This is a genomic window from Streptomyces sp. NPDC031064, assembly GCF_055570965.1.
Genome location: NZ_JBVIGF010000005.1, coordinates 230,687 through 285,890, shown reverse-complemented (window position 1 = coordinate 285,890; position 55,204 = coordinate 230,687). Strand labels below are relative to the sequence as shown.

Sequence of the window (55,204 nt, the reverse complement as noted above, 5' to 3'; positions counted from 1 at the left end):
GTGACGTACGAGGTGACGCCGTAGGTGTAGGCGATGCCCGCGTACCCGGTGAACATCACCGCGCTGTAGCCCGACATGTGGTGCGAGATGCCCGACAGCCACCACGGCATCTTGCCGCCGGCCGTGAAGAAGTCGCTGACGTCGTCCACGCGTTTGTGCGACCAGACGCCGATCGCGACCATCACACCGAAGTAGCCGATGAGCACGGCCCAGTCGAGACTGTTCATGTCCCCCTCCAGGGGTCCGCCTTGTGAACGTCGAAGCACTTCGTCAGTACGTCCGGTCAGCGGCGCCCCCGTGCGGGAGCGGGGACTTCGGGGATTGAACCGTCAGTTCGAGCGGCCGGTCAAGGGCTTCATCGGTCACAAGTATGAACAGAGGTCAGAAAGAAGAACTCCTTTACTCTTTCTTGACTCGCGTGGCCGTTGTCAGGCCCAGGACGGCGGCCGGACGATGATCGGGCGCTTCGTCAGGTCCGTGCACATGACAGAGCGACCGCACGGGATGCGGGTCCCGTGCGGTCGGTGGATACAGGAGGCGGCCTACCTCATCAGCTCGCCCGCGTTGACCAGCAGCGACTGGCCCGTGATCGCCCGCGCCCGGTCGGAGGCGAGGAACACCGCCGCCTCCGCCACGTCCGCGTCCGTGGCCAGCTCCGGCAGCGCCATCCGCTCCGCCAGCCGCCCCAGCACCTCGCCCTCCGGTACGCCCTCGGCCTCGGCCGTCAGACGCACGTACGCCTGGACCGGCGGTCCCCACATCCAGCCCGGCAGCACGGTGTTGACCCGTATCCGGTGCGGCCCCAGCTCGCGCGCCAGCGAGTACATCGCCGACGTCAGCGCGCCCTTCGACGCCGCGTACGCCGCCTGCCGCACCTGGGACGGCGCGGCCACCGCCGACTGCGTACCGATGATGACCACCGAGCCCCCGCGCTTCTTCAGCGCCGGCAGGCAGGCCCGCGTCATGCGCAGCGTGCCCAGCAGGTTGACGTCCAGAACGTCCCGCCAGGCGCCGAAGTCGGCGTCCTCCAGGCCCCCGAAGTGGCTGTCGTACGCCGCGACATGGACCACCGCGTCGATGCCGCCGAACCGCGCCACCGCGAGCGCGGCCAGCGCCTCGCACCGGCCCTCGTCCGTGATGTCCGTGGCCAGCCGCGCGCTGCGCCGCCCCTCCGGGTCGATCCGCTCGGCGCACGCGGCGAGGTTCGCCTCCGTGCGCGCCCCCAGCACCACGTTGCCCCCGTCCCGAACGACGGCGGCGGCGACCTGGTGGCCCAGGCCGGGGCCCACGCCGGAGACGATCACGGTCCTGTCGCGCAGCGGCATCCGGTGCCTCCCGGGCTCTGGACGAGAGATCTGACGCACCGTCAGAGTAGGCCGCATGAGCGACGACGACAATGACACCCGCAGCGAGGAGTACGCCCGGCTCGCGGCCGTGGGCCCGTACGGCGTGCGCCCCGGCCACGCCCTGATCACCATGGTCGAGCCGCACCCCGGTCACGAGTACGCCTACAACCGCTGGTACGAGGACGACCACTACTACGCGGGCGCCATGGCCATGCCCTGGATCTACGCCGGGCGCCGCTGGGTCGCCACCCGAGAGCTGCAACTGCTGCGCTACCCGGAGAAGTCGGCGGTGGCCCAGCCCGTGACCGCCGGGTGCTACCTCTCCACGTACTGGATCACCGAGGGCCGCTACGACGACCACATGAAGTGGACCGTGGCCATCAACAAGCGCCTGAACCACGACGGCCGCGTCCACCAGGCCCGTACCCACGTCTTCACCGCGTTCCACGACCACGCGGCGACCGTCTACCGCGACGGCGCGGCCGGCCCGCGCGACCACCACGCGCTGGACCACCCCTACGCGGGCCTCGTCCTGGAGGTCATCGACACCGAGGGGCCACGCGAGCGCGCCGAGCTCCTGGAGTGGCTGCGCACCCGCCACCTCCCACGCCGCCTCGCCGGCTCACCCGCCGCGATGGTCACCGCCTTCCGGCCGACGCCCCTGCCGGGCGACCGGATGACCTACGTCAAGCAGGTCGAGGCCGTCGACACCCGCCTCACCCTCCTGTGGTTCCTGGAACAGGACCCCCGCACGTGCTGGGAGGACCACTTCACGGGCCTGGCGGCGGGCGAGCGGGGCAGGGTGGAACTGGTCGCGCCGTTCATCCCGACGGTGCCGGGGACGGACAGGTACGTCGATCAGTTGCGCTAGCGCATGACCGAGCCCCCTCGGCCGGGACGGCGGACCAGTCGAGAGGGCTCATCGGTGATGCGCCGACAGTCTCAGAGAGCTCCCGTGCTCACTTCACGCACGAACGCGTTCCACGACTCGGGGACGAACGTGATCGACGGACCGGCGGGGACCTTGGAGTCCCGTACCGCGATCGACGCGACGACGGGGGACTTGACCTCGACGCACGCGCCGTTCCCGCCGGAATACGAGGACTTGGTCCAGGTGTCCGTGGCGCCCTGAATGATTGCCATCTTCTCCGCTCCGGTTCTCGACAGTGACAGCAGTGACTCGCACCGGCCTGACCTGCAGGCTGGCGTGATCGACGCTACTCGTCGCGATCTGTGTGCGGGGCGGGCGTTCACTCGACCGGATGGCATATTCCATGCGGGTCTTCCGCTGGAAGCCGGTCGCGGTGTACCGTACCGGCTTCTTCCCCGGCGGGCTGGGCGAATCCCCTTCAATCACGCCGTACTTGGCGCATCCGGACGACCGGGACGTGCAGGACGTGCGGGGCGTGCAGGACGTGTGGGCCGTGCGGCCAGGACGAGGGGTCAGCGCGTGGCGTCCGCGTAGTCCTTGATGACCTCGCCGATGAACTGCCGCGTCTGCTCCACGTTCAGCGCCTGGGCGCGCAGGTGCTCGTACATCACGCTGTACCGCTGGACGTCGTTCGCCTTCTCCAGATACAGGTCACTGGTGACACCCTCGATGTAGACCACCGAGGAGTCGGAGGCGTCCGGGAACTCCAGGATCGCGTAATGCCCGCTGATGCCCGGATGTGCGCCCATGTCGAACGGCAGCACCTGCACCGTGACGTGGGGCAGGTGCGACTGGTCGACCAGGTGCTCCAACTGCTCGATCATGAGCTGTTTGTCGCCGACCACCCGGCGCAGCGCCGACTCGTCGATCACCGCCCACAGGCGCAGCGGTGTCTCCGCGTCCTTGATGCGCTCCTGGCGGCGCGCGCGGACGTTCACCCGTTTCTCGATGTCGGCCGGCGACGACTCCGGCAGGGCACCGGTGATCAGCGCCTCCGCGTACTGCCGGGTCTGCAGCAGGCCCGGTACGACCTGGGGCTCGTACACCCGCAGTGAGGCCGCGTCCGTCTCCAGGCCGATGTAGACGCTGTACGGGATGTCGCCGAACGCGTGCCACCAGCCCTGCTGGCGCGAGTCCTTCGCCATCTGCATCAGCGAATCGACGATGCGGTGGTCCTCCACCTCGTACACCCCGCACAGGTCACGCACATCGCGCTGGCTGATGGAGCGGCGGCCGTTCTCGAGGCGGCTGATCTTCGACTGCGAGACGAGCAGGCGCTCCGCCACCTCCTCCGCCGTCATGCCCTTGAGCTCACGCAGCCGGCGCAGCTCCTGGCCCAATCTGCGTCGCCTGACGGTGGGGTTGACGTTGGACGCCACGGGAAACTGCACCTCCGGCTGCTTGGCTGCGTTTGCTGGCGTAGCTCTGCGTATCTACTGCTCAGCAGACTGCCACCAATGGGCTGTGCGCGCTGGAAAATGGCCACACGAGCCCCTATGCGTACGCACGTACGGACACGTGCGAGCGCGCGGGGCGGCCGTGATGGCTGCCCCGCGCGCTCGTGCGGCTCCCGAACCGGGCCGTGGGGGTGCGTGCTCAGCCGTACCGTTCAGTGCGTCACCGTTCAGTGCGTCACCGTTCAGTGCGTCACCGTTCCGTCACCGTTCAGTGCGCCACGGCGCGGGCCATCGACCCGCTGCGTGGCTGCGGCTGCATCGGCAGGGCCGTGGCCGGGCGGCCACCGCCTCCCGAGCCCGAGCTGCGACGTGGCTGTGCGCCCACGCCGTTCTGGACGTCCATCACGGCGTGCGCCACGAGGCCGCCCATCGGATCGTGCCTGATCAGGTCCCGGAGCCGGGAGCGCGACGAACGCCCCTCGTTGCCGGGGTAGAGGTGCTTGCCGAGTCCGACCGCGTGGGCCAGTGCGGCGAGCGCCGCGGTCCGCGGGTCCGGCGGTACGCCGGTACGGATCGCACTGTCCAGCCGGGCCCTGATTTCCCGGCTGATCGCCGTCTCCGTCGCCTGGTAGCGCGTCGTCGGCAGCACCCCGCACATCTGGCCCTCGACGGCATGGACCATGCCGCACCGCTCCAGATGCGAGAGATACGTCTGGCGCAGCCCCAGCCGGGGCCCGCCGATCCAGTGGACGGCGCGCACCGGACTGCCACGCCTGCGCAGCAGCTCGAGCGCGGAGTCCAGTGTCGGATCTCCGGTCGGCCGTGGCATCACCACGGCGATACGATCCCCGTCAGGGGCTATCCGTCCCGCCAGAGCCAGCTCCACTAGCTGTGCTCCGGCCAGGCCGAGGTCGAGCGACTGCGGCTGCGCTGTGGTACCCGTGGCCGGGTCCAGAGCGAGCAGCAGAAGCTCCTCCGGAAGTGTTCTGCGGCTCCTGCCCATCCATGCCTCCCCGCGTGGATGAATGACAGGGTGACCCCTCTCACATTGGTCTGTCGAGAGTGCCTGGGCGCTTCGTACGGGAACCAGTAGGTATGTCGTTCTCGTCTTGCCCCGGGGCCAAGCGCTCACACAGGACACTGGTACATGTTTCGGCAACGCGTTGATTGAAGGAGGCACGGTGGCGGGCGAGTCCCCCGACAAGTCGGAGCAACAGAAAACGCCGGGGGAGACGGCTTCGGACGAGCGCGATCCGAGGCTCACCGTGCGCGGTGACGCCAAGCCGCCGGTCGACCAGCCCACCGCGGTGTTCAAGGCGGTCCCCCGGGCCGCCGCCGAGCCGAAGGACGCCGCCGAGCCGAAGGTCGCCGCCGGACCGAAGGTCGCCGCCGAGCCCAAGGACGCCGCTGAGCCCAAGGACGACGACGCCCGCCTGCGCGACGCCGTGGCTGCCTGGGTCACGCCCCCGGTCACCGAAGCGGGCGGAAACGACCCTGCTGCGGATGAGACGGCCGGCGCCGACGAGGGGTCGGCCTCGGCGGATGCCGAGAGCGCCGAGCAGGCCGACGAGGCCGACGAGGCCGCCGCGGGCGACGAGCCTGCCGCTGCAGAGGCCGAGGAGCCGGCCGCCGTCGAGGCTGCTGAGCCGTCGGGCGAGACCGCCGCGGCCGCCGTGCCCGCCGCCGACGAGGCCGACGAGCCGTCCCCCGCCGAAGCCGAAGCCGAAGCCGAAGCCGAGGCCGACGTCGCCGACGACGAGCCGTCCGCCGTCAAGGCCGAGGAGGCGCCGTCCCCCAAGACCGACGGGCCGGCCGTTGACCAGCCCACCGCCGTGTTCCGGGCCGTGCAGCGGAAGCCGCTGGACCAGCCGACGACCACGCTGAAGGCGATCACGCCCACGCCGAAGCAGGGACTGGGGCAGGGCCAGGCGTCCGCGCCGGAGTCCGCCGCCGAGCGGACGAGCAAGTTCGTCCCGCTCCGCTCGGACGACGTGCGTCCGGCCGCGAGGAAGCCCGCACCGAAGCCCCCGGCCCAGGGCGGCCCCGCCCCCGCCGGGAAGAGCCCCGCCGGGAAGAGCCCCGCCGGGACGACTCCCGCCGGGCCGAGCCCCGCTGAGACCACCCCGAGCTCCGCCGGGCCGGCCGCCGCCACGCCCGCCTCGCTCACCGAGCCGGAGCGGACCAAGCAGCAGCCGCTGCCGCCGCGGCCGCCGCTCGACATGCTCGCCGAGCTGACGAACACGCCGCCCCCGCCGGAGACCCCGGTCCGGACGGTCGTCCGGCGCATCAAGATCTGGACGCCGCTCGTCGTCCTCCTGGCGATCATCTTTGCGATCGTGCAGTTCGTGCGGCCGCTGCCCGCGCCCACCCTGGCGCTGACGGCCAAGCCCTCCTACACCTTCGACGGGGGCAAGCCCTCCCTGCCGTGGCCGAACGAGGGCCAGGGCTACATGTCGGCGACCGGCCTCGGCACCGTCGATTCGTTCGGCGAGCAGAAGCCCGTGCCGATCGGCTCCGTGGCGAAGGCGATGACGGCGTACGTCATCCTCAAGGAGCACCCCCTGAAGAAGGGGGAGAAGGGCGAGATGATCGAGATCGACGCCCTGGCCGAGAAGGAGGGCGGCTACGACGCGCAGAACGAGTCGACGCTGAACACCGTGAAGGCCGGCGACAAGATCTCGCAGCACGACGCGCTCGCCGCCATCATGATCCCGTCCGCCAACAACATCGCCCGGCTGCTCGCACGCTGGGACGCCGGTTCCGAGGCGGCGTTCGTCAAGAAGATGAACGACACCGCCAAGGAACTCGGGATGAAGAACACCACGTACACCGACCCCTCCGGCCTGAACCACACCACCGTCAGCTCCGCCGAGGACCAGGTGAAGCTGGGCGAGAAGCTGGTGGAGATCCCGGCGCTGCTGGAGATCACCGCGATGCCGTGGTGGACGGACCCGTCCGGCAAGAAGTGGCGCAACTACAACGATCTCGTCCCGTACGACGGCGCGCTCGGCATCAAGACCGGCAGCACCACCAAGGCGGGCGGCAACCTGCTCTTCGCCGCGCACAAGCAGGTGGGCGACACGGACCAGCTCATCGTCGGCGCCGTCCTGGCCCAGTACAAGACGCCGATCCTCGGCAGCGCGATCGCGGCCAGCAAGGAGGCGATGCTCGCCACGCAGGAGCTGCTGGAGAGTCAGACGGTCGTCAAGAAGGGCGACGTGGTGGGCCACGTCGACGACGGTCTGGGCGGCACCACCCCCGTGGTCGCGACCAAGGACGTGAAGGTCGTGGGCTGGTCGGGCCTGAAGGTCGAGCTGGAGCTGGGCAACGGCGGCCGCGCGCTGCCGCACTCCGCGCCGGCCGGCACGCAGGTCGGCGTCCTCACCGTGGGCGAGGGCGCCAGCCAGGTCCGGGTACCGGTGGCCCTGCAGAGCGCGCTGGCCGAACCGGGCCTCGGCGACAAGCTGACCCGTCTCGGCTGAAACCGCCCTGGGCGCCCCGGATTTCCGGGGCGCCCCCGTGTTAGCGTCCGGACACGTCCGGGCAACGCGAGGCGCCGGGACGACGTCTACGCAGACAGCACGTGGCAAGGGCATGGGGGACGACGCAGAGAGCAGAGAGCCGCAGTGACGACCACTGAGCCGACCAGCGCCGAGCCGACCAGCGCCGAGCCGGCCGGCGCCGAACCGGCCCGCGCCCAGCCTGCCCGCGTTCCGTCGGCCGGCGCCGAGCGGGCCCGCGCGGAAGACGCCCCGGCTTCCCGGGCGCGAATAAGGCCACTGGCCGAGGCGCAGGGCGCTGCCGCCGGCTGCGTCGAACCCGGCGACCCCATTGACGCCGTTGACCCCGTAGGCCCCGTCGACCCCGTCGAACCCGGCGACCCCGTCGGCCGCACCCACCCCACCGACCCCATCGACCCCGCCTACCCCTCCGACCGCGGCGCGCCCGAGGCTTTCACCGCGCTCGCACCCCGTACGCCGTTCCTCCGCCACCCCGTCACCGTCGCGACCGGACTCGCCGCGCTCACGCACATCGTGTGGTTCCTGTTCTTCGCGAACAGCGGGGGCGACCTCGCCGCGCAGGACGCGTGGGCCGAGTTCGTGGGACGGCACCCGGACTCCGCTTACAACCTGGCCTGGTACGGCGGGATGCACCCGGTGTCGTACAGCGTCGTGTCGCCGTACCTGATGTCGCTGCTCGGCGTGCGTACGACGATGATGATCGCGGGTACGGCGTCCGCCGCGCTCACCGCGCTGATCCTGGTCCGGGTGCGGGCCGTGCGCAATCCGCTGGCGTGCTCGCTCGCCGGGGTGTTCGCGTTCCTGTGCAATGCGCTGTCCGGCCGTGTCACGTTCGGGCTCGGCATGATGTTCGCGCTGGGCGCGGTGGCCGCCGTGTTCTGCTGGCCTTACCGGTGGAGGACGAAACGGTGGGCGAAGGCCGCGGTCGCGGCGCCGCTCGCGGGGCTGGCGACGGCGGCGAGCCCGGTGGCCGGGCTGTTCCTGGGGGTCGCGGCGGCGGCGCTGTTCCTCAACAAGCGGCGCCCCGGGGCGTACGCGCTCGGTCTCGCGCCGGTCGCCGTCGTGGCCCTGTCGTCGTGGCTGTTCCCGTTCTCCGGTACGCAGCCGATGTCGTTCGGGTCGACGATGCTGCCGTTCGCCTTCGGCGTCCTGGTCTTCGTCCTCGTACCGGAGGACTGGCGCACGGTCCGCACCGGCGCGGCCGTGTACGCGCTCGGCACGCTGCTGACCTGGCTGATCGACTCGCAGATCGGGTCGAACGTGTCGCGGCTGCCGATGCTGTTCGCGGGTGTCGTGCTGCTGGCGGCCCTGCCGTACACCGCCCGTCGCACTCGCAAGTGGTACGCCCTCGTCCTCGCCTTCGCGGTCCTGAACGTGTGGATCGGTTTCAAGAGCGCCGACGACATCGTCCGTACCGCCCCGGACGCGTCCTGGGCGCGTGAGGCGGCGCCGCTGATCAACCAGTTGCAGCAGCTCGGCGCGGAGAAGGCGCGGGTGGAGGTGGTCCCGGCGCGCAGCCACCGGGAGGCGTCGGCGCTGGCCCCGTACATCAACCTCGCCCGCGGCTGGAACCGGCAGGCGGACATGGAGCGCAACCCCGTCTTCTACGACGACACCCTCAACTCCGCCACCTACCGCGACTGGCTTCACCGCTGGGCCGTCCACTACGTGGTGCTCCCCAAGGGCGAGCCGGACACGGGTGCGGAGCAGGAGGCGGAGCTGGTCAAGGGCGGCCAGCCGTACCTCCGTCCGGTGTGGTCCGACGCCAACTGGCGGCTGTTCGCGGTCGAGGACCCGACCCCGCTGGCCGACCCGCCGGCGATGGTGGAGCGGGCGGGCGCCGGCGAGGTGACGATCCGGGTGGGCACGGCGGGCCGGGTGCTGATCCGCGTCCCGTACTCGCCGTGGCTGGCGCTCCTCGACGCGGACGGCAAGAAGGTGGAGCCGCCGCAGGAGACGAAGGCCTCGCAGGAGCGCGAGGAGGGCCCCAAGACCTTCCTCAACCTTCACGGTTGCCTGCTGAAGGCGGAGGAGGACCGGGAGGGCGACGAGTGGACGGAACTGCTCGCGCCGAAGCCGGGGGTGTACCGGCTGGCCGCGCCGTACAAGATCTTCCCGCGCGGCACGCCGTGTCCGGAGGAACTCCGCTGACCCTCACGGTTACCGCGAGTCGCGCTGCATAGTGGTCGGGCATGGCGAGCGTACGAACTGTGCTGGCAGCGGGCTTCGTCGTGGCCGGAGGCTGCCTGATCGCTGCGGTGTCCCTCCTGGGCGGCGACGACGCCCCGGCCCCGGGCCCGGGCCCGGAGGGGCGGGCCCCGGAGCGGAGCCTGCCGTCCCTCATCGCCCCGACCCGCCCGCCCACGTACACGGCCTGGGCGGGCCCGGGCTGCACGACGGACACCACGTACCGCGAGCAGGGCCGCTTCGAGAACGGCGACGCCGCCTGGTACACGGTGCCCTCCGGCGGCTTCCGGGGCGGCGGCTGCGACGGCCGGTTCACCGCCCTCCCCATGTCGGGCACCCCGGACCGCGACGGCCCGGCCACCGCGACGTGGACCTGGCCGGTCGGCACGGACTACGAGCGGTGCGCCCTGGCGGTCTTCGTCCCCAAGGGCCCCCGCGACATCGATGTCGCCGGAAACCCGACCGTCTACCGCGTGCTCGCCGACCCGGACGACCCCACGTCCACCTACGCCGCCTTCGGCGTCCGCCAGCCCATCCACCGCGGCACCCTGGTCCAGGTCGGCACCTACCCGGTCAAGTCCCCCACCTTCACGGTCCACCTCACCAACCGCGGCCTCGACTGGGGCACCCCCACCCTCACCGGCGCCCACCACGCCGCGGCCCAACTACGACTGACGTGCCGCGACTGACGGCTCCGGCCGACACAAAGGCCCCGGACCATGACCGGTCCGGGGCCTTTCGCGCTGGTGCCCCCGGCAGGATTCGAACCTGCGACACCCGCTTTAGGAGTCCGTACGGGGCCCTTGTCTGACCAGTGCTGATAACGCAACAGGCCGGTTGACCAGCGGAAACGGCGTCTCGCCGTATCCCAAGTTATCCCGGCCCTTCCCGGCCTCATGTGTACGGCATACGTACGAGAACCGGGCGGCGCCGCCGCATGCGGAGACATGAACGGCGGCGCCTACGGCCGGACCCCTTCGTAGACAAGAGGTCCGAACCATGCAGAACACCGTACCGTCCACTTCCACCCTCCCAGGGCTCTTCAAGCCGTCCGGCAGCCTGGTCCTGCCCTACCTGCCGGCCATCCCGGCGCAGCCGACCGCGGGCGACAGCGAGCGGACCACCTCCAAGCCGGCAGACCCGGCAGCACCCAACCCCTTCGACAACGCGCCCGGCGTCACCGCCACCGGAGCCACCGGGGCACTTATCAAGGCCGCGCTCTACGAGTGGGAAGCCCCCGCCCCGCACACCAGGCTCGCGATCTGGGCTGAGCCCCTGGCCGACGGCGACTTGGATGTCGCCGGCGCCGACCAGCTCATCGCCGACCTGGAACGCTTCATCCCCCGGCTGCGCGCCCTGCGTAACCGCCTCGCCAGCCTGGACGCCCAGGTGGTGAACGAGTGACCGCCCCGCGCACCATCACGGTGCCCACCCTCGATCACGGCGACGTCACCATGCCGGAACCGTCCTGGTGCCTCGGGCACGCGGGCTGGCCGGTCGAGTACCGCGTCGACCTGGCCCACACCGGGCGGGAACACCGCTTCGAGTTCGACGGGGAAACCCTCTTGGTCGCCGTGCTGACCCAGGACCCGTTCGCGTCGGGCGGCCGCCGGCACACCGGGCTGTATGTCGAGCAGACCGGGTACGCCCGCACCCTCGATCCGGCCGACCTGGACAAGCTCGCGGCTGCGCTCGTCGAGCACGCCGCACAGTTGCGGCGCCTCGCCCGTGAGCTGTCCGTGCTCCTCTCCACCGAGGAGGGCGAGTGAAGCGGGACCCGCTCCTGTGGGGCGCCCTCGGTGCCGTGCTGGTCGTGCTCGCCTCCGCTGAGTACAACCTGGCTCGCGCATGTGGGTTCGGCGAATGGGTTGCTGCCGGAGTTCCGGCCGCGCTCGACATCTACGCCATCAAGGCACTCAGGGCGAGGCGCGACGTCCTCGTGGTGGTTGCCGCGCTGATTGCAGTGAACTCGGCTTCCCACCTCGTGGCTGTGGGCTTGCTGCCTGTGGCGCCGCCGCTCGTCGTCGCAGTCTCGGCGATCGCTCCGCTGGTCCTGTGGCGGGTTCACCGCCTCGGCGAGCAGCCGGCATCCGTCGCCGCGGAACCACAGCCGGAACCGATCTACGTTGCGCCGGAACCAGCGGAAACCGCACCCGCTCCGGCCGCACGGCGAGCCGAGCCTGAGCCGGTCGACGCCGCCGCGTACGTGCCCGTCCTCGGTCCGTGGACGCCGCTGGCGGAACTGGCGCCGGAACCGGCCGGAACCGGCACTGACCAGCAGGATTCCCGGTGGTTGGAGTGGGCCGGGGCCGGGGCGGAACCGGTGCCGGAACCGGCGGAACCGGTCCACGCTCCGGAGGTTCCGCCCGCCGGTTCCGGCGCGGACGACGTGGGCTCCGAGGACAGCGGCAACACCACCTTCGCCGCCCACGTCGCCACCGCGCGGAAGTGGCTGGCCGCCGAGCCGGAACTGACCGGAACCGCCATCGGCGAACGGCTCGGCAAGAGCGACGGCTACGGCCGCCGCGTGCGCCGCGCAGCCGTCGCCGACGGCTGACGGGCCGGCCCGTCGTGCTCTTCGTGTTCTTCGTCGTCGCCATGGTCGCCGGGTTCGTGGGGCTTCGCCTCACGGGCCCGGCCCGGGAACGCGACCTGTACGCGCTGCCCGTGCTCGGGACGTGCGCGCTGATTCTGACTCTCGCCGCTCTCGGCGCGGCCATCCTCCACTGAGGACGTTCACATGATCATCGTCACCATGGGCGGGGTCACCATCGGCCTGGCCATCCTCATCGCCTACCTCGTCGGCTGGTGGCCCGGCCTGAAAGCCCTCCGCTCGAATCCGCTCGGCCACCTCGGAACGCTCGCGCCGTTCCTCATCGCCTGGTGCTACGGCGTACTCGGCATCCTCACCGTCGGCGGCCTGATCGGCTGGGCTTTCGACGCCGCCCTGTGGGTCACCAATTGGCTCGGCGACGTGGCCCTGGTGTGGGGCGTCGGCGTACCCGTCGGCACCGTGGCCCAGAGCACGACCTACCTGCCGCTCACCACGACCGGAAACGCCGTCGTCCTGCTGCTCACCGTCGGCATCTTCGCTGCCATGAAGCGATCCGCGTGGCGCAGCGACCTGAAGCGCGGCATGTGGTGCGGGCTCGGCCTCGGCACCTCCGCCGGCATCGCCGGATTCGCCGCCGTGCCGCTCGCTCAGGCGGCGAACTGGGCGGGCGCCACCCTCTACGGGGCGATCGCATGAGCGAGCAGCGGGTAGCGACGCCGAGCCGGGGCGCCGGCGGCTGCGTGGCCGTGGCAGCCGTCGCTGGCGGGCTCGGCATACCGTTCGCGGTCACCCCGGACGCGGGCGTCCTGGCCGTCTGGATCTCGGGCGGGGCGGCTGTGTGGTGGGCCGTGAGGCGCCGCACGGTGTCCGATTCGTCCGCCACTCCCCCACCGCTCTCCGGCACCCCTTCCGGTGACGTTTACGCAGATGAGAGCGACGAAGTAGAGCGAGTGGAGTGGGGCCCGGAAGGGGTTACGTGCATCATCCACCCAGTCCGTAAGGAGGTGACTGGGGAGTGATCACCCGACTTCTGGCCGCCGCCTTCGGCTACGACTACTGCGCCGTGTGCGGTTGGTGGACGAGACCCGCTTGCGGACACTGAACGCCTGCCCATACGCAACGACCCCCGAGACGCTGGGAAGCGTCCGGGGGTCGTCTTGTGCCCGCTCCCACCTGGATCGCCACGGAGGCGCTGTGGCCCACCCGAGTCGGCATGCGCCGGGCTGGTTCCAGGGCCACGGACAGGAGCGGTTGCAGCGGGCGCCCTGTCTTGCTCGCCGTCGGGCGCCGCGCTTCACCGCGCGCGCCTCAAGGACGTTGGCGGGCGCGGGGCTTGGAGCTGCCGTCGCGGGTCCACGACGTGTTGGAGTACTCGTGGAAGTGGTCACCCTCATGCAGGGGCTCGCGGGTGCAATTCCGGTTGGGGGCGCTGGGGTTGGGCTCCCAGCACAGGTGGAGCCTGAGACGTCGACCGAGCACGTTCATGAGACCGCCTTCCCGGCGAGTGGCGTAAGGCCGCGCTGCTCGCGGCAGGGCGCGCACGCGTACAGCCGCACAGGCGGGCCAGAGGAACGCTCGGCGACCTGGACCACGACAGCGGACCCGGACGGCCCCTTGTGCCAGTGGCACCAGTCGTCCACTGGCCGTGCATCGTTGACGGGAGACTTCGTCTTTGCGGCCATGACCAGCACCGTAGGAACGCCCATGGGCAACCGCCGCCCGATTGCGCCCGATTGCGCGGGCAGGGGCGGGGTTGGCGCGGGTTGCTCAGGCCGGCTGTACCTGGGCCCTGGCTCGGGCGATGAGCCGGTGAGCCTGGGGGCCGTACGCCGCCGCCTCGTTGAGCCGGTCCCACACCCGCCCGTACAGCGCCAGGTCGTCCGCGGAGTCGAACTGCAACTCGGTGTTGATCGTCTCTACGATGACGCGCTGCTCGTCGAAGATCCAGAACCCGTGCTTCGGCGTGAGCGTCATGGGTGCGCCGAGCGGCACGATGCCGAGCGTGACCGTGCTCATGCCGATGAGGCCGACGAGGCGGTCCAGTTGCCCCGCCATGACCTCTCGCGGGGCCACCAGTGCGTGCAGGGCGCCCTCCCACACCAGGACGCGGAAGAGCTTGCCCGCCTCGTAGAGCACCTCTTGGCGGCGCATGCGCGCGCGTACGGCGGCCTCGGTGTCGCGGGGGGACTGCATCAGCTCAGCGTTCTGGGCGAGGAGGTGGCGGGCGTAGTCCGGTGTCTGGAACAGGCCCGGGATCACGGTGGCTTCGTAGCCGCGCATGGTGGCTGTTCGCTGGTACTCGACGACGTACCGGTCCTGGACGGGCCGGTGCCCGGCGGCGAGCTGCCGACGCCAAGAGCGCTGCTGCGACTCCAGGCCGCGCAGTCGGCTCTTCAGGTCCTCACCCTGTCCAGGGGCGTCGGCGGCGCGTGCCCACGCCTCAAGGTCATCAGCGGTGGCGGTCTGCTTGCCGTTCTCCAGGCGGGAGACCTTCGAGCGCTGCCAGCCGAGCCGGGCGGCGAAGTCCTTCCCGTTCAGGCCGGCCTCGGTGCGCAGTTCCCGGAGGCGCGCACCGAGGGCCATCCTGGCGCTCTGAAAGTCCGTGCTCACACGGACGAACGTACCTGTGCCCAGACGTCCGCAGAAGGGACAGCGACCGGCCATGCGGCGTCGCGGGCCCGGCAGGCGGCCAGCACTTCGGCCGGGTCCTCGACGACCTCGACGCCGAGCGTGGTGTCCGTGTCGTCGATGTGCATGCGGACCAGGACCCGGGAGTCGAACAGCCACAGGTCGTAGTCCGGCAGGTGTAGCCGTTCGGCCCCCGACCGGGTGAGTACGCGGATCTCCTCGCCGGCCGCGACGTTCCCGGCCGCGGTCGCCATGAGAAACCGTTGCCCGTCTGTGGGCGGCTCGTCGATGATGCGGACGCGGGAGAACCGGGCGCCCTGGGATGTCCGCTCCCGCACGTTGACGTTCCAGGGGTGGTCCGGCTCCGGCTCCGGCTCAATGCCGCGCATGAACGCCTGGAAGCGCGCTCCCTGCCGATCGGACGCGTAGCCGCGGCGGGTCTCCAGCCTCCACGCGGTGTGCTCGAACTCCGCAAACAGGTGGGTGATCTCCTCGAACGGAATCAGCGGAGGCACGTCACTCCTTCGGGGCGAAGCGGGTCAGCAGATCACGCGGGATGACGACGAACGTCTCGTGCTCGCCCACGTCGCGAAGCTGGGCCAGGTGCTCCGGGTCGGTGAGCTGGTCGCCCTGAACGACGATGTCGCCGGTCTCGACGACCTCGTACAGGGTCGGGCAGTTGCCGTGCTCGGACGTCGTACCGATGAACCTGAGCGTCATGTGTTCACTCCGTTCTGGCTGGTCGGGACACCAGCATGCGGGCAGGAAGCCAGCCGTGGGTACAGGTTGCGTGAGATTGCGAGCATGCCCACGCGGCCGTGCTCGGTTGTGCAAACAGGTGGGACGAAATGACCCGCCGATGGCGGGCAGGCAGTAACAGACGCCCCAGCCTGCTCACACCCGAACGGGCTACGCATCGAAGCGTTTCTCCCTGATAGCTGCTTGGCTGAGGGCATCGGACACACGGAGCTCTCATGCGGAACACTGCAGAGGATGACCTGACTGCGCAGCAGTGGACAGTGCAGGTCTTCAAGGTGCTGACGCTCGACCAACTGTGGACGCAGCGACTCAACGCAGCGAGCATGACGCACGCCGACATGGCGGACGCCGCCAAGATCGGCGACATCCTGTGTATGGAGTGGCGGCAAGCCACGGATGTGCGCGCTCACGAGTTCATTGGAGAGTTCGTCCGCGAAAACTGGTACCGCTTGCGAGACAAGCCCCACGTTCTCAAACAGCTAAAGCGGCACGCCAGATTTACGGGCGATGCGTATGCGGCGGCGCGTGGAGCGGTCGACGACCTCTTTGCGTTGCACGACCAGGTCGCGTACGACCTCATGGTCAAGGTGGATGCGCTACAGGAACAGCGCTGGACTCCCGGCGACCTGCCGGATCACGCTGCACGAAAGGCCGCCGTCGTTGCGGCGATCGTGTTGCTGCTCCTCGGCCTCGAACCATTCGCCACAATCTTGAGCATCGCCTTGGCTTGGCCTTCCTCGGAGTCCCCTGGGGGGTGACTCCCCTCACCGCCCCGTCTGGGGCTCGGGATGTGCTGTGGGCGTCGGTCTGTACGGGTCTGGGGAAAACGGCCCCCTGGCCCCTTGAAGCGCCCGCACGGGGGTGAACGCGTCCCTGCTGGACTGTCGCGACCCCCTGATCAGGCACACGGGCGCGTGACCCTTCGGCGTGTCGGCTGTCTTACGTTCCTGCTGGTCAGCGAGCGATAGCCGTTACACGTCTGGACATCGAAGCGCCCCGCCGGGGTGATCGACGGGGCGCTTAGTAGGCGCTGGGCAGTCAGTGGACCAGGCTTGATGCTCGGGCCCATGGTTCCCGGCCGGCCGGGGTGGACTTGGAGCGGTGGCCGGGGGACTTTGACGCCTGGTCTGTCAGGCCGCCGGCGGCCGTTCGTCGCTGGCTTCCCATTCGGTGAGCTGTGCCCGCGCTGCGCGGCCGCGCTCGCCGCCTTGCTGCGCGATGTGCGCGAGCGTGAAGCGGTTCATGCGGGTGTCCTTCATCGCGGCGAACTCGTCGGCGGCCGTGTCGCCGGACAGCGGGCCGATCAGCTCGCGGTACAGCGCCTTGCCGTCGGTGACGCTGCCGGTTGAGCGGTTCTTACGGGTGGCCATGGCCTATCTCCTCAGTCCTCGATCTTCTCGAACTCGACGTGCACGCTGCCGTCGCCATCCGGGGTGCGCACCGGGCGGTGCCGCGGTTCCCCAGTCCTCGCGCTCACCGTGGTTTCTCGCGCGGCGGCGTCCTCGCGCTGCGTGAGGTACGCCTTGGTCAGCTCGTCGACAGTCGGCACCCACAGATGCACCTTCGGGTGCGACAGCAGCCAGAGCACCCACGCGCGGTCGTGCTGCACCTCGAACGGCTTGTGCGGGTGGGCCACCGGCCACGGGGGCTTCACGGTCTCCCCATCGCGCCGTGCGGGAGTCCACTCGGGCCAGACCTCGGCCACGTTTTCGATCTCGGACCACACGTCGAACACCGCGCGGAACCCGACACTGCCGTACTTGGTACCGACGCTCTCACCGATCGCGAACCGGCTGAGCGTGCGCTGAGCGTTCCGGATGGCGGCGTAGCGGGAGACGACGCCGGCGAATCCGGACCAGGCTGCGACGGCTTCCGGGCCGCGGTCGATGGCGCCCTGCGCGTCGTGCACACCGCGCAGCGCGGCCGACATGGGCCGTGCCCGGCTGATCAGCTCGTTGAGTACGGGCCGCAGCGCGCGCAGACCTTCGTCGGCGCCGGCCCTGAGAGTGTTCTCGCCGTGGTTGTTCAGTCGCTTCTCGACGCCCATGAGGATGTTCAGCTCGGCCGTGCGGAACTCGTTGGCCTGCTGTGCCTCCCATGCCCGGCGGCCGAGGTCGCTGGGGACGGGCTTGCCTGTGGTGACCGCCTTGAACGTCTCGGCGCCGAGGTCGGCGGTCGGGGCGGTCGGGTCGCGCAGCTCGGCGAGCCGCTGCTGCACGAGGGCATCGGCAGCCTGTACGGCGCGGAAACCTGGGATGGCGTCGCGGGCGATGTCGAGCGGGTCGCGCTCGGCGGTGGTGGTGTCGGTCATGGCGGTGCCTTTCGGGGTCAGGCTGCGGGGTCGCAGCCGGGGTGTGTGGTCTGGTTGGGTTCGATGAGCACCATCGGCAGGCCGCATACGGCGCAGAGACCGGTACGGGTTTCAGAGAGTGGCTGCGAACGAGCACCCGTAGCGCCCGTAGCGCCCGCAAGGGTGTGTTCGGGCAGGTCAGGTAGGGAGTCGGGCGCGGGTGCTGTGGATTTCTCAGCACCCGCGATAGCCCCCGCGGCGCCCGCCGAGCGCCCGGCGCGGGTGCTGCGGGTGGTGCTGCGGGAGCTGGCGTCAGCCGTAGCGCCCGCTTTTTTGTGCAGGTCAGAGCCGGTAGCGGGTGCTGTGGGCGCTGCGGGTGCTGTTTTGCGCCTACTCTCCGAAGACGTGAGCCGGTACAGGCGCGAGCGGTTACCCTTCGGCTGCCGCTGGGAGTCGTCGACGTCGATGCCGATCGTCCGGAGCGCGGGCGCGAGCCGCTTCAACTGGCCGGCCGCGCGGGTGGAGTCCTTTGGCCACTTCTTCGGCAGCCGGTCCGGCGCCGGAACGGTGTCGAGGAGCTGCTGCGCGGTGAGCGTCACGCCGCCCGGCCCCGCAGCGTCGACCAGGGCGACGACCGCCTGCGCGAATGGCTCGCCGTCGAGGACGTCGGCGACCGCGTCCTGCGCACTGGCCTTGTACGAGTCGAGGGTGTTCCAGCCCTGCACCTGGTCGACGGCGGCGAGAATGCGCGCGAAGTCGGCCATGCGCGGCCGCGAGGTCAGCACCACGTCGGGCAGCACCTTGAGCACCTGCGACAACAGGGTGAACAGGCTCGCCAGCACCGAGGCGTGCGCCTCGGCGTAGACCGCATCCAACTCGGCTTCCTCGCGCCGCTTGTGGTCGGGGATCAGTTCGAGCTCGATCGTCAGCAGCCGCTCGGCGAGGTCACCAGCGAGCGCGCCGGCGTCGATGGTCGTCATCGCCAGGACCCGCCGGAACTCCAGCACGACGACGTCGTCATCGGTGTACAGGGCCCGGTCGACGATGCCGTCTCCGGTCACCGCGCGGCACAGAGCATCGGACAGCCAGTCCGGGACGATGGAGACGTTGTCGAGGCACAGGGCCCACGAGTTGAACGCTTGCGTGGCCCATGACTTCACGTCGCGGGGTGCTGTGCGCTTAGGTGCGCCGGACGGGTCGACGATGCCGATCACCATGGCCGCACCCTTGGACTTGCCCGTGCCCTGCTCACCGCGGAACGTCAGGATGGGGTGCGGCAGGTCGGGGATGAACGCGGCGACCAGCCACGCCACGAGCAGCCGGAATCCGTCGTCACTCATGTTGAGCAGGTCGCGCAGCTTGGCCAAGCCGTCGCCGTCGGCGACCGGTTCGGGCAGGGGCTTCATCGCGCCGGATCGACGGAACAGGACCGGTGAGCGGGCTTCACGCCGCCAGCCGTCCGTGTCGACGACGACGCACCGGCCGTCGGACGTGGCGAGGTCGATCACGATCCCGGTCCCGTGCCGGGCGACCCGAAGGTGCGGCACGCGCGGGTCGGCGCTCGCGGCCACGCCTTCCAGCACGGTCATGGCGTCGGCGAGCGCGGACTGCGAGGGTACGGAGCCGTCGTTGGCGTCGGTGTAGATCCGGGCGAGCTGCGAGCGGAGGCCGGCCTTTCCCCGCAGCGGCAGAGCGATGTTCGGGCCGTCCTGCTTGACCCCGTACGGGCGGCCGTCCTCGGACATGAACAGCTCGTACCGCTCGCGGGCGAGGGCGACGAGCTGTGACGCCTGGGTAGGGCCGCGGCCTTTCGCTTCCTCACCGATGCCGTTGGCCTGAAGAATTTCCCGGGCCTTCTTGCTGATCTCGTCGTCGCGGTCGCTCATGTACGGGTCCTTGCTGGTGCGTGTCGGGCGCTCGCGACCGTGCGCGCGGCGGAGGCTTCGGGGTGGCCGGCTGCGACGGCCGCGTCGATAAGCGCGCTGGTGACGGCGGCCGGGTCGACGTCGGTCTCGAACGCGCGGCAGGCCGCCCAGTACAGGCGGTTGTTCAGCTCCCCCTCGGGCGCGGCCAGGACGAACGAGATCAGGCCGGTGAGGACGGCGGAGCGTCGGCGGCCGGGGCGCTGTACGGGTCTGGGGGCCGGTACGGGTGTGGCCTTGTGGACCATGAGGCTGACGAGGCCGGCCGGGGCGGCGGCGACGGGGTGCATGGCCGCGATGCGGTACACCCCCTTCGGGGTCCACGAGCCCGGCCCGACCAGGTAACCGCCGTAGCCGCGGACGTCGATGCCCGGCCCGAGCTTCCCCGCGCTGTTCTGCACCGAGGCGGCGGCCGGGCCGGTGAACCACAGGTGCAGCCCCCCGCTCGGTGTCGCTACCACGACGGTGACAGGCACGGTGAAGCGGTGTTCCTCGGCGAGGGCCTGGAGCGAGGCGACGCCGTCGACCCCGTTCTTCCGGTCCAGGTCGACGCCGAGCAGCGGGTGCTCGCCGCGGCCGCACGCGATGCCGTATCCGGTGGCGTGCGGGGCCTCGGCGAACAGGTCCGCCAGGCGCTGCATGTCGTTGGTGGCGTCGTGCACACCGTGACCAGGTCGGCCGCATTCGCCGCGGCACTTCGGTGTGCCGCGCGGGTCGTCCCGGTGGGGGGAGCGGATCGCCGGCATCTTCGTCCGGCTGATCGGGAAGGCGTGCAGGCCGCGCCGGACGGCTTCCGTGGCGTCGCGGAGTGCGTTTCCCCATCGCTGACCGTGTGGCACCATGTCGAATGACTCGCCGCCCAGGTAGTCATTTGCCCCCGCGTCCTGTTCCAGCAGGCCGGGGGCTTCGTCGTTGGTGGTCATGCGGCAGCCCCGGTGTCGACGCTGCGGGAGCGCAGCCACGCCTCGACCACGGTCCGGCTGTAGCGGATACGGCCGCCGCGCCCCGGCGTGAGCTTGATGTAGGCGGGGCCGATGCCCTGCCACCGCCAGTTGGCGAGGGTCTGCGCGCTGACCCCCATGAGTTCCCCGGCCTGTTCCGGGGTCAGTCGTTCGGCACCCATCTGAAAACTCCTGTCGAGATTTTCTCGATGATGACTTGCATCATCGCGGGATAGTCCGTGATGATGTGGAGCGTAACCGGGATGATCCCGGTCCGCAAGATCCGGGGTTCTGTCGAGAAAAGCTCGACTGATACCGTCCGGATCATGACGACAGGACGTATCGAGTTGGGACCGACGGGGCGGACTGTGGCCGCCAATGTGAAGCGTCTGCGGGAGGCTCGGGGGCTCACCCTCCGGGCGCTGTCCGCAGAGTTGAAGGAGCGCGGGCGCCCGCTCAGTGCCGACGCGCTCAACAAGATCGAGAACGGCGCCCAGCCGGAAGGCCGCTCGATCCGACGTGTGGACGTCGACGACCTGGTCGCCCTCGCCGCCGCGTTCGGTGTGGGCCCGCTTGCCCTCCTGCTGCCGGTGGACGCCGAGCCGAACGACCAGGTGGAGCTGACTGGCACCCGCCCGGTCGGCGCCTACGCGGCGTGGACATGGGGCACCGGCGAGGGGCCCATCGAACTCCCGAAGGAACGCGGAACCGCCGCCGCCGGCCGGGCCCTGTACGCCGCCGTCTCGCACTACCGGCTGCACGGGCTTCCGCACTGGCTGGCAGACGACCGCGACGAGCAGCGCGAGGACCATGCCCGCCTGACCGCCGAGCAGTACGAGCGCGAGCGGCGAGAACGGGATCCAGGGGGTAGCGATGGCTAGGGTTTGGATTGAGGACCGCGCCAACCATGCCGACTACCAACAGGCTGTGGATCGCTGGAAAGCCGCGAAAAAGGCCGGCAGCAAGCGCACCCCGCCCGGCCGGTGGCGCGTGCGGTGGTACGGCCCGGACAACAAGCCGAAGGCCAAGACCTACGCGACGCTGCCGCGCGCTGAGGCGGAAAAGCAGTCGCTGATGGTGCGGCTCGACAAGGGCTCGTACCGCGACCCCCAGTCCGCGAAGGTCGCGGTGCGCGTGGTCGCCGAGGAGTGGCACGGGTCGCTGCGCAAGCAGGGCCGGCGTACGAAAGACGACTACCGGGAACTCCTCGACCTGTACGTGCTGCCCAAGTGGGGAGACTGGCAGGTCGGGGCTGTCCAGTGGGTGGACGTCTCCGACTGGGTCAACGAGCTGTGCACCCAGCCGGGCAAGCGCGGTAAGCCCCTCAGCCCCGCACGCATCGCGAAGACCTACTACGTGCTCAGCGGCGTCATGAAGCACGCCGTACGTACCCACCGGATCTCGACCAGCCCGGCACACGACCACGACCTGCCGCGCGCCGAGGACGAGGACGATCACGTCTACCTCACGCACGACCAGCTTGAGACACTCGCCCTGGCCGCCGGTCGCTACGCCACGTTCGTCCGCACCCTCGGCTACACGGGAATCCGGTGGGGCGAGGCAATCGCGATCAAGGTGGGCCGCACCATGCTCCCCGACCGGCGCATCCGAATCGTGCAGGCGTACTCCGACGTCGACGGTCATCTGCAACTGGGCCCGGTGAAGAACCACGAGAAGCGGTCGGTCCCGCTGCCGCGTACGTTCGCCGAGGAACTCCGTCCACTGGTCGACGGACGTTCCCGCGACGCGCTGCTGTTCACCGCACCCGAGGGCGGCCCGATGCGCTACCCGAACTTCCGGCGCCGTGACTTCGACAAGGCTGTGGCCGCGGCGGGCCTCGGCGGACTCAGCATCACGCCGCACAAGCTGCGGCACACCGCGGCTTCACTCGCCATTGCCGCTGGGGCGGACGTGAAAGTCGTGCAGACGATGCTCGGGCACAAGTCGGCCGCGATGACTCTCGACGTCTACGGGCATCTGTGGCCGGACCGCCTCGACGAGGTGGCGGACGTGCTCGACGCGGGCCGCGTGAACGCTCTCGCGAAGCTGACAGCGCCGCTCACGACGACGGAATGAACGAACTCATGTGTACAGAATGCGTACTGCCCGCCAGGGCTCCCCCCGACGGGCAGTGATCAACTGGCCTGTGACCAGCACTTTGCAGTTGTGCCCCCGGCAGGATTCGAACCTGCGACACCCGCTTTAGGAGAGCGGTGCTCTATCCCCTGAGCTACGGAGGCGGACGGTGCCGTGGTGGGCACCGGCGTCAGTGTAGCGGGTGAGGGTGGGGCGGGGTGGGGTCAGGCCGGGCGGTCGAGGGTGACGAGGGCGTTGAAGCGTTCGTCGTCGTCCTGGCGCATTATCACGAGGACGCGGGGGCGGCCGTGGGGGTCGTGGGGGGCCGGGTGGGCTTCTATGAGGCAGGGGGTGTCGAGTTCGACGTAGCGGTGGAAGGTGACTTCCATGGCGGCGGGGAGCACCCGGTCGGGCTGGGAGACGGCCTGGGCCGTCTGGCGGGCGGCTTCCATGAGGAGCATGCCCGGGGCGTGGTCGACGGGGTGGTCGAAGAAGAGCGGGTGGTGGACGTCCACGCGGAGCTGCCAGCGGCGGGGTATGTCGGTGGGGGAGAGGACCACGTTGTGGAAGGTGTCCAGGCCCACGTCCGGCGGGGAGGCCGGTGGTGCGAGCGGGAGGGCGGCGGCCATCATGGCGCGGGCGTCGCCGCGGCCCTGGCGGAGGCGTTGGTAGACCGCCGGGGCCTGGATGGTGAAGCGGGTGTGCGCGGTGCCCAGGTGGATGCCGCCGCGCCGGACGATGATGCCGAGGGAGAGGGCGGCCGCGCGCCGGCCGCGGCGTACGACGTCCTTGCAGACGACCTTGAGGTCCACCGCCGTGGGGTGGTCCGGGTCGGCGAGCAGGGCCGGCGTGCGGGCGGAGTAGCGGAAGTCCTCCCACAGCAGGTGGTGGCCGAGCGGGACCTCGAAGGCGTCGTGGCACAGCAGCGGGAACGTCTGGCGGACGGTCTCGACGAGCAGCATCGGGTCGTCGTGCCGGTCGCGGACGGGGAAGAGGGCGTGGGCGCGGGACCAGTCGGCCGTGATCTCGAAGGCTCGGTCCGAGATCCGTTCGCAGCTCGACAGGAGGACCTGGTCGGGGTCGTCCTTGTGGACGTGTTTCCGCGGGACTAAGGACAGGGCTGCCTTGGGGCTGGCTGGCCTGGACATCGTGGTTCCCCCTGGGTGCTGCGGCCGGTAAGCCCGTAATATAGAGGGCGTTCTTTTTTGTGTCGAGGGAAAATGAGGGCCCCCGCATGGTGCAGCTCAAGCAGGAACGGGCCGTGCAGACCCGTTTGGCGCTCATGCGGGCGGCCGCCGAGGTGTTCGACGAGCACGGCTACGCGGGAGCCGGGATCAACAAGATCCTCAAGCGGGCGGGGCTGACCGCGGGTGCCCTGTACTTCCACTTCGGCTCCAAGGAAGGGCTCGCCAAGGCCGTCATGAACGCCCAGCAGGACGCGATCGAGCCGCTGCTGGAGTCCCAGGGCCTCCAGCGCCTGGTCGACATCACCCTGGTGTGGTCCCACCGCCTCCTGGAGGACCCGCTGCTGCGGGCGGGCGTGCAGCTCTCGATCGACCAGGAGGGCCTCGCGGAGGGAACGCCGTTCGAGGGCTGGCGCGAGCTCATGGCCGGGTACCTGCGCGAGGCGCGGGAGATGGGCCAACTGCGGGAGGGCGCCGACCCGGAGGTGATCGCCCGGTTCGTGGTGGGCGCCTGCACCGGCGTACAGCTCTACTCGCGGCAGGTGGACGGCCGTCGGGACCTGCCGCGGCGCGTCAAGGAGATGTGGGACTGCCTGCTCCCCGGCATCGCCGCTCCCGGCACCGCCCAGGACTTTGACGCGGGCGTGGAACGGGGCCGGCGGCTCAGCCGGAAGGGCGGGGAGGACGCGTGATACGGCAGCCCCGGCCCGTCGTCGCCCTCACCGGTGCCACGGGGACCATCGGCCGGCTCGTCGCCCGCGGCCTCGCCGCCGAGAGCGGCGCGGGCGGCGCGGACGGCATGGACGGCATGGACGGCACGGGCGGCGCGCACGGCGCGCACGGCGCTGACGTACGGCTCCTGGTGCGCGATCCCGCCAAGGCCGCGCGCGAAGGGCTGCCCGGGCGGGCCGTCGCCGCCGACTTCGGTGAAGTGGACGGGCTCGTACGGGCGTTGGAGGGCGTGGACCGGGTCTTCGTCGTCACGAGCGATCCGTTGCGGCCCGAGCACGACGAGAACGTCCTCGCCGCCGCCCGTGCCGCCGGGGTCCGCCGCGTCGTCAAGCTCTCCGCCCTCGCCGTGCTCGACCCCGCGGCCCAGGACCTGCTCACCCGCTGGCAGCGGGACAACGAGGAGCGGCTGCGCGCATCCGGGCTCGAATGGACGCTGCTGCGGCCCCGGGCGTTCATGTCGAACGCCCTCGGCTGGGCCGCCTCCGTACGGCAGGACGGCACCGTCCGGGCCCTCTACGGCTCCGGGCGCAACGCCTGCGTCCACCCGCGCGACGTCGCCGACGCGGCGGTGCGGGCGCTCCTCGACGCGGAAGGCGCGGGGCGGAGTTACGCCCTGACCGGGCCCGAGCCGCTGTCCGCGCGGGAGCAGACCGAGGCGCTGGGCGAGGCGCTGGGGCGGTCGCTGACGTTCGTCGAACTGACCGAGGACCAGGCGCTGGAGCGGTGGCGCGCCCGGTGGCCGGAGCCCATGGCGCGGGCCCTGCTGGAGAGTGCCCGGCGGCAGCGGGACGGGGCCAAGGAGGCGGTTGCCGACGGCGTACGGGAGGCCACCGGGCGCGCCCCGCGCCCCTTCGCCGCCTGGGCGCGGGCGAACGCGGCGGCGTTCGGGGCTCGTGAGGTCGTCCGGGGCTCTTCTCACGGCGGAACGAGTGGAGTTGAATACCGAGCATGATCACTGACCGGGGGATGCTGAGCGGCCGGACCATCATGATCACTGGAGCGTCCAGTGGTATCGGAGCGGCCGCCGCGCAACTGTTCGCGGAGGAGGGCGCCGCCCTCGTCCTGATGGCCCGGCGGGCCGACGTGCTCGCCGAGGTGGCCGCTCCGCTCACCGAGGCGGGCGCCCGCGTGGCGATCGCGGCGGGCGACGTGACCCGGCCGGCGGACGTGGAGCGGGCCGTCGCCATGGCGGTCGACACCTTCGGCTCCCTCGACGGGGCGTTCAACAACGCCGGGTGGGGAACCGGCGGGACGCCGCTGCACGAGCTCGACGAGGACATGTACGACCGCGTGATGGACCTCAACGTACGCGGCGTCTGGAACTGCCTGCGCCGCCAGATACCCGCGATGCTCAAGGGAGGTTCGGGCGGCTCCATCGTCAACACCTCCAGCACCGCCGGCATCGTGGCCACCGGTGCGGTGGCGCCCTACGTGGCCGCCAAGCACGCCGTGCTCGGGCTCACCAAGGCCGCCGCCATGGAGTACGGCGAGTCCGGCATCCGCGTCAATGCCCTGGTCGTCGGCAGTACGCGCACGGAGCTGATGGACGAACTCCTCCAGGACGTACCGGAGCTGGAGGCCAGTTTCACCGCGCGCGCCATCCAGAAGCGGATGGCCGCCCCGCGCGAGGTCGCCCAGGCGGCGGCGTGGCTGTGCAGTGACCGCTCGTCCTTCCTCACCGGGGCCGCCATGCCGGTCGACGGCGGCTGGAGCGCGATCTAGTACGGCGCGGGGGCGCGGCCGGTGCGGCGCGGGGGCGCCGCCGGTGCGGCGCCACGACGCCCGCCAGTGCGGCGCGGGGACGCGCCAATGCGTCGTCGACGCCGCCAGTGCGCCGCAGGAGCGCGCCAGTACGCCGCGAGGACGCCGCCAGGGCGCCGCGGGGGCGCTGCCAGGGCGTCCGCCACGGCGCCCGCCAGTGCCGCCGCTGGGACGCCGCAGGGGCGCCAGTAGGCGCGAGGACGCCGCCAGTACGCCTCTAGTACGAGTGGCTCCTCGCCGTCACGCCCTCCAGCACCGCGTCCCACAGCAGGGCGAACTCGCCCGCCCCCTCGGCCATCGCGCGTGGCCGGGTGCCCAGCGCGGCCGCCGCGCCGTGTACCAGGTGGATCGACAGCCGTACCAGTGTCTCGGCGCGGACGGTGGGCGTCAGCAGGTCCTGCCGTTCCGCCTCGGCGAGCAGCCGGCGCACCTGGGGGACCCACGCCTCGTCCCACACGGGCGGGGTATGGGTCAGCGACTGGGCCGCCCGCACCCGGGTGTCGCGGGCCAGCAGGTCGACGAGCCCGCAGGTCACCGCGACGACGGCGGCCAGCGGGTCGGGCGCGCCGCGCCGGGTCCTGTCCACCTCGTGGCGGGTGACCGCGATGCCCGCCTCCTTGACCGCCCGCGCCAGGTCGTTCTTCTTCGCGAAGTGGAAGGTGAGCGCACCCATGGAGATGCTGGCGCGCCCGCAGATGTCCTGGAGTGAGCTTCCCGTGTAGCCGTCCCGGGCGAACGCGTCAGCCGCGGCCCGGACGAGGCGTTCACGGGTCAGCAGGGCCCGCTCCTGCTTGACCACGACGTCACCTTCTTTTTCGTGCCTGTTCGTCCTGCTACGCCTCTTCGCACGCTACTGGGCGGCGCCGCAAGGGAGTTGCCGCCGCGCCCCATCCAGGACGTCCTTGGCAAGTCCGCGGGCGAACCCCCGTTCAAAAACATAGAGAGAGTTCGTTATATTTCCTGTGCCTGCCGACGAGGGGAGCCGACATGACTGACCGCCGGAACGCCGAAGAGCTGACGCGTCGCCTCTTCCACGGGCTTCCGCGGGCCGACCAGCGGCGGTGGGCCGGGGCGTACATGACGGGTCTGCTGTCCACGCCCGGCAAGAAGTCGGTACGGAACATGGGCTGGTCGGTGTGCGCCTCGTACACCGCTTCCCAGTCCCTGCACCAGGTGGTCAACGAGAGCACCTGGTCATGGACCGACGTCCGCCGGGAGCTGACCGCCTGGTGCCACGAGCGGACGGAGGTACGCGGCTGGGCGCTGGAGCGGGTGATGATGCCCAAGCGCGGCCACTACTCGGCCGGAGTGCACCGGCGCTTCGACGCCACCGCCGGGCGCACCCTCGGCTGCCAGCTCGGCCTCGGGCTCTTCCTGCTCACCGGGTCCGGCGCGGCCGTGCCCGTGGACTGGCGGCTGTACCTGCCCGACGAGTGGCTGGACGACGCCTCGCTGCGGCGCCGCGCCCGCATCCCCGACACGGTACGGGCCGGATCCCCCGGCGGCCTGATGGTGGACCTGGCCGCGACGACCGCCGGCCCGGGTGCTCCCGTGGTGGCCGATGCCGAGACGGTCGGGGAGGCGGCCGAGCTGATCGAGGGGTTCGACGCCCTCGGGGTGGACTGGGTGGTCTCCGTCCCCGCCGCGACCCCGGTCTACGCCGCGCCGCAGCCCGCCGCCCGCCGTCCGGGGCAGGCCCCGTGCGGCACTGTCGTCAGCGCCGGCGGACTGGCCGGGCAACTGCGGGACTCGGCACGCGGGCTGGGTGCCGGGCCGGCGGTCTCCGGGCTGGCGGTCAGCGGGTCGGCGGTCAGCGGATCGACGGGCAGCGGGCCGGCGCTCTCCGGGGCGCCGCACTCGCCGGGCGTGCTGCCCGTCCACGTGTACGCGGCCCACGCGGTGGGGCCCTTGCGGCTGGTCGCGGCCTGGGTGCCGGGCAAGCGGGCGCCGGAGCGGGTGTGGCTCACCACGCTGCACGGGGAGCGGCTCGCCGAGGCCGCCGCGCTGTTCACCCGCCGGGTCGTGGGCGCGGGGGCGCTGGAGGGCCTCGACGACTGCGGGATGCGGGACTTCGAGGGCCGCTCCTACCCGGGCTGGCACCGGCACATGAGCCTCGTGTCCGCCGCGTACGCCCACCGGATGCTGGCCGCCTCCGACGCGCGGGCTGCCGACCGGGCCGTCGACCGGGTTGCGGACCGGGTCCCTGAGCAGGTCGGTGTGCGGGCCGGTGAGCGGACCGGTGGACGCGGCCTCGGTCATGGCGTACGGCGTACCGGCGTGAAGGCCGCGTGAGCCGGTCCGTGTGCCAACTCCCCGGGGACGGCCCGCTGGACGGTCGCTCCGCGCCCGCGCACCCTGGTGCGGTGACCGATTCCTCGTGGTGGTGCGCGCGGCCCGGAGCCCGGGGCGACTGGACCTGCCCGCCAGCCCCCGACGGCGTACGGGACTTCCACGCCTCCCTCGACGGGTACGCCCCCACGCCGCTGACCGAACTGCCTTCGCTCGCCACCGAGCTGGGCGTCGGGCGGGTGTACGTGAAGGACGAGTCGTCCCGCCTGGGGCTGCCGGCGTTCAAGGCGCTCGGTGCCTCGTGGGCGGTGCACCGGGTGCTGGCCGAGCGCCGCCGGTACGGGGACGGTGCCCCGCTCACGCTCGTCACCGCCACGGACGGCAACCACGGCCGGGCGGTGGCGCGCACGGCCCGCCTGCTCGGGCAGCGCGCCCGGGTCTTCGTGCCCCGGGGCGTGCACCCGGCCGCCGCGGCCGCCATCGCCGCCGAGGGCGCCGAGGTCACGCCGGTGGCTGGGCCCTACGACGAGGCGGTGCGCCGCGCGGCCGAGGCGGCCCGGCGGCCCGGCGCGGTGCTCGTCCAGGACACCGCCTGGCCCGGTTACGAGGAGATCCCGGGCTGGATCGTCGAGGGGTACTCCACGCTGTTCGCCGAAATCGACGACCAGCTCGGTGCCCTTCCGTCCGGGTCGCCCGACCTGGTCGCCGTTCCCGTCGGGGTCGGCTCGCTCGCGCAGGCCGCCGTCACCCACTACCGCGACCGCCACTACCGCGACCGCCACTACCGCGACCGCCACCACCGCGACCGCCCGCACGGGGCCGCCGGGCCGGCGCTGCTGGCCGTCGAGCCCGAGGCCGCCGCCTGCGTCCTGGCGAGCCTGGTCGGCGGCGAGCCGGTCACCGTGGCCACGGGCGAGACCGCCATGGCGGGCCTGAACTGCGGCACCCCGTCCAGCATCGCCTGGCCCCACCTCCGGTACGGCCTGGACGCCGCCGTCGCCGTCAGCGACGCCGACAGTGCCCGGGCGGCCCGGGACCTCGCCGCACTGGGCGTGTCCTCGGGCCCGTGCGGAGCCGCGTCGCTGGCCGGCGTCCGGGCCGCCCTGACCGGTGCGGGCGCACGAGAGCGCCGTACCGCCCTGGGCGTCGGCGCCGCCGCCACGCTCGTGCTGCTCAGCACCGAGGGGACGGCCGCCAACCCCCAGCGTCACTGACCCCATTAAAAAACCGCTCAAACGGTTTGTTTAGTGCCCTCGCTCGGGTGAATGAGCAGCTCGGAGCCAATCCTGGTGGTGAGAGTGGCTCATTTGCGCCCCTTTGACAAACCAAGAGGTTGGTTTCTACTGTCATGCCCAGGCGAGAGGGGTTGGGGCTGTGGCGAAGCAGGAGCGGGCCGAGAGGACCCGGGCGAATCTCGTCCGGGCGGCCGCCGCGGTGTTCGATCAGGTCGGGTACGAACGCGCCACCCTTTCCGTGATCAGCGATCAGGCCCAGGTCACCAAGGGTGCGCTGTCCTTCCACTTCGCCGCCAAGTCCGACCTCGCCCGTGCCGTCCAGGCCGAGGCGTGCGCCACCTCGGGCGCCGCGCTGGCGGTGTGCGCCGAGCGTCAGGGGCCGTCCTTCCAGGCCGTCGTCGACATGACGTACACCCTCGTCGGGCTGCTCGAGAGCGACGTCGTCACCCGGGCCGGGGTGCGGCTGGCCCGCGAGGTCGAGACCCCGGAGGACCCGGCGCTGCACTGTCACGTCAACTGGCTCGGCAGCCTGTTCCAGGCCCTGCGCCGGGCCGAGGCCGACGGGGCGGCGCTGTCCGGCGTCGACGCCCGCTCCGCCGTGGCGCTCGTCATGTCGGTCATCGTGGGCGCCGAGATGATGACCCGTACGCGCGTGGGTGCGGCCTTCGGTGAGGGTCCGTCCGCCCCGCGTGAGAGTGCGCAGGAGTGGCTGGCCCGCATGTGGCACGTCGTCCGGCCGGCCCTCGCGCCGACCGGCGACCTGCGCCCGGCCGCCGAAGTCCGCGAGCTGCACCCGCATTGAGGGGTGCAATTGAGGGGCGCCATTGAAGGGCGCCATTGGGCGGTGCCATCGTGGGGTGCCATTGAGGCACGCCGTTGAGCGGCACCATTGAGCGGCGTACGGCGAGTGGTACGTAATAAGTGGCTCATACATCTACCTTGACGGCGTGCGGCCGGTGCGCATAGCGTCGCCCGAAGGGAGTGAGCAAGCGCTTAGGAAGAGGCGATCGTGCCGCACACCGATCCGTCCACGCACCACCCGTCGGTACTGACCGCGCCGGGAGCGCCGTTCGCCGTCGCGACGGCCGGGGACGGGCGGGCCGTGTACGCCGGCGGACCGCGCACGTTGCGCGAGTTCGCCGAGGTCACCTGGGCGTACGGCGAGCGGCCGTTCCTCGTCGCCGAGAGCCGGACGTACACGTACGGGGAGTTCTTCGCCGCCGCCTGCGCGCTCGCCCGTCGGTTCACCGACGTGTACGGGCTGCGCCCGGGCGACCGGGCCGTCGTCGCGATGCGGAACCACCCCGAGTGGCAGATCGCCTTCTGGGCCACGCAGTTGGCCGGCCTCGTCGCCGTACCGCTCAACGCCTGGTGGACCGAGGACGAGTTCACGTACGCCCTCGACGACTGCCGGCCGCGCGTGCTGCTCGTCGACGGGGAGAGGGTGGAGCGCGTACGGGCGTGGGCGCGGCGCCACGGCGTGCCCGGCCTGGTCTTCCACGGCGAGGCCGAGGCGGGCTTCGAGCGGTACGAGGACCTGCCCGCCGCCGACCCGGCGCTCGGCCCGCCGGAGGTGGACGTCCGGCCCGAGGACGACGCCACCATCATCTACACGTCCGGCACCACCGGGCGGCCCAAGGGCGCGGTCGCCACGCACCTCGCCCAGGCCGGGGCGGCCATGAACCCCCGGTACCACGCCGCCGTCGCCGCGCTGGAACGGGGCGAGATCCCCGGGCAGGGTCCGGCGCCCGTGTCGCTGACCACGTTCCCGTTCTTCCACGTCGCCGCCTTCACGTCGTTCTACACGGTGATGGCGGCGGGCGGCACGCTTGTGCTGATGCGCAAGTGGGACGCCGTGAAGGCCCTGGAGCTCATCCACGAGCACGGCGTGACGCACTACGCCGGGGTCCCCACCACCGCGCACCAGCTCCTGGAGGCGGCCGGTGACAGGGGGCTCGGGACGCTCGTCCACCTCAGCACCGGCGGCGCCGCCGCACCGCCCGGCCTCGTCGCCCGCTGCCCCCAGGGCGTCGAGCCCCGCAACGGCTACGGGCTGACCGAGACCAGCGGTGGCGTGCTGGCCAACTTCGGGGAGTCCTACCGGCGTTTCCCCGACAGCGTGGGGCGGCCCACGCCCGTGACCGAGGTGCGGATCGCCGCCACGGACGGGCGGGCGCTGCCCGACGGCGAGGTGGGCGAGCTGTGGCTGCGCGGCCAGTCGCTGGTGCGCGGCTACTGGCAGGACCCGGGGGCGACCGCGGCCGCGTTCACGCCCGACGGCTGGTTCCGCACGGGTGACCTGGCCTCGGTGCGGGACGGGCGGGTCACTGTCGTCGACCGGCTGAAGGACATGGTGATCCGGGGTGGCGAGAACGTGTACTGCCTGGAGGTCGAGGCCGCCCTGTCCGGTCACCCCGATGTGCTGGACGCGGCCGTGCTCGGTGTGCCCCACCCGGTGCTGGGCGAGGAGGTCGCGGCCGTGGTGCGGCTCCGGCAGGGGGCCACGGCAGGGGCGGAGGAGCTGCGGGCGCTGGTGGCGCGGAGCCTGGCGGCCTTCAAGGTGCCGGCGCACGTCCTCGTCCAGGACGGTCCGCTGCCGCGCAACGCGACCGGCAAGGTGCTGAAGCGGAACCTGAGGCAGGAGGTCCAGGAGCGGGTCCGGGCGGGCGAAGCGCCCGGGTGCGGGCTCAGCCGCGGGTGACGCGGATCCGGTAGGTGCCCGTCTTCGGGTCCTCGGACAGCACCGTGATGCGTACGCCGCTCTCGCGGTCCGTGAAGGACTCGCCCGGGCGGTACGGGGCGTCCGACAGCTCGGCGTGGACGTTGGGGCGGCGCGTGCAGCCGCCGCTGGCCTCGTCGCTGTCGACGACGTTGACCGGGCCGTGCCCGGTGTCCACGTCCGACTGGACGTGGTAGATCAGCACGCCCGGCTCGCACACCGCCTCGTCGTTGCCGTCCCGGGTGCGTACCTCCACCGCGTACCCGGACTCCGGCGTCAGCGGGACGACGGCGAGCTTGGGCCCGCCCTTGATGGCCAGCGGCGTGAGCGTGTACTCGCGGGTGCCGGGCGTGGCGGCGCACCGCACCTGGTTGTTGTCGAGCCAGCCCAGCTTCCACTTGTGCCAGCCCAGCAGGTCGTTGTTGGCCCCCCAGTCCTCGGACATGATGTCCCAGTGGCCGACCGCGGCGCCGCCCTCGGCGGTGTAGAGGTCGGGCAGGCCGAAGACATGGCCGTTCTCGTGCGGCAGGACCCGGAACCCGGTCTCGTGGTACGTGCCCGAGCCGTCGTCCTGGCGGCTGTAGACGAACGAGGTGTTGGCGAGCGGGGCGCCGTCGGCGTGCGGGGCCTCGCCGTTGCCGGAGAAGGTGACGGACAGGACGGTGTCCAGGGCGGAGGGGCCGGCGTTCGGCGTGACCAGGACGTTGACCAGGTCGTAGTCGCTGAAGTCGACCTTGGGGTCGGCGGCCGTCACGATGTCCTGGACGAGCTGGCGGTAGCCGGGTTCGTACGGTGAGCCGCGCTCGATCCCATACGAGGCGAAGGGCACCGGCATCCGGAGCCAGTCCCGCAGCGGCGCCTCGGGACGGTAGCGCAGGCGCCCGTAGGAGCTGACCCGGAACCAGTCGGTGGTCTGCGGGAAGAACTCGGCGAACCGGCTCATTGCCGGGCCCTCGCCGGGGGCGTCGGGGAAGTCGACCATCAGGGTCAGGGCACGGACCTCGCCCGTCGAGCGGGCGTAGCCCGGGCCCGTGGGTATGCCCTCCGAGAGCTGGACCCCCAGGGCGGTGGAGATCCGGCACGCGGCGAGCCCCGGCTCGTCGGCGGCGGACCGGGCGGCGACGGGGCCGGCGGAGGCGCGGGTGGGGTCCGGGAGGGTCGAGCTCGCCGTGGCCAGGCCGGCTATGGCGAGGGTGGCGGCCGCGCCGAGGGCGGCCGGTCTGCGTATCCGCCGGCGGGTCTGCTCCATGCGTGCTGATCGCCTTCGGTCGGCGGCAGCCGGCCGGGTCCGGACTGCTCTCCGTCCGATCAGCCTCTGCCGGGCGGCGGGCGGACGCCCGCCGGGCGCGGCCGATCGTGGGTTACTCGCCGGGAGGGTGATGGGTCGGAGTGACGCAGGTCACAGCAGAGGGTGAAATTCCGGGGACGGACTCCCCGTTTATCCCTGTGTCGCCGACAACCGGGGAAGCCGTCCCCGGTTACGGCAGTAGGGAGTGACCGTGACCAGCACCGCCGACACCACCGCCACCGCCACGCGCCGCGCGTCCCGCCCCCGTGCGGACGCCTTGCGCAACCGCGAGCGGATCGTGACGGCGGCCCGCGAGATGTTCGTCGAACTCGGGCCGGACGTGCCGTTCGACGAGGTCGCCCGCCGGGCCGGAGTCGGCAACGCCACGCTCTACCGGCACTTCCCCGACCGCGCCGCCCTCGTCCACGAGGTCGTCCTGTCGGTCATGTCCCGTACCACCGAGCGGGCCCTGGAGGCGGACGCCGAGGAGGCCGACGCCTTCGAGGCGCTGCGCCGCTTCACCCACGCCGCCGCCGACGAGCGGATCGGCGCCCTGTGCCCGATGCTCTCCGGCGCCTTCGACCGGGCCCACCCCGAACTGCTCGCCGAACGCGACCGCCTGGAGGGCGCCGTCCAGGCCCTCTTCGGCCGGGCGCAGGCGACCGGGCGGCTGCGCACCGACGTCGCCGTCGGTGACCTGCTGGTCGCCCTCTCCCAGCTCACCCGCCCGCTGCCGGGCTCCGCGTGCCCGAACTTCGACCGGTTCGTCCACCGTCACCTCCAGCTCTTCCTGGACGGCCTGGAGGCGCCCGCCCGCTCCGAACTTCCCGGCTCGCCCGCGACCCTGGAGGACCTGCGCCGCGAGTCCTGACCCGACCCGCCGATCCGCCGACCGCCGACCCGTCGATCCGCCGCCCGACCGGCCGATCCGCAAACCCGCCGACCGGCCGACTCGCCGACCCACCGACCCGCCGACCCACTCTCCCCGGGCGGTCACCTGAACACCCGCCCCGACATCCCTTTTTCGCCTTTTCGAGCCCCTAGGTGGCTGCCCCCATGCCAAAAACGTCCTCCGGCCCCGTTCCGGCCGACCTCGCCCCCGACCCCAGCCGCTGGAAAGCGCTGGTGTTCATAGCCCTGGCCCAGCTCATGGTGGTGCTCGACGCGACGATCGTGAACATCGCGCTGCCCTCCGCCCAGCAGGATCTGGGTATCTCGAACGGCAACCGGCAGTGGGTCATCACCGCGTACGCCCTCGCCTTCGGCGGTCTGCTGCTCTTCGGTGGCCGCATCGCCGACCTGTGGGGCCGCAAGCGCACCTTCGTCGTCGGCCTGCTCGGCTTTGCCGCCGCCTCCGCGCTGGGCGGCGCGGCGACCGGTGAGGCGATGATGCTGGGCTCGCGCGCCCTCCAGGGCGCCTTCGGCGCGCTGCTCGCACCCGCCGCGCTGTCCCTGCTGGCGGTGATGTTCACCGATGCCAAGGAGCGCGCCAAGGCGTTCGGCATCTACGGTGCGATCGCCGGTGGCGGTGGCGCCGTGGGTCTGATCCTCGGTGGCGTCCTCACCGAGTACCTGAACTGGCGCTGGACGTTCTTCGTCAACATCCCCTTCGCCGTCGTCGCCGCCGCGGGCGCCTACTTCGTCATCCGTGAGCCGGCCGGCGGCCGCAACCGCTCCCCGCTGGACATCCCGGGCGTCGTCCTGTCCACGCTCGGCCTGGTCTCCCTCGTGTACGGGTTCACCCGCGCCGAGTCCGACGGCTGGTCCGACGCGAGCACGATCGGGCTGTTCATCGCCTCGGCCGTGCTGCTCGCCGCGTTCGTCGCCGTCGAGGCGAGGGTCAAGTCGCCGCTGCTTCCGCTGCGCGTGATGACCGAGCGCAACCGCGGCGGCGCGTACCTCGCCCTCGGGCTCGCCATCATCGCGATGTTCGGGCTGTTCCTCTTCCTCACGTACTACCTCCAGGTCGTGAAGGGGTACTCGCCCGTCAAGACCGGTTTCGCCTTCCTGCCGATGATCGCGGGCATGATCACTGGCTCGACGCAGATCGGCGCCCGGCTGATGACCCGCGTCGCGCCCCGGCTGCTGATGGGCCCCGGGTTCCTCGTGGCCGCCACCGGCATGCTGCTGCTGACCGGGCTGGAGGTCGACTCCTCGTACGCCGGGCTGATCCTGCCCGCGCAGCTCCTGCTGGGCCTCGGCATGGGTACGGCGTTCATGCCGGCCATGTCCCTGTCGACGCACGGCGTCGAGGCGCGGGACGCCGGGGTGGCCTCCGCGATGGTGAACACCTCGCAGCAGGTCGGCGGCGCGATCGGCACGGCGCTGCTCAACACCATCGCCGCGTCGGCGACCACCGCGTACATCGCCGACCGCGCGGCCGCCGCCACCTCGCCGCAGGCGCGCCGGCTGCTGGAACTCCAGGGCATGGTCGAGGGCTACTCCGCCGCCATCTGGTGGGCGGTCGGCATCCTGCTGGTGTCCGCCACGATCGCGTTCACCTTCATCAACACGGGCCGTCCGGGCACCGGTTCGCAGCCGGTGGCCTCCGGCGACGGTGACGGCCACGGTCAGGGACGGGCCGACGACGAGGTGCGGGTCCCGGTCATCGCGCACTGACGGACACGCGCACGCCAGGGGCGTTTTGGCGCACACACCAGGAGGGGCGTTTCACGCGCGCGCCAGGAGGGGTGTTTCCCCGCCGCCGATGTGGCGGGGAAGCGCCCCTTCGCGTACCCCAATTTCCGCTTATGCTTTCGGCGTGTTCGACTCCCGGTACATCAAGACCTTCCACGAGGTGGTCAGGACCGGTTCCTATACGGCGGCCGCCCGCTCGCTCGGGTACACCCAGCCGGCCGTCAGCCAGCAGATGAAGGCGCTCGAACGGGACGTCGGCACCCCGCTGTTCACCCGCGTCGGACGCGGCCTCAGGCTCACCGAGGCGGGGGAGGCCCTCACCCGGCACACCGGGACGATCCTCGACAGCCTGGCCGCCGCCCAGGAGCAGATCGACGCCATAGCGCGGCTTCGCTCCGGCCGGGTGCGCGTGTGCGCCTTCCCCAGCGCCGGGGCGACGATCCTGCCCGAGGCCATGGCCCGCATGGCCGCCGGACACCCCGGCATCAGGGTCGAGTTGGTGGAGAGCGAGCCGCCCGAGTCGCTGCGGATGGTCGCCCGGGGCGAGTGCGACATCACCCTGGCCTTCACCTATCCGGGCCTGCGGGTGGACGTCCCCGAGGAACTCGACGAGTTCAAACTGCTGGAGGACCCCCTGACGGTGCTCCTGCCCACCGGCCACCCGCTGGCCCGCCGCCGGGCGGTGCACCTGGCCGATCTGGCGCACGAGCGGTGGATCGCCGGCTGCGCCCGCTGCAACGCCAACTTCCTGCACGCCTGCGCCGAGGCGGGGTTCACCCCCGACATCGCCTGCACCACGGACGACAACCTGGTGATGCAGAGCCTGGTGGCGGCCGGCGTCGGCATCGCCATGGTGCCCGCGCTGGTCCTGTCGTTCCTCTGCCACGACAAGGTGACGGGGCGGATCGTCGAGCCGCACACGCGCCGCCAGGTGTACGCGTACGTCCTCCGCGACCACCTCAAGATCCCCGCGACGGCCCTGATGCTGGACGAGATCGTGGCGGTGGCCGAGTCCAGGGTGGGCTGCTGAACTCCCCTCATCCATAAGCGTTCGTTGAGTGGACGGCAATAAACCGTCCTTGGACGTAATGGGTCGGCCGGGCGGACGCTGCCGCCATGACGACGACCTCCGTTGCCGCGGCCGGCACGACCACCGAGCGCCTTCGCACCCTCGTCGCCGAGATACGCGAGGCCGTGGACCGTGGCCTGCCACCCGACCCGACCGCCCGTCTCGTGGCGGACCGCCTCGCCCCGCACCTCGGCGCGCCGGACCTGCTCACCCCGGCGCAGTGCGAGGGCGACCCCGCCCACTACCGCCAGCACGTGCTGCACGCCGAGCCCGACGGCGGGTTCTCCGTCGTCGCCATCGTCTGGCTGCCCGGCCAGGGCACCCCCATCCACGACCACGTCTCGTGGTGCGTGGCCGGCGTCCACCAGGGCGAGGAGCACGAACGCCGCTACCAGCTCGTCCCGGACGGCACCTCCGCCCGGCTGCTCGCCACCGGGGACGTGGTGAACGGCCCCGGGGAGGTGGCCGCCTTCGCCCCGCCCGGCGACATCCACTCCGTACGCAACGCCGGTGACCGCACGGCCCTGTCACTGCACGTCTACGGCGCCGACATCACCCGCCTGGGCACCAGCGTCCGGCGCCTCTACCGGCTGCCCGCGGACCGCTGATGGCGCTCGTCGGTTCACGCGTCCGCCCGCTCGCCGCCGGCCACCGGGCGGCGCCCGGCCCCCTGCCCGGGCTCGCGCTCGCCGTGGCCGGGGTGTGCGCGGCGTGGCTGGTGCACCTCGCCGTGCCGGCCGTGCCCATGCTCACCGCCGCCGTGGTCCTGGGCGTCGCCGCCGCCCACACGCCGTGGCTGCGCGCCCGCATCCGGGGCGGCTGCCGGCCGGGCCTGACCCTGGCGGCCAAGCGCCTGATGCGGGTGGGCGTCGTGCTGCTCGGGCTGAAGCTGAGCCTCGGCGACGTCCTGGGCCTGGGCTGGGGGACGGTCGCCATGGTGCTCGCGGTGGTGGCGGCCACCTTCGGCGGTACGTGGTGGCTGGGGCGCCGGATCGGGCTGTCGGGCGACCAGCCGGTGCTCATCGCGACCGGGTACGCGATCTGCGGCGCGTCGGCGATCGGCGCGGTGAGCGCGGTGCGCGACAGCGACGAGGACGACGCCGCCACGTCGGTCGCCCTGGTCACCCTGTGCGGGACGCTCGCCATCGCCGTACTTCCGCTGCTGCACGGCCCGTTGGGGCTGAGCGACGCGCAGTTCGGGCGCTGGGTGGGGGCCGGGGTGCACGACGTGGGTCAGGTGGTCGCGGCCGCGGGGACCGCGGGGCCCGCCGCGCTCGGCGAGGCGGTGCTGGTCAAGCTGATGCGGGTCGCGCTGCTGGCCCCGCTGGTCGCGGCCCTGGTGGTGGCGGCCCGGCGGCGTGGGCGTACCGCGGCGGGGAGCGCCGTGCCGGCGGACGCCGCGCCGGGGGGCGCTGTGCCGGGGAGTGGCGCGCCGGGCAGTGTCGTGTCGGGGGACGCTGTGCCGAAGGGGCACCGGCCGCCGCTGGTGCCGCTGTTCGTGGCCGGGTTCCTCGCGATGGTGGCGCTGCGTACGACCGGATGGCTGCCCGCGCCGGCGCTGGACGCCGCCGGGACGGCTCAGGAACTCCTGCTCGCCGCCGCCCTGTTCGGCCTCGGCAGCGCGGTGCACCTGCCGACGCTGTCCCGCACCGGGGTGCGGGTCGCTGCGCTGGGGCTGGCCGCCTGGGTGATCGTGGCGGCGGCGTCGTACGCGGGCGTGGTGCTGACCACCTAGCGAGGGCTGCCGGGGCCCGAGGGCTGCCGGGGTGCGAGGGCTGCCGGGGCCCGAGGGCTGCCGGGGTGCGAGGGCTACCGCAGCCAGGGCAGGTCGGCGTCCCGGTCGCACGGCTGGAGGCCCTCGGCCATGACCCGCATGATCTCGCCGAGCTGGTCGACCTGCTCCGGGCTGAGCCGGTCGAAGATCGCCTGGCGCACGGCGGCGACATGGCCGGGCGCGCTGCGCCTGAGCACCTCGTACCCCTCGTCCGTCAGGTACGCGTTCTGGCCGCGCCTGTCGGAGGGGCAGTCCTCACGGCGTACCCAGCCGTTCTTCTCCAGCCGTGCCACGGCGTGCGACAGCCGGGACCGGGTGATCTTGGCGTCTTTGGCCAGCTCGGTCATCCGCATCCGGCGGCGCGGGGCCTGGGAGAGCTGGACGAGCAGGCCGTAATAGATGTGCGGCATTCCGGCGTCGCGCTGGAGCTGGCGGTCGAGGTGGTCCTCCAGGAGCGTGGTGGCGTGCCGGTACGCACGCCAGACGCGCTGCTCGTCGTCGCTGAGCCAGCGCGGCTCCCCGGACCGCCGGGACCCGCCGTTGGTTGCCGTATCCATGTATCCCACTGTACGGCTTCTTGAAACTTGAACAAATGGTCGGTACGCTCCTGTTCGAGCCTGCTTTAACTTTCAAGTAAGTAGGATGGAAGAGCACGTCAGGAGTCGCCGTCATGACCGCCTTCGTGGAGCCCGGTTCCGCCGGGCGGATGCCCGCCCTCTACCTCTCGCACGGCGCGCCGCCGCTCGCCGACGACCCCGTCTGGCCCGGCCAGCTCGCCGCCTGGGCCGCCGGCCTGCCCCGGCCCGCCGCGATCCTGATGGTCTCCGCCCACTGGGAGGAGGCCCCACTGGCCCTCGGTGCCACCGAGACGGTGCCGCTGGTCTACGACTTCTGGGGCTTCCCCGAGCACTACTACCGGGTCCGGTACGCCGCGCCGGGCGCGCCCCGGCTGGCCGAATCGGTGCGCAAACTGCTGCGCGGCCCCGGCACGCCCGTGCAGGACCTGCCCGACCGGGGGCTGGACCACGGGGCGTACGTCCCGCTCGTCGAGATGTACCCGGACGCGGACGTCCCGGTCCTCCAGATGTCCCTGCCCACGCTCGACCCGGCCCGGCTCATGGACATCGGGCGCCGACTGGCGCCGCTGCGCGACGAGGGCGTGCTGATCGTCGGGAGCGGGTTCTTCACCCACAACCTGGCCGCCCTGCGGCACGAGGGCGTCCCCGGCTGGTCGGCGGAGTTCGACGACTGGGGGCGGCGGGCGCTGGAGGCCGCGGACGTGGACGCGCTGCTGGACTTCGCGCACGCCTCGCCCGCCGGCGCGCTCGCCCACCCCCGTACCGAGCACTTCGCACCCCTGTTCGTGACGCTGGGTGCCGCCGACGCCGCCGGGGACCTGAGTGGCGGGCGCAGCGTGATCGACGGGTTCTGGATGGGGCTGGCGAAGCGGTCCATCCAGTTCGGCCAGGCTGTCTAGAGGCCTCTCAGAGGTCCTTCTCGTACCAGGCCACGTCCCAGTACCGCCCGAACTTCCGGCCCACCTCCGTGAAGGTGCCGGTGTGCCGGAAGCCGAAGCGGGCGTGCAGGCGCACCGACGCCTCGTTGGGCAGCGCGATCCCGGCGTAGGCGCGGTGCACGTCCTCCTCCGCCAGGGCCTCGAAGAGCCGCTCGTAGAGCAGGGTCCCGATGCCCCGCCCGGCCGCCTCGGGGGCGAGGTAGACGCTCACCTCCACGGAGGTGGTGTACGCGGCCTTCGGCCGGAAGGGGCTGGAGGTGGCGAACCCGAGGACCGCTCCGGCGTTCCCGGTGCCGTTCGTGCCGTTGCTGCCGTTCGCGTCGGTGCCGTTCCCGGTGTCGCGAGCAACCAGGAGGCGATGGGGGCCGTCTTCCGGGTGGGAGTGCAGCCAGGGGCGCCGCTCTTCGGGGGTGAACGCGGCGGTGTCGAATGTGATCGCCGTCTCACGGACGTAGTGGTTGTAGATGTCCGTGAGCGCCCTGAGGTCACCCTCCGTGCCCGGCCTGACCTGCACCTCTTCGTTGTCGTGCGGCATCCGCCCTCCCCTGGTGGCGGGACAGGGTACTGCAAGATCGCGGAAATCGACGGGCGTCATGGGAATTCTGTCCGGATTCCAGTCGTTGTTTCCGTCGGATGCAGGGCACCCGGGAGGGTGTCGCGACCTACTCAGCAAGGGAGCTCGCATGGCAACCCGTGCCGTCGCCCGTCGTCAGTCCGCCGCCAGTGAGACCACCGACCGGGCCAGCAGCGTTCGCGCCGTGGGCGGGGAGATCGCCGACCGCGACCTGGTCGGCATGTACCTCGACGAGATCGCGCGCACGCCCCTGCTCGACGCCGCCAAGGAGGTCGAGCTGTCCCAGACGATCGAGGCGGGTGTGTACGCCCAGCAGATCCTGGACGGTGAGATCGAACCCGAGGCGGGCGGCGCAGCCGCGGGCGCGTCCCGCGAGGAGCTGGAGCGCCTGGTCGCCGAGGGCGAGCGTGCCAAGGACGTCTTCATCCGGTCCAACCTCCGCCTCGTGGTGGCCGTCGCCCGGCGCTACCCGCGCAGTGGGCTCCCCCTCCTCGACCTGATCCAGGAGGGCAACGCGGGCCTGGTGCGGGCGGTGGAGAAGTTCGACTACACCAAGGGCTTCAAGTTCTCGACGTACGCGACGTGGTGGATCCGCCAGGCCATCACGCGGTCGATCGCCGACCAGTCGCGCACCATCCGCCTCCCCGTGCACCTGGTGGAGGAGCTGGGCCGCATCCGGCGCGTGCAGCGTGAGTTCAACCGCGAGCACGGCCGCGACCCGGAGCCGGCGGAGGTCGCCGCCGAGCTGGGGTCGAACGAGGAGCGGGTCATCGACGTCCTGGACTGGGCGCGCGACCCGGTGTCGCTGAACATGTCGGTGGACGACGCAGGTGAGACGCAGTTCGGCGACCTGCTGGAGGACACCTCGGCCGTGTCCCCCGAGCAGTCGGTGCTGACGCTGCTGCGCAGCGAGGAGCTGGACGACCTGATCGGCAAGCTCGACAACCGTACGGCGTCGATCATCCGGATGCGGTACGGCATCGAGGACGGCCGTGAGCGGACGCTGACGGAGGTCGGCAAGGAGCACGGCCTGACGCGCGAGCGGATCCGCCAGATCGAGAAGCACGCGCTGCTGGAACTGAAGCGCATGGCCCGCGACACGGGCTTCGACGCGGCGGCCTAGTCGTCCGGGGGCCCGCGCCCCCGGCGCCCCGCTCCGGCGGGGCGGTCGGTTCGCCGTCCCGGCGGGGGCCGTCGGGCGTGGCCCGGCGCGGGCGCGTGCCGTTGGGGCCGCTCCGGGGATCGTGTCCTGGGCTCTCCTGTCGCAAGCTCAGTCGTTTTACGCCCAGAACACGACCCGCTGCGCGTCCCCTTTCGGGGGCGGCCCCTTATGACACCGACCGCGTCAGGCGGGCGGCCAGGGCGGACACGTACGACGCCAGTGCGCCCGGGCCGTGGACGGTGAACTCGCAGTCCACCAGCGCCAGCCGCAGCGCCAGCCACTCCACCGAGTCCGCCGACCGGGCGCGCAGCCGGCATGTGTCGGGGCCCGTCGGCGTGGGGGCGAGGTGGGCCGGCAGGCGGGCCGTCACGAATTCCGCGGGCGCCTCGAAGGTGACGTCCAGGTCCAGCTCCGGCTGTGTCCGCGACGTGGAGTGCGACAGCAGCTCCGCCGCGCCCCCCGCCGGCAGCTCGCGCGGGGTGAACCGGGCGCCCGTGGGGAAGGGGTCCGCGACCCGGTCGACGCGGAAGGTGCGCCAGTCCGCACGCTCCAGGTCGTATGCCACCAGGTACCAGCGGTGGCCCGTCGACACCAGCCGGTAGGGCTCCACCTGCCGTTTCGTCTCCGTCCCGTCGCCCGCCCGGTACCCGAACCGCAGGCGTTCATGGCCGGTGACCGTCGCCGCGAGCGTCGTCAGCGTCGTGGGCGCGACGGTCGCGCCGTCCCCGCGCGTCAGCGGGATCGTCGCGTTCTGGAGGGTCGCGACCCGGTGCCGCAGCCGCGACGGCAGTACCTGCTCCAGCTTGGCCAGCGCCCGTACGGCCGCCTCCTCGACGCCCTCGATGGCGTGGCCCGCCCCGGCACGCAGCCCGACGGCGATGGCGACCGCCTCCTCGTCGTCCAGCAGCAGCGGCGGCATCGCGGCGCCCGCGACCAGCCGGTAGCCGCCGACCGCGCCCCGGGTCGCCTCGACCGGATAGCCCAGGTCGCGCAGCCGGTCGACGTCGCGGCGGATCGTACGGGGACTGACGCGGAGCCGCTCGGCCAGCTCACTGCCCGGCCACTCGCGCGGCGTCTGGAGGAGCGACAGCAGATTGAGGAGTCGTGCCGGAGTGTCCGTCATGCTCTCCAGCATGCGCGCCCACTAGGACACAACCTGACCTATATGCCGATTAGCTTTCCGGCATGACCTCCACTTCCACCTCTTCCGCCACTACCGCACCAGCGGCCGACCGGCGGCGATGGCTGGCACTCGCCATCGTCATGACGGCCGCGTTCATGGACCTCGTCGACGTCACCATCGTCAACATCGCCATCCCGAGCATCGAGCGGGACCTGTCGGCGTCGTTCGGCGCGATCCAGTGGATCACCGCCGGTTACGCGCTGGCCTTCGCCGCCGGTCTCATCACCGGTGGGCGCCTGGGCGACATCTACGGCCGCAAGCGGCTCTTCCTCCTCGGCATGGCCGGCTTCACCGTCGCGTCCGCCCTCTGCGGTTTCGCCGCGAACCCCGAGATGCTGGTCGCCTCCCGGCTGTTGCAGGGCGCGATGGCCGCGATGATGGTGCCGCAGGTGCTGGCGATCATCCATGTCACCTTCCCGGCGCACGAGCGCGGCAAGGTGTTCGGGATGTTCGGCGCGGTCGTGGGACTCGGGGCCGTCTCGGGGCCGCTGCTGGGCGCGCTGCTGACCCAGTGGAACCTGTTCGGGCTGGAGTGGCGGCCGATCTTCCTGATCAACCTGCCGGTCGGCATCGCCGGACTGATCCTGGGCCGGAAGTTCATCGCCGAGTCGCGCGCCGACAAGGCGCTGCGGCTGGACCTGGTGGGCGTCGCGCTGGTCACGCTGGGCCTGCTGATGCTGATCTACCCGCTGACGCGCGGGCGCGAGCTGGGCTGGCCGCTGTGGGGCCATGTGTGCATGGCCGCCAGCCCGGCGGTGTTCGGTGCCTTCGTGGCGTACGAGAAGTACAAGGCGCGCAAGGACGGCTCGCCGCTGGTCGAGCTGTCGCTGTTCCGGGTGAAGAGCTTCGCGGCCGGTATCGCGGTGCAGCTCACCTTCGGCGTCGTGCTGGGCGTCTTCTTCCTCGTCTGGACGCTGTACATGCAGATCGGGCTGGGCTGGAGCCCGCTGAAGGCCGGTCTGACCGGTGTGCCGTTCTCGATCGCCGTGTCCGCCGCCGCCGGGGTGTCCGTGCAGAAGCTCGTGCCGCGCTTCGGGCGGAAGGTGCTCCAGGCCGGCGCGCTGACCATGGTCGCCGGGGTGCTCCTCTACATCTGGGAGGCCGGGCGGTACGGGACGGGGATCGAGCCCTGGCAGATGGCCGCGCCGCTGATCGTGATGGGCATCGGCATGGGCCTGATCGTGGCGCCGCTGACGGACGCGGTGCTGTCGGACGTACCGCGCGAGCACGCCGGTTCGGCGTCCGGGCTCATCAACACGACCGGGCAGATGGGAACGGCGCTGGGCCTCGGGCTGGTGTCGGTCGTCTTCTTCGGGGCGATCGACGAGGAGCGGCTCGCGCCCGGTGAGGTCGGCACCGCGTTCGCGGAGGCGTTCCGGGGAGCGCTGTGGTGGGTCGTGGCGGTGCTCGCGGTGATCTTCGCCGTGATGTTCGCGCTGCCGGGGCGGCCGAAGCAGCACCTGGAGGGTGGCGCGGTGGCCGCCGACGAGGTGCCTGAGCAGGTGCCCGCGCTCACGCACTGAGGGGGCGCGCGGAGGCCTGACGGCCCGGCTCCTGGGATCGGTTCACGACCCCTGGAGCCGGGCCTTCCGTTTGCCCGGATGTGTTTACTTCGCGGGAATGCGGACGTAGCCTGCTGGTGAAACCACAAGTTCGGGCATCGATCGGACGTAAAACCACATGTACGCACCGGAGCGCCAGCAACTGATCCTGCGCCTCGCCCGCGAGGGCGGCCGGGTCGACGTGCTGTCCCTCGCCGAGCAGTTCCAAGTGACGGCCGAGACGATCCGGCGCGACCTCAAGGCCCTGGACCGCGCCGGACTCGTCCGCCGGGTGCACGGCGGCGCCATCCCGGCCGGACGGCTGGACTTCGAGCCGGACCTCGCCGAACGCGAGTCCACCGCCGCCGACGAGAAGGACCGCATCGCGCGCGCCGCCCTCGGCGAACTGCCCGAGGACGGCAGCGTCATCCTCGACGCGGGCAGCACCGTGGCCCGGGTGGCCGCCGGACTGCCCCCCGAGTGCGCGCTCACCGTCGTCACCCACGCCCTGCCCGCCGCCTTCCGGCTCGCCGACCACCCGGGCATCGCCCTCCACCTGGTCGGCGGCCGCGTCCGGCACCGCACCCGCGCCGCCGTGGACGCGTGGGCTCTGGAGGCGTACGGGCAGATCCGCGCCGACGTCCTCCTCCTCGGTGCCAACGGGTTCTCCGTCGAGAGCGGGCTCACCACCCCCGACCTCGCCGAGGCCGCCGTGAAGCGCGCCATGGTCGCCGCCGCCCGCCGGGTGGTGCTGCTCGCCGACTCGGCCAAGCACGGCGCGGAGCACTTCGCCCGCTTCGGCGACCTCACCGACGTGGACCTGCTCATCACGGACACCGGGCTCAGCAAAGCACACGCGGCGGCCATCGAGGCGGCCGGAACGGAAGTCGTACGCGCATGATCCTCACCGTCACCCCCAACCCGTCCCTGGACCGGACGTACGAAGTCCCCGCCCTGGAGCGCGGCGAAGTGCTGCGCGCCACCGGCGAACGCGTGGACCCGGGCGGCAAGGGCGTCAACGTCTCCCGCGCCGTGGCGGCGGCCGGGCGCCGTACCGTCGCCGTCGTACCGCTGGGCGGCGCACCCGGCGCGCTCGTCGCCGAACTGCTGGCCGACGAGGGCATCGAGGTGGCGCCCGTCCCGCTGAAGGGCCACACCCGCTCGAACATCGCGGTCGCCGAACCCGACGGCACGCTCACGAAGATCAACGCGCCGGGGCCCTGGCTCACCCCGGGCGAGTCGGAGGCGATCCTCGCGGCGGTCGGCGCGTACTCGCCCGCCGCCGACTGGGTCGCCTGCTGCGGCAGCCTCCCGCGCGGCCTCGGCTCCGAGTGGTACGCCGACCTCGTCACCCGCGCGCACGGGTACGGCTCCCGGATCGCCCTGGACACCTCCGGCCCCTCGCTGCTGACCGCGCTGCGCGCCCGCCCCGACGTGGTCAAGCCCAACGCCGAGGAGCTCGCCGAAGCGGTCGGCCGCCCCCTCGCCACCGTGGGCGACGCGGTCAAGGCGGCGGAGGAACTGCTCGCGGCGGGCGCCGGCACCGTGCTGGCCAGCCTGGGCGCGGACGGGCAACTGCTCGTCTCCGGCGCCGGTGCCTTCTACGGATACGCCGCCGTCGACGCCGTACGCAGCAACGTCGGCGCGGGCGACGCGTCCCTCGCGGGCTTCCTCGCCGCGGGCGGCGAAGGCCCCGACGCGCTGGCGGCGGCGGTGGCGCACGGTGCGGCGGCGGTGCGGCTGCCGGGCAGCGAGATGCCGACGCCGTCCGACCTGGACCTGTCGGCGGTCACGGTGACCGCCGACATACCTCTCGACCGAGACCTGAGCGAGTAAGGGAGCCCGCGATGAGCGAGATGATCACCGCGGACCTGGTCGATCTCGACCTGGCCGCGAACACGAAGGAGGCGGCGGCCCGTTCGCTCGCCGAGCGGATGGTGCGGCTGGGCCGGGTGACCGACCTGGACGGCTTCCTGGCCGACGTGGCCGCGCGCGAGGCCCAGATGCCGACCGGCCTGGACGGCGGCATCGGCATCCCGCACTGCCGCAGCGCGCACGTCACGGAACCGACGCTCGCCTTCGGCCGCTCGGGCCCCGGCATCGACTTCGGCGCCCCGGACGGCCCGGCGGACCTGATCTTCCTGATCGCCGCCCCGGCCGGCGCGGACGACGCCCACCTGACGATCCTCTCCTCCCTGGCCCGCCGCCTGATGGACCCCGACTTCACGTCGGCGCTCCGCACGATGACTTCGGCTTCCGAGGCCGCCGCCCTGATCCGCGGAGAGGCCCCGCACGCCGCTGCCTCCCCGGCCCCGCGGACCACACCGGCCGCTCCCTCCCCCGCCGGGGCCCCCGGTGCGCGGCCTTCCGCGGCGCGGGGTCCTGCCGGGGCCGACGACGCCGGGGAGCGCACCGGGGCGGTCACCGCCGCGCCGGGCGCTGCCGAGGCCGGGTCCCTCTCCGCCGAGGGACCCGCCCGGCCGGACGGCCCCGCCGCCGGAACCACGACGGAAGCGGCTGCCGGGGGGCCGGGGGGAACCCCCGGGGCCGAGCCGTCCGCGCCGTTCCGGGTCGTGGTGGTGACGTCGTGCCCCACCGGGATCGCGCACACCTACATGGCGGCCGAGTCCCTGGAGAACGCCGGGCGGGACGCCGGGGTCGAGGTGGCCGTCGAGACGCAGGGCTCCGCCGGGTTCGCCCGGCTCGACCCGGCCGTCATCGCGGCCGCCGACGGCGTGATCTTCGCGCATGACGTGCCGGTCCGGGAGAAGGAACGCTTCGCCGGGAAGCCCACCGTCGACGTCGGCGTCAAGGCCGGGATCAACCGGGCCGCCGAGCTGATCGCCGAAGTGCGCGGCAAGGCCGAGCGCGGCGAGGTCACCGCTCCGGCCGGGGCCGGTCGCGGCACGCCCGTCGAGAGCGCGGGCGAGCCCGGTGAGGGCTACGGCACCAAGCTGCGCAAGTGGCTGATGTCGGGCGTCAGTTACATGGTCCCGTTCGTCGCCGCGGGCGGTCTCCTCATCGCCCTGGGCTTCGCCATCGGCGGCTACACCATCGACAAGGCCCCCTCCGTCGCCGAGCACTTCGCCTGGGGCCAGGCCGACAGTTGGGCCGCGCTGCTGTTCCAGATCGGCGGTCTGGCGTTCAGCTTCCTGATCCCGGTCCTCGCCGGTTACATCGCCTACGGCATGGCCGATCGCCCCGGACTCGTCCCCGGCTTCGTCGGCGGCTCCGTGGCGCTCACCATCAACGCCGGGTTCCTCGGCGGCCTGGCAGCCGGTCTGATCGCGGGCGGGGTGGTGATGGCGATCCAGCGGATCAGGGTGCCCGGCCCGCTGCGCGGCATCATGCCCGTGGTGGTCATCCCGCTGATCTCGTCGGTGATCGTCGGCTTCCTGATGTTCCTGGTGATCGGCAAGCCCATCGCGTCGCTCCAGAAGGCGCTGACCGACTGGCTGTCGGGCCTGTCGGGCGCCAACGCGGTCGTCCTGGGCATCATCCTCGGCCTGATGATGTGCTTCGACCTGGGCGGCCCGCTCAACAAGGTCGCCTACGCCTTCGCGGTCGGCGGCCTGGCCAGCCCCAACGAGGGCTCGCTGAAGGTCATGGCCGCCGTGATGGCCGCCGGCATGGTGCCGCCGCTCGCGATGGCCCTGGCCACCGTGGTGCGCGGCCGACTGTTCACCAAGGCCGAGCGGGAGAACGGCAAGGCCGCCTGGGTGCTCGGCGCCTCGTTCATCACCGAGGGCGCCATCCCCTTCGCCGCCGCCGACCCGCTGCGCGTCATCCCGTCGGCGATGGTGGGCGGCGCGGTCACCGGCGCCCTGTCGATGCTCTTCGAGTGCACCCTGCGGGCCCCGCACGGCGGCGTCTTCGTGGTGCCCCTGATCGGCAACCCGGCCCTCTACCTGGTCGCGATCCTCGCCGGCACCCTGGTGACCGCCGCGCTCGTCGTCCTCCTCAAGGGCCACGCCCGCAAGGCGTCCACGTCCTCCCCGGCGGCGGACGAGCCGGGGGAGACCCACGAGAAGGTCGCCGTCGCGGCCTGACACCCGGGCCCCGGGACCCGTCGGCGCACCGGCCCCGCGGTCAGCGGAACCGGCTCCGCGGTCAGCGGACCCGGCCCTCGGTCAGCGCACCCGGCCCCGTACCCGCGCGCGGCGCTCCATGGCGTCGCGCGCGGTGTGCTCGTCCTCGTACACCTCGCACATGTGCCGGCCGTCCGGCGTCGCCGTGTGCTCCACCTCCCAGATGCTCATCTCGCTGCCGTCCAGCAGCAGGAACGCGTGCTCGTACAGCGTGAACCCGGCGTCCTTCCCCGCCACGCTGCACTGCCGGCCGAAGACCTGCTTGATGTGGTGCGCGAACGCCCCCCGCAGCCGCGCCGCCACCGCCTCGCCCGGCCGGTCCTCGTTCTCCGCGCGGCGCAGCACCCGGCGCGCGTGGTCCGCCGAATCGTCCGGCACGTACATCGGCGGGGCGGGGAGCGGCGGCCGGCTCAGCAGCGAGCCCAGCAGCTCCAGGTCCGCGTCGAGGTCCACCTCCAGGTCGTCCTCCGGCTCGGGGAAGCCGACCGGCAGCCGGGAGGCGGCGAGCCGTACGTCGGTCTCGTCCGCGTACAGCTCGTGCTGCTCGTGGCCGTCCCGCCCGGTGTTGTGCACCAACTCCCACAGCGTCAGCGACGAGCCGTCCGCCAGCAGGTACGTATGCCGGTACGTCGCCCGGTGGAGCGCCGCGCTGTGGTGCGACGAGTGCAGCGAACTGGCGTGGGCCAGCGCGGAGTCCAGTCGCGTGACCAGCGCGTCGGGCAGATCGAAGGAGTTGAGCGCCCGCCCCAGGAGGCGCTCGACGTGCATCTCGGTCGTCTCGTCGTCGTTCGGAACGTTCAAGAGGGGTCTCCAGGCCGTCGCCGTGTGTCACTCGATGCTTGCTTAAGGTAGTACCTGGGTCTGACAACGCGTCCGGCTTCCACAAAACGAGGGGCGCGCAAAGCGAGTTCCCGCGCCCCCCTCTCAACTCCTCCCGGTCGCCCCTCAGTCGAGCCGGTACAGATCCCGGTACGAAGGGAAGGCGCCGCCCGGCCCCGACACCGAACCGGCGGCCAGCACCGCCCGTACGATCGCCCTGGTCACCACGGTGGCACCGGCCGCCAGGACCTCGTTCAGCGCGAGCGGGCCGTGCGTGTCGGGCAGGGGGCGCTCGCCCGTCGCCAGGGCGAAGACGGTGTCGCCGTCGTTGAGGAGGTGCACCGGCCGCACGGCGCGCGCGATGCCGTCGTGCGCCGTCCCCGCGAGCTTCTGCGCCTGGGCGCGGGTCAGGTCGGCGTCCGTGGCGACCACGGCGAGCGTGGTGTTCAGCGGCGGCCAGTCGTTGCGCTCCAGCGACTCCGCCAGCCGCCGTGCCGCCGCAGCGTGCGTCTGCGGGTCCGGCTGGACGAACGGCCCGTCGCCGTACGCCCCGTACAGCACCCCCGTCAGCGGATCGACCGCCGAGCCCACCGCGTTGGCCACGACGAGCGCGCCGATGGTGATCCCGGACGGCAGGACCGTACTGGCCGTGCCGACCCCGCCCTTCATCCCGCCGATCACCGCCCCGGTCCCGGCGCCGACGGCCCCGCACTCCACGGGGGCGCGCAGCTCCGTGGCGTCCGCCGCCTCCACCGCCGCCCGCCCCGTCGACGCGTCCGGGCGCGCCTTCCAGTCGCCGCCCCGGCCCAGGTCGAACACGCACGCCGCCGGGACGACCGGCACCACCTGCGACGGGTCGGGCCCCACGCGCACGCCCCGCCCGCGCTCCTCCAGCCAGGCCATCACGCCGGCCGCCGCCTCCAGTCCGTACGCGCTGCCGCCCGTCAGGACCACCGCCTCGACGCGCTGGACCAGGTTGCGAGGGTCGAGTGCGTCCGTCTCCCGGGTGCCGGGGCCACCGCCCCGCACGTCCACGGCCGCGACCGCCCCGCCTTCGGGCGCCAGGACCACGGTGGTGCCGCTGAGCGCGTTTTCCCCCGGTACGCGCGCGTGGCCGACCCGGAGGCCGGCCACGTCCGTCAGTGCGTCATTCATCCCCCTTGCGTACCACGCTCCATACGGGCGGTGAGCGTGACCCCGACCGCGACGGCCGCCGCCGCGACAAGCCCGCCCGCGAGGACGCCCCAGTGCCCCGCGAAGGTGCAGAGCAGGATGCCGAGCGCGGCGCACGGCAGTACGAGCTGCTGGGCGATGCCCACCTTGAAGTAGCGCGAGTGCAGCGCCCACACCAGCAGCAGGAACAGCGCCGACGGCAGGGTCACCGCGGCCGCCGCGGCGGTCGCCGACACATGCGCCTCGCCGACCGCCTGCTCGACGGCGACCTCGATGCCCGCGCCGATCGCGGCCGCCGACGCGAAGATCAGGTAGTGGCCGTATCCCCACAGGAACGCCTGCCGGTTCGACAGCAGCCGCCGGTGGACGGGGACGACGAAGTACACCCACCAGGCGGCGAAGATCAGCAGCAGCCCGCCGGCGGCGACCGGCAGCAGGTCGCCGAGCGCGTCGTTCTCCTCCACGCCCGTCTTCACGGCGACCGTCGCCGCGGCGATGGTCTCGCCGAGCACGATGATGGTGAACAGCCCGTACCGCTCGGCGATGTGGTGCGCGTGCCAGCTCGACGCGAAGTCCTTCTCCGCGAGCGGCGGTACGGCCATCTCGGCGACCACCATCACCAGGAACACCCATGGGCGCGCCGCCTCGGGCACGAACAGCAGCGCCGTCCAGCCAGCCTGGCACAGCGTCACCCCGGCCGCGTACCGCAGCGCCATGGTCCGCTCCGTGCCGGACGCGGCCCGCGCGGCGCGCAGCCACTGCGAGGCGAGCGCGAGCCGCATCACCAGGTAGCCGAGCCACACCAGGAAGAAGTCGTGCTCCGCGAAGGCGCGGGACACCCCGGCGGCGAGCAGCAGGACACCCGCGATCTGGACGAGCGTCACGACCCGGTAGAGGGCGTCGTCGTTGTCGTACGCCGAGGCGAACCAGGAGAAGTTCATCCAGGCCCACCAGATGGCGAAGAACACCATCGCGTACCGGGCGATGCCGTCGCCGGCATGGCCCTCGGCGACCGCGTGCACGAGCTGGATGCCCGCCTGGGCGACCGCCACGACGAAGCACAGGTCGAAGAAGAGCTCCAGGGGCGTGGCGGCGCGGTGCGCCTCGTCCCGACTGCGCGAGACCAGGGGCCGCAGGGGCCTACGGGGAGGGGAGGTCATCCCCCCAGGACAGCAGAGGCACCGCCGCCGGACGCCATCCGTGGGAAGCCGTCACCCCCGAAGTCCCCAAAACGGGCGAACCCGATCATGTCCCCCTACGGTGGCCGCGTGACCGAGCCCCCCACCCCGCCGCCCAAGGGCACCCCCGGTGAGCCTCCTGCCCCGACCGGCGACCCCGGCCCGGGTGAACCCCCGGCCCCGACGGGTGACCCCGGCCCGGGTGAACCCCCGGCGCCCACGGGTGACCCCGGCCCGGGTGGACCTCCGGCCCCGACGGGTGACCCCGGCCCGGGCGAGCCCCCGGCCCCGACGGGCGACCCCGCCCCCGGCGAGCCTCCGGCCCCGACCGGTGACCCCGGCCCGGACGAGCCTCCGGCCTAAATCACCCGGTCCGCGAGCGCTACCCGCAGATCCGGCCCACCGGCGGCTATGGCGACCCACGGACGGGGCGACACCGCGACCGCGTGGTGGGGAGCGGGCTTCCCGGTGCCGTCGTTCCTCGTCGTCCCGGCGCTGTGGCTGCTCGACCCCGATGACCGCTGACAACCGGCGTACGCTGAGAGCATGAGGACCGCCCCCGCCCCCGGACCGCGCGATGCGAAGAGCGAATCGGCGCCGGAGGAAGAGAACAACCCGCAGAATCCGAGGAACACGAAGAGCCCGGACAGCCCGGACAGCACGGACAGTCCGGCGAGTCCGGCCGGTCCCCAGAAGAGGACGGCCAGTCCCAAGAAGAGGACGCCGGCGCTGATCTTCGACGATCCGCTGGACCAGCCGTCCGCGGACGATACGGACCGTGGGTGGGGTGAGCGGCCTCCGGCCGGCGACAGCGCCGCCGACCTCGCGCGCTTCCTCGACGAGAAGCCGCCGCACCACCTGTGAGCCGGCGGCCCTAGACGGCGCCCGGCCTTGATCCGCGCTGGGCGACAAGGGCGTCGCGGATCTCCTTGAGCACCTCCAGCTCGGTGACCTCCAGAGTCTCCTCCACGCCCCTCTTCTCCCTCTCCAGCGCCGCCCGCCGGGCCAGGTACTTGGCCATGGGCAGCACCATCAGGAAGTAGACGACGGCGGCGGTGATCAGGAAGCTGAGCGTCGCGCTGAGCACCGAACCCCAAAGGATCGCGACGCCCTGGACGACCTCCCCGTTGTCGTTCACCTGACACGGGCCTTTCAGGCAGGACTGGTAACTCTCCAGGTTCTTGGTGCCGAAGGCGCCGACGACCGGGCTGATCACTCCTCTGACGATCGCGTTCACGATGTTGGTGAACGCGGCGCCGATCACCACCGCGACCGCCAGGTCGATCACGTTCCCGCGCAGCAGGAAGGCCTTGAAGCCGTCCAGCAGGCTCTGGTTCTTCTCCTGGCTCACCACGGTGCCTTTCGTCGCGTGTGCAGTTGGCGGAGCCATTAGGCCGTGCACCGTGCATATCCGTCCAATCCGTACACACGGACAGGTGACCCGGCAGATGATCAGTGCGGCCAGGAAGCGTCTGGTGACTCAGCACAGGGTCACCGCCAGACGGGACGTCGTCCCCGCGCCGGCCAGCACCGCGGCGGTGGCGCGCGGGACGGACAGCACGACCAGCGCACCACCGTCCGCGCTCGCCTCGCCGGTCTGCGGCACCTTCTCCACGCGAGCGCCCCTGGCCACCACGCGTGCCGCGTCATCACCGTCCGCCGGCGGTGAGGCCGGCGACGCGATCACGTCGACCCGGTCACCGGGGCGCAGCAGCCGGACGGTCGCGCCGTCCGCGATCCGCACCGGAGCGGACACCACCTCGGTCGGCTGCCGCTCCCGCTGTGGCGCCGCGGCGGCCCGCGGCCTGTCCGGCTCGGCGGGGCCGCGCGACCCCGCCGCCGAAGCGGCCAGCGCCGCGGCCGTCATGGCGAGCCCGGCCGCCATCGCGCGCCGCCTTCGCCGCACGGCCCGCCGCAGCCGGTGCCGGCCACCGCGCACCCGCAGCGGCGCGAATTGCGGCACCCCACACGTCTCAGGCACCGACGACACCGGCTGCGACCCCGGCGACAACACCGCCGATGACCCCGGCGACGGCACCGGTGCCGAACCCCCATGTGCCACCGGGGGAAGACCGGGCCGAGGACCGGGACGCAGGCCGGGAGGAACGGAAACGCGCGAGGGGAACGTCATGGCGACCACCTGCCGTGAGAGACCGGGAGCGAGCATCGGCTCCGCCGGCTTTCCGCCGACGCCCCTCACGATTCCGCGTTCCCGCCGATCCCGCTCACGCCTGTGGACAGCCTTGGCAGTGTGGAAAACCCCGTCACCCGCAGGCGTGACCGCCCGCCATGATCACGGCAGTTCGATCCCCAGGTCCCAGCCGTCGTGCGCCCGGGTGCACAGGCAGGAGCGGCTGTCGGTCTCCGGCAGCGCGGCCACCGCGTCGAAGAGCACCTCGCGCAGCCGGCCCACGTTCTCGTCGAACACCCGCAGCACCTCGGCGTGCGAGACGCCGTCGCCGGTCTCGGCGCCCGCGTCCAGGTCCGTCACCAGCGCCATGGAGGTGTAGCAGAGCCCCAGCTCACGGGCGAGGTACGCCTCCGGGTGGCCGGTCATGCCCACCACCGACCAGCCCATCGCGGCGTGGAACCGCGACTCGGCGCGGGTGGAGAAGCGCGGGCCCTCTATGACGACCATGGTGCCGCCGTCCACCGCCTCCCAGCCGCGCCCGTGCGCGGCGGCGAGGGCCACCTTGCGCCCGTCGGGGCAGTAGGGGTCGGCGAACGAGG

The 55,204-nt window shown here is 72.2% G+C and carries 56 protein-coding genes and 1 tRNA gene (2 of these 57 cut by a window edge); 31 read left to right on the top strand and 26 right to left on the bottom strand.

The window, feature by feature from the left end; genetic code table 11:
• A protein-coding gene (locus ACZ46W_RS20130; RefSeq protein ID WP_468339279.1) for a sodium:solute symporter family protein crosses the window boundary here: on the bottom strand, nt 1-227 show its start. The gene continues 1,285 nt to the left of window position 1, outside the view; 227 of the gene's 1,512 nt are visible here — the first part of the coding sequence; its start codon is at nt 225-227; its stop codon lies off the left edge, out of view.
• A 315-nt stretch (nt 228-542) separates the two neighbouring features.
• Nucleotides 543-1,325, bottom strand: coding sequence for an SDR family oxidoreductase (locus ACZ46W_RS20125; RefSeq protein ID WP_468339278.1), 783 nt, complete (start codon nt 1,323-1,325; stop codon nt 543-545).
• 55 nt (nt 1,326-1,380) lie between these two features.
• On the opposite strand from ACZ46W_RS20125, the gene ACZ46W_RS20120 reads away from it, so the two are divergent.
• The gene (locus ACZ46W_RS20120) at nt 1,381-2,217 is read left to right on the top strand and encodes a hypothetical protein (RefSeq protein WP_468339277.1); all 837 of its coding nucleotides are present in this window, start codon (nt 1,381-1,383) and stop codon (nt 2,215-2,217) included.
• 71 nt (nt 2,218-2,288) lie between these two features.
• Here the strand turns inward: ACZ46W_RS20120 and ACZ46W_RS20115 are convergent, their stop codons facing one another.
• The 3 genes from ACZ46W_RS20115 to ACZ46W_RS20105 form a co-directional block, all read right to left on the bottom strand.
• On the bottom strand, nt 2,289-2,489 hold the full coding sequence (locus ACZ46W_RS20115; RefSeq protein ID WP_126884956.1) for a DUF397 domain-containing protein: 201 nt from the start codon (nt 2,487-2,489) through the stop codon (nt 2,289-2,291).
• A 300-nt stretch (nt 2,490-2,789) separates the two neighbouring features.
• Entirely contained in the window at nt 2,790-3,656 is an 867-nt protein-coding gene (locus tag ACZ46W_RS20110; protein ID WP_468339275.1) for a helix-turn-helix domain-containing protein, read from the bottom strand.
• A 286-nt stretch (nt 3,657-3,942) separates the two neighbouring features.
• On the bottom strand, nt 3,943-4,677 hold the full coding sequence (locus tag ACZ46W_RS20105; RefSeq protein WP_366128780.1) for a GOLPH3/VPS74 family protein: 735 nt from the start codon (nt 4,675-4,677) through the stop codon (nt 3,943-3,945).
• Between the two features lie 178 nt (nt 4,678-4,855).
• Here ACZ46W_RS20105 and ACZ46W_RS20100 point away from each other — a divergent pair, with 178 nt between their 5' ends.
• The 8 genes from ACZ46W_RS20100 (at nt 4,856) to ACZ46W_RS20065 (ending at nt 12,632) form a co-directional block, all read left to right on the top strand.
• Nucleotides 4,856-7,156 (top strand): hypothetical protein, encoded by a 2,301-nt coding sequence (locus tag ACZ46W_RS20100; protein WP_468339273.1) that lies wholly within the window; start codon nt 4,856-4,858, stop codon nt 7,154-7,156.
• A 552-nt stretch (nt 7,157-7,708) separates the two neighbouring features.
• Complete coding sequence (locus ACZ46W_RS20095; protein WP_468339846.1) at nt 7,709-9,346, top strand: MFS transporter; 1,638 nt, start codon at nt 7,709-7,711, stop codon at nt 9,344-9,346.
• A 41-nt stretch (nt 9,347-9,387) separates the two neighbouring features.
• Complete coding sequence (locus tag ACZ46W_RS20090; RefSeq protein ID WP_468339271.1) at nt 9,388-10,071, top strand: adhesin; 684 nt, start codon at nt 9,388-9,390, stop codon at nt 10,069-10,071.
• Nucleotides 10,072-10,381: 310 nt separating this feature from the next.
• Entirely contained in the window at nt 10,382-10,786 is a 405-nt protein-coding gene (locus ACZ46W_RS20085; protein ID WP_468339269.1) for a DUF6907 domain-containing protein, read from the top strand.
• Complete coding sequence (locus ACZ46W_RS20080) at nt 10,783-11,151, top strand: DUF6907 domain-containing protein (RefSeq protein WP_468339267.1); 369 nt, start codon at nt 10,783-10,785, stop codon at nt 11,149-11,151. The genes ACZ46W_RS20085 and ACZ46W_RS20080 overlap by 4 nt, the downstream gene beginning before the upstream one ends.
• Entirely contained in the window at nt 11,148-11,939 is a 792-nt protein-coding gene (locus ACZ46W_RS20075; RefSeq protein WP_468339265.1) for a hypothetical protein, read from the top strand. The genes ACZ46W_RS20080 and ACZ46W_RS20075 overlap by 4 nt, the downstream gene beginning before the upstream one ends.
• A 14-nt stretch (nt 11,940-11,953) precedes the next feature.
• A complete protein-coding gene (locus ACZ46W_RS20070) occupies nt 11,954-12,112 on the top strand; it encodes a hypothetical protein (RefSeq protein WP_468339263.1) in 159 nt (52 codons plus the stop codon).
• Between the two features lie 10 nt (nt 12,113-12,122).
• Nucleotides 12,123-12,632, top strand: a complete 510-nt coding sequence (locus tag ACZ46W_RS20065; protein ID WP_468339261.1) for a hypothetical protein — start codon at nt 12,123-12,125, stop codon at nt 12,630-12,632.
• A gap of 1,071 nt (nt 12,633-13,703) precedes the next feature.
• Here ACZ46W_RS20065 and ACZ46W_RS20060 read toward each other — a convergent pair.
• Genes ACZ46W_RS20060 through ACZ46W_RS20050 form a run of 3 tightly spaced genes read right to left on the bottom strand, consistent with a single transcriptional unit; the run spans nt 13,704 to nt 15,284 of the window.
• Nucleotides 13,704-14,546, bottom strand: a complete 843-nt coding sequence (locus ACZ46W_RS20060; protein WP_468339259.1) for a helix-turn-helix domain-containing protein — start codon at nt 14,544-14,546, stop codon at nt 13,704-13,706.
• Nucleotides 14,543-15,079: a DUF6879 family protein gene (locus ACZ46W_RS20055; protein ID WP_468339257.1), complete on the bottom strand. Its 537-nt coding sequence runs from the start codon at nt 15,077-15,079 to the stop codon at nt 14,543-14,545. Before ACZ46W_RS20055 ends, ACZ46W_RS20060 begins: the two co-directional genes overlap by 4 nt.
• 1 nt (nt 15,080) lies before the next feature.
• Nucleotides 15,081-15,284, bottom strand: coding sequence for a hypothetical protein (locus tag ACZ46W_RS20050; RefSeq protein WP_359047792.1), 204 nt, complete (start codon nt 15,282-15,284; stop codon nt 15,081-15,083).
• A 254-nt stretch (nt 15,285-15,538) separates the two neighbouring features.
• Here ACZ46W_RS20050 and ACZ46W_RS20045 point away from each other — a divergent pair, with 254 nt between their 5' ends.
• On the top strand, nt 15,539-16,081 hold the full coding sequence (locus tag ACZ46W_RS20045) for a hypothetical protein (protein ID WP_468339255.1): 543 nt from the start codon (nt 15,539-15,541) through the stop codon (nt 16,079-16,081).
• 372 nt (nt 16,082-16,453) lie between these two features.
• Here the strand turns inward: ACZ46W_RS20045 and ACZ46W_RS20040 are convergent, their stop codons facing one another.
• The 5 genes from ACZ46W_RS20040 to ACZ46W_RS20020 form a co-directional block, all read right to left on the bottom strand.
• A complete protein-coding gene (locus ACZ46W_RS20040; RefSeq protein ID WP_468339253.1) occupies nt 16,454-16,693 on the bottom strand; it encodes a hypothetical protein in 240 nt (79 codons plus the stop codon).
• Between the two features lie 11 nt (nt 16,694-16,704).
• Nucleotides 16,705-17,634, bottom strand: a complete 930-nt coding sequence (locus tag ACZ46W_RS20035; RefSeq protein WP_468339251.1) for a hypothetical protein — start codon at nt 17,632-17,634, stop codon at nt 16,705-16,707.
• 17 nt (nt 17,635-17,651) lie between these two features.
• Entirely contained in the window at nt 17,652-19,499 is a 1,848-nt protein-coding gene (locus ACZ46W_RS20030; RefSeq protein WP_468339249.1) for an ATP-binding protein, read from the bottom strand.
• Nucleotides 19,496-20,377, bottom strand: coding sequence for a bifunctional DNA primase/polymerase (locus ACZ46W_RS20025; protein ID WP_468339844.1), 882 nt, complete (start codon nt 20,375-20,377; stop codon nt 19,496-19,498). Before ACZ46W_RS20025 ends, ACZ46W_RS20030 begins: the two co-directional genes overlap by 4 nt.
• Before the next feature lie 77 nt (nt 20,378-20,454).
• Nucleotides 20,455-20,658 carry a helix-turn-helix domain-containing protein gene (locus ACZ46W_RS20020; RefSeq protein ID WP_468339247.1) on the bottom strand — a complete coding sequence of 68 codons (204 nt, stop codon included), beginning with the start codon at nt 20,656-20,658 and terminating at the stop codon, nt 20,455-20,457.
• A gap of 144 nt (nt 20,659-20,802) precedes the next feature.
• Between ACZ46W_RS20020 and ACZ46W_RS20015 the strand changes: the two genes are divergently transcribed.
• Nucleotides 20,803-21,357 (top strand): helix-turn-helix domain-containing protein, encoded by a 555-nt coding sequence (locus ACZ46W_RS20015; RefSeq protein WP_468339245.1) that lies wholly within the window; start codon nt 20,803-20,805, stop codon nt 21,355-21,357.
• 46 nt (nt 21,358-21,403) lie between these two features.
• Nucleotides 21,404-22,552 (top strand): tyrosine-type recombinase/integrase, encoded by a 1,149-nt coding sequence (locus ACZ46W_RS20010; protein ID WP_468339243.1) that lies wholly within the window; start codon nt 21,404-21,406, stop codon nt 22,550-22,552.
• A gap of 91 nt (nt 22,553-22,643) precedes the next feature.
• On the opposite strand, the gene ACZ46W_RS20005 is transcribed toward ACZ46W_RS20010, so the two are convergent.
• Both ACZ46W_RS20005 and ACZ46W_RS20000 read right to left on the bottom strand, forming a co-directional pair.
• A tRNA-Arg gene (locus ACZ46W_RS20005) sits at nt 22,644-22,716 on the bottom strand.
• A gap of 60 nt (nt 22,717-22,776) precedes the next feature.
• Nucleotides 22,777-23,700: a ScbA/BarX family gamma-butyrolactone biosynthesis protein gene (locus ACZ46W_RS20000; RefSeq protein ID WP_468339241.1), complete on the bottom strand. Its 924-nt coding sequence runs from the start codon at nt 23,698-23,700 to the stop codon at nt 22,777-22,779.
• Nucleotides 23,701-23,786: 86 nt separating this feature from the next.
• On the opposite strand from ACZ46W_RS20000, the gene ACZ46W_RS19995 reads away from it, so the two are divergent.
• From ACZ46W_RS19995 to ACZ46W_RS19985, 3 genes are read left to right on the top strand one after another with little or no spacing between them, the layout of a single operon-like run.
• Nucleotides 23,787-24,428 (top strand): ScbR family autoregulator-binding transcription factor, encoded by a 642-nt coding sequence (locus tag ACZ46W_RS19995; RefSeq protein WP_468339239.1) that lies wholly within the window; start codon nt 23,787-23,789, stop codon nt 24,426-24,428.
• Entirely contained in the window at nt 24,425-25,420 is a 996-nt protein-coding gene (locus tag ACZ46W_RS19990) for an NAD(P)H-binding protein (RefSeq protein ID WP_468339237.1), read from the top strand. The genes ACZ46W_RS19995 and ACZ46W_RS19990 overlap by 4 nt, the downstream gene beginning before the upstream one ends.
• Nucleotides 25,417-26,190, top strand: coding sequence for an SDR family NAD(P)-dependent oxidoreductase (locus tag ACZ46W_RS19985; RefSeq protein ID WP_468339235.1), 774 nt, complete (start codon nt 25,417-25,419; stop codon nt 26,188-26,190). Before ACZ46W_RS19990 ends, ACZ46W_RS19985 begins: the two co-directional genes overlap by 4 nt.
• Before the next feature lie 256 nt (nt 26,191-26,446).
• On the opposite strand, the gene ACZ46W_RS19980 is transcribed toward ACZ46W_RS19985, so the two are convergent.
• Nucleotides 26,447-27,028, bottom strand: coding sequence for a TetR family transcriptional regulator (locus ACZ46W_RS19980; protein ID WP_468339233.1), 582 nt, complete (start codon nt 27,026-27,028; stop codon nt 26,447-26,449).
• Between the two features lie 188 nt (nt 27,029-27,216).
• Here ACZ46W_RS19980 and ACZ46W_RS19975 point away from each other — a divergent pair, with 188 nt between their 5' ends.
• The 4 genes from ACZ46W_RS19975 (at nt 27,217) to ACZ46W_RS19960 (ending at nt 32,454) form a co-directional block, all read left to right on the top strand.
• Entirely contained in the window at nt 27,217-28,521 is a 1,305-nt protein-coding gene (locus ACZ46W_RS19975; protein ID WP_468339231.1) for an IS701 family transposase, read from the top strand.
• Nucleotides 28,522-28,592: 71 nt separating this feature from the next.
• Complete coding sequence (locus ACZ46W_RS19970; protein WP_468339229.1) at nt 28,593-29,732, top strand: diaminopropionate ammonia-lyase; 1,140 nt, start codon at nt 28,593-28,595, stop codon at nt 29,730-29,732.
• 160 nt (nt 29,733-29,892) lie between these two features.
• Nucleotides 29,893-30,555 (top strand): ScbR family autoregulator-binding transcription factor, encoded by a 663-nt coding sequence (locus tag ACZ46W_RS19965; protein WP_468339227.1) that lies wholly within the window; start codon nt 29,893-29,895, stop codon nt 30,553-30,555.
• Between the two features lie 207 nt (nt 30,556-30,762).
• Nucleotides 30,763-32,454, top strand: coding sequence for a class I adenylate-forming enzyme family protein (locus tag ACZ46W_RS19960; protein ID WP_468339225.1), 1,692 nt, complete (start codon nt 30,763-30,765; stop codon nt 32,452-32,454).
• Here ACZ46W_RS19960 and ACZ46W_RS19955 read toward each other — a convergent pair.
• Complete coding sequence (locus tag ACZ46W_RS19955; RefSeq protein WP_468339223.1) at nt 32,441-33,721, bottom strand: M6 family metalloprotease domain-containing protein; 1,281 nt, start codon at nt 33,719-33,721, stop codon at nt 32,441-32,443. The genes ACZ46W_RS19960 and ACZ46W_RS19955 overlap by 14 nt on opposite strands.
• Nucleotides 33,722-33,971: 250 nt before the next feature.
• Between ACZ46W_RS19955 and ACZ46W_RS19950 the strand changes: the two genes are divergently transcribed.
• From ACZ46W_RS19950 to ACZ46W_RS19930, 5 genes are all read left to right on the top strand, one after another.
• Complete coding sequence (locus tag ACZ46W_RS19950) at nt 33,972-34,631, top strand: TetR/AcrR family transcriptional regulator (RefSeq protein WP_468339221.1); 660 nt, start codon at nt 33,972-33,974, stop codon at nt 34,629-34,631.
• Between the two features lie 185 nt (nt 34,632-34,816).
• Nucleotides 34,817-36,379 carry an MFS transporter gene (locus ACZ46W_RS19945; RefSeq protein ID WP_468339219.1) on the top strand — a complete coding sequence of 521 codons (1,563 nt, stop codon included), beginning with the start codon at nt 34,817-34,819 and terminating at the stop codon, nt 36,377-36,379.
• A gap of 142 nt (nt 36,380-36,521) precedes the next feature.
• Nucleotides 36,522-37,427, top strand: coding sequence for a LysR family transcriptional regulator (locus ACZ46W_RS19940; protein WP_468339217.1), 906 nt, complete (start codon nt 36,522-36,524; stop codon nt 37,425-37,427).
• Nucleotides 37,428-37,513: 86 nt separating this feature from the next.
• A complete protein-coding gene (locus ACZ46W_RS19935; RefSeq protein ID WP_468339215.1) occupies nt 37,514-38,074 on the top strand; it encodes a cysteine dioxygenase family protein in 561 nt (186 codons plus the stop codon).
• Nucleotides 38,074-39,201, top strand: coding sequence for a YeiH family protein (locus tag ACZ46W_RS19930; RefSeq protein ID WP_468339213.1), 1,128 nt, complete (start codon nt 38,074-38,076; stop codon nt 39,199-39,201). The genes ACZ46W_RS19935 and ACZ46W_RS19930 overlap by 1 nt, the downstream gene beginning before the upstream one ends.
• 74 nt (nt 39,202-39,275) lie before the next feature.
• Here ACZ46W_RS19930 and ACZ46W_RS19925 read toward each other — a convergent pair whose 3' ends face one another.
• Nucleotides 39,276-39,806: a MarR family winged helix-turn-helix transcriptional regulator gene (locus ACZ46W_RS19925; RefSeq protein ID WP_468339211.1), complete on the bottom strand. Its 531-nt coding sequence runs from the start codon at nt 39,804-39,806 to the stop codon at nt 39,276-39,278.
• 104 nt (nt 39,807-39,910) lie between these two features.
• Between ACZ46W_RS19925 and ACZ46W_RS19920 the strand changes: the two genes are divergently transcribed.
• Complete coding sequence (locus tag ACZ46W_RS19920; RefSeq protein WP_468339209.1) at nt 39,911-40,717, top strand: dioxygenase family protein; 807 nt, start codon at nt 39,911-39,913, stop codon at nt 40,715-40,717.
• 7 nt (nt 40,718-40,724) lie between these two features.
• Here ACZ46W_RS19920 and ACZ46W_RS19915 read toward each other — a convergent pair whose 3' ends face one another.
• The gene (locus ACZ46W_RS19915; RefSeq protein ID WP_468339207.1) at nt 40,725-41,291 is read right to left on the bottom strand and encodes a GNAT family N-acetyltransferase; all 567 of its coding nucleotides are present in this window, start codon (nt 41,289-41,291) and stop codon (nt 40,725-40,727) included.
• 148 nt (nt 41,292-41,439) lie between these two features.
• On the opposite strand from ACZ46W_RS19915, the gene ACZ46W_RS19910 reads away from it, so the two are divergent.
• The gene (locus tag ACZ46W_RS19910; protein ID WP_468339205.1) at nt 41,440-42,453 is read left to right on the top strand and encodes a sigma-70 family RNA polymerase sigma factor; all 1,014 of its coding nucleotides are present in this window, start codon (nt 41,440-41,442) and stop codon (nt 42,451-42,453) included.
• Between the two features lie 205 nt (nt 42,454-42,658).
• Here ACZ46W_RS19910 and ACZ46W_RS19905 read toward each other — a convergent pair whose 3' ends face one another.
• Nucleotides 42,659-43,615, bottom strand: a complete 957-nt coding sequence (locus ACZ46W_RS19905; protein ID WP_468339203.1) for a helix-turn-helix transcriptional regulator — start codon at nt 43,613-43,615, stop codon at nt 42,659-42,661.
• A 62-nt stretch (nt 43,616-43,677) separates the two neighbouring features.
• Here ACZ46W_RS19905 and ACZ46W_RS19900 point away from each other — a divergent pair, with 62 nt between their 5' ends.
• From ACZ46W_RS19900 to ACZ46W_RS19885, 4 genes are all read left to right on the top strand, one after another.
• Nucleotides 43,678-45,198: an MFS transporter gene (locus ACZ46W_RS19900; protein WP_468339201.1), complete on the top strand. Its 1,521-nt coding sequence runs from the start codon at nt 43,678-43,680 to the stop codon at nt 45,196-45,198.
• A 157-nt stretch (nt 45,199-45,355) separates the two neighbouring features.
• Nucleotides 45,356-46,117 carry a DeoR/GlpR family DNA-binding transcription regulator gene (locus tag ACZ46W_RS19895; protein ID WP_468339199.1) on the top strand — a complete coding sequence of 254 codons (762 nt, stop codon included), beginning with the start codon at nt 45,356-45,358 and terminating at the stop codon, nt 46,115-46,117.
• Nucleotides 46,114-47,052 carry a 1-phosphofructokinase gene (gene pfkB, locus ACZ46W_RS19890; protein ID WP_468339197.1) on the top strand — a complete coding sequence of 313 codons (939 nt, stop codon included), beginning with the start codon at nt 46,114-46,116 and terminating at the stop codon, nt 47,050-47,052. The genes ACZ46W_RS19895 and pfkB overlap by 4 nt, the downstream gene beginning before the upstream one ends.
• Before the next feature lie 11 nt (nt 47,053-47,063).
• Entirely contained in the window at nt 47,064-49,265 is a 2,202-nt protein-coding gene (locus ACZ46W_RS19885; RefSeq protein ID WP_468339195.1) for a PTS fructose transporter subunit IIABC, read from the top strand.
• 81 nt (nt 49,266-49,346) lie between these two features.
• Here the strand turns inward: ACZ46W_RS19885 and ACZ46W_RS19880 are convergent, their stop codons facing one another.
• The 3 genes from ACZ46W_RS19880 to ACZ46W_RS19870 form a co-directional block, all read right to left on the bottom strand.
• Nucleotides 49,347-50,072, bottom strand: a complete 726-nt coding sequence (locus tag ACZ46W_RS19880; RefSeq protein ID WP_366129094.1) for a DUF6227 family protein — start codon at nt 50,070-50,072, stop codon at nt 49,347-49,349.
• 177 nt (nt 50,073-50,249) lie between these two features.
• Nucleotides 50,250-51,278: a P1 family peptidase gene (locus ACZ46W_RS19875; protein ID WP_468339193.1), complete on the bottom strand. Its 1,029-nt coding sequence runs from the start codon at nt 51,276-51,278 to the stop codon at nt 50,250-50,252.
• Nucleotides 51,275-52,456: a low temperature requirement protein A gene (locus tag ACZ46W_RS19870; RefSeq protein WP_468339191.1), complete on the bottom strand. Its 1,182-nt coding sequence runs from the start codon at nt 52,454-52,456 to the stop codon at nt 51,275-51,277. Before ACZ46W_RS19870 ends, ACZ46W_RS19875 begins: the two co-directional genes overlap by 4 nt.
• Before the next feature lie 564 nt (nt 52,457-53,020).
• Here ACZ46W_RS19870 and ACZ46W_RS19865 point away from each other — a divergent pair.
• Nucleotides 53,021-53,338 (top strand): hypothetical protein, encoded by a 318-nt coding sequence (locus ACZ46W_RS19865; RefSeq protein WP_468339189.1) that lies wholly within the window; start codon nt 53,021-53,023, stop codon nt 53,336-53,338.
• Between the two features lie 10 nt (nt 53,339-53,348).
• On the opposite strand, the gene ACZ46W_RS19860 is transcribed toward ACZ46W_RS19865, so the two are convergent.
• The 3 genes from ACZ46W_RS19860 to ACZ46W_RS19850 all read right to left on the bottom strand — a co-directional run.
• On the bottom strand, nt 53,349-53,864 hold the full coding sequence (locus tag ACZ46W_RS19860; RefSeq protein ID WP_468339187.1) for a large conductance mechanosensitive channel protein MscL: 516 nt from the start codon (nt 53,862-53,864) through the stop codon (nt 53,349-53,351).
• 90 nt (nt 53,865-53,954) lie between these two features.
• Nucleotides 53,955-54,455, bottom strand: a complete 501-nt coding sequence (locus ACZ46W_RS19855) for a hypothetical protein (RefSeq protein WP_468339185.1) — start codon at nt 54,453-54,455, stop codon at nt 53,955-53,957.
• 312 nt (nt 54,456-54,767) lie between these two features.
• Nucleotides 54,768-55,204, bottom strand: the 3' portion of a protein-coding gene (locus ACZ46W_RS19850; RefSeq protein WP_468339183.1) for an S-methyl-5'-thioadenosine phosphorylase. 430 nt of this gene lie beyond the right edge of the window; 437 of the gene's 867 nt are visible here — the last part of the coding sequence; its start codon lies beyond the right edge, outside the window; it ends in the stop codon at nt 54,768-54,770.

Excerpts from the sequence above, each read along its gene's own strand:
- ACZ46W_RS20125 (WP_468339278.1), bottom strand. The coding sequence starts at position 1,325 with ATGCCGCTGCGCGACAGGACCGTGATCGTCTCCGGCGTGGGCCCCGGC.
- ACZ46W_RS19935 (WP_468339215.1), top strand. The coding sequence starts at position 37,514 with ATGACGACGACCTCCGTTGCCGCGGCCGGCACGACCACCGAGCGCCTT.
- ACZ46W_RS20090 (WP_468339271.1), top strand. The coding sequence starts at position 9,388 with ATGGCGAGCGTACGAACTGTGCTGGCAGCGGGCTTCGTCGTGGCCGGA.
- ACZ46W_RS20030 (WP_468339249.1), bottom strand. The coding sequence starts at position 19,499 with ATGAGCGACCGCGACGACGAGATCAGCAAGAAGGCCCGGGAAATTCTT.
- ACZ46W_RS19975 (WP_468339231.1), top strand. The coding sequence starts at position 27,217 with ATGACTGACCGCCGGAACGCCGAAGAGCTGACGCGTCGCCTCTTCCAC.
- ACZ46W_RS19875 (WP_468339193.1), bottom strand. The coding sequence starts at position 51,278 with ATGAATGACGCACTGACGGACGTGGCCGGCCTCCGGGTCGGCCACGCG.
- ACZ46W_RS20035 (WP_468339251.1), bottom strand. The coding sequence starts at position 17,634 with ATGACCGACACCACCACCGCCGAGCGCGACCCGCTCGACATCGCCCGC.
- ACZ46W_RS19985 (WP_468339235.1), top strand. The coding sequence starts at position 25,417 with ATGATCACTGACCGGGGGATGCTGAGCGGCCGGACCATCATGATCACT.
- ACZ46W_RS19910 (WP_468339205.1), top strand. The coding sequence starts at position 41,440 with ATGGCAACCCGTGCCGTCGCCCGTCGTCAGTCCGCCGCCAGTGAGACC.
- ACZ46W_RS20085 (WP_468339269.1), top strand. The coding sequence starts at position 10,382 with ATGCAGAACACCGTACCGTCCACTTCCACCCTCCCAGGGCTCTTCAAG.
- ACZ46W_RS19895 (WP_468339199.1), top strand. The coding sequence starts at position 45,356 with ATGTACGCACCGGAGCGCCAGCAACTGATCCTGCGCCTCGCCCGCGAG.
- ACZ46W_RS20000 (WP_468339241.1), bottom strand. The coding sequence starts at position 23,700 with ATGTCCAGGCCAGCCAGCCCCAAGGCAGCCCTGTCCTTAGTCCCGCGG.
- ACZ46W_RS20050 (WP_359047792.1), bottom strand. The coding sequence starts at position 15,284 with ATGACGCTCAGGTTCATCGGTACGACGTCCGAGCACGGCAACTGCCCG.
- pfkB (WP_468339197.1), top strand. The coding sequence starts at position 46,114 with ATGATCCTCACCGTCACCCCCAACCCGTCCCTGGACCGGACGTACGAA.
- ACZ46W_RS19880 (WP_366129094.1), bottom strand. The coding sequence starts at position 50,072 with ATGCACGTCGAGCGCCTCCTGGGGCGGGCGCTCAACTCCTTCGATCTG.
- ACZ46W_RS19900 (WP_468339201.1), top strand. The coding sequence starts at position 43,678 with ATGACCTCCACTTCCACCTCTTCCGCCACTACCGCACCAGCGGCCGAC.
- ACZ46W_RS20040 (WP_468339253.1), bottom strand. The coding sequence starts at position 16,693 with ATGGCCACCCGTAAGAACCGCTCAACCGGCAGCGTCACCGACGGCAAG.
- ACZ46W_RS19930 (WP_468339213.1), top strand. The coding sequence starts at position 38,074 with ATGGCGCTCGTCGGTTCACGCGTCCGCCCGCTCGCCGCCGGCCACCGG.
- ACZ46W_RS19870 (WP_468339191.1), bottom strand. The coding sequence starts at position 52,456 with ATGACCTCCCCTCCCCGTAGGCCCCTGCGGCCCCTGGTCTCGCGCAGT.
- ACZ46W_RS20015 (WP_468339245.1), top strand. The coding sequence starts at position 20,803 with ATGACGACAGGACGTATCGAGTTGGGACCGACGGGGCGGACTGTGGCC.
- ACZ46W_RS19915 (WP_468339207.1), bottom strand. The coding sequence starts at position 41,291 with ATGCCGCACGACAACGAAGAGGTGCAGGTCAGGCCGGGCACGGAGGGT.
- ACZ46W_RS20120 (WP_468339277.1), top strand. The coding sequence starts at position 1,381 with ATGAGCGACGACGACAATGACACCCGCAGCGAGGAGTACGCCCGGCTC.
- ACZ46W_RS19945 (WP_468339219.1), top strand. The coding sequence starts at position 34,817 with ATGCCAAAAACGTCCTCCGGCCCCGTTCCGGCCGACCTCGCCCCCGAC.
- ACZ46W_RS20105 (WP_366128780.1), bottom strand. The coding sequence starts at position 4,677 with ATGGGCAGGAGCCGCAGAACACTTCCGGAGGAGCTTCTGCTGCTCGCT.
- ACZ46W_RS20025 (WP_468339844.1), bottom strand. The coding sequence starts at position 20,377 with ATGGTGCCACACGGTCAGCGATGGGGAAACGCACTCCGCGACGCCACG.
- ACZ46W_RS19885 (WP_468339195.1), top strand. The coding sequence starts at position 47,064 with ATGAGCGAGATGATCACCGCGGACCTGGTCGATCTCGACCTGGCCGCG.
- ACZ46W_RS20020 (WP_468339247.1), bottom strand. The coding sequence starts at position 20,658 with ATGGGTGCCGAACGACTGACCCCGGAACAGGCCGGGGAACTCATGGGG.
- ACZ46W_RS19955 (WP_468339223.1), bottom strand. The coding sequence starts at position 33,721 with ATGGAGCAGACCCGCCGGCGGATACGCAGACCGGCCGCCCTCGGCGCG.
- ACZ46W_RS19865 (WP_468339189.1), top strand. The coding sequence starts at position 53,021 with ATGAGGACCGCCCCCGCCCCCGGACCGCGCGATGCGAAGAGCGAATCG.
- ACZ46W_RS19995 (WP_468339239.1), top strand. The coding sequence starts at position 23,787 with ATGGTGCAGCTCAAGCAGGAACGGGCCGTGCAGACCCGTTTGGCGCTC.
- ACZ46W_RS19920 (WP_468339209.1), top strand. The coding sequence starts at position 39,911 with ATGACCGCCTTCGTGGAGCCCGGTTCCGCCGGGCGGATGCCCGCCCTC.
- ACZ46W_RS20045 (WP_468339255.1), top strand. The coding sequence starts at position 15,539 with ATGCGGAACACTGCAGAGGATGACCTGACTGCGCAGCAGTGGACAGTG.
- ACZ46W_RS19905 (WP_468339203.1), bottom strand. The coding sequence starts at position 43,615 with ATGACGGACACTCCGGCACGACTCCTCAATCTGCTGTCGCTCCTCCAG.
- ACZ46W_RS19860 (WP_468339187.1), bottom strand. The coding sequence starts at position 53,864 with ATGGCTCCGCCAACTGCACACGCGACGAAAGGCACCGTGGTGAGCCAG.
- ACZ46W_RS20065 (WP_468339261.1), top strand. The coding sequence starts at position 12,123 with ATGATCATCGTCACCATGGGCGGGGTCACCATCGGCCTGGCCATCCTC.
- ACZ46W_RS20115 (WP_126884956.1), bottom strand. The coding sequence starts at position 2,489 with ATGGCAATCATTCAGGGCGCCACGGACACCTGGACCAAGTCCTCGTAT.